This window comes from Bacteroides sp. 2_2_4 (assembly GCF_000157055.1).
GTDB classification, from domain to species: Bacteria; Bacteroidota; Bacteroidia; order Bacteroidales; family Bacteroidaceae; genus Bacteroides; species Bacteroides ovatus.
The window spans coordinates 192,437-236,926 of the sequence record NZ_EQ973365.1; the positions used below are offsets into that span (position 1 = coordinate 192,437).

The following is a 44,490-nucleotide window of genomic DNA, read 5'->3' on the forward strand; positions in this document are numbered from 1 at the left end:
CTACTTATGCACAGGTTGCAAAGCAGTATTCGGGTACTGTTATGGATGCCGACAGCAATGAACCTATCATCGGTGTCAACGTAACTCTTAAAGATGCACAAACTGGTACCGTAACGGATATTTCCGGAAAGTTCTCGATTAGTGCTCCTGTTGGGTCTACACTATTGTTTTCTTATATCGGATACGTGACTAAAGAGGTTAAACTGGGAACGAATACCAGTTTGAAGATTACAATGCAGGAGGATCAGAACCAATTGAGTGAAGTAGTGGTCATCGGATATGGTGTAGTGAAAAAATCAGATATAACAGGTGCTGTGGCTTCTGTTTCTTCCAAACAATTTAAGGATCAGCCGGTAAAGCGGGTGGAAGATATTCTGCAAGGACGTACTGCAGGTGTGGCAGTGACGAGCGTAAATGGTTTACCGGGTGGTACAGTTAAAGTTCGTGTTCGTGGTACCACTTCTCTTAATACCAGCAATGACCCCCTGTATGTCATCGATGGTATTATGTCTGGTGGACTGGATGTAAATCCAGCTGACATTCAATCTATTGAAGTTCTGAAAGATGCTTCGGCAACAGCTATTTATGGCTCACGCGGCGCTAATGGTGTGGTGTTGGTAACTACTAAAAAAGGGGTGGAAGGTAAAGTACAGATTTATGCAGATGTGGCTATAGGCGTATCGAACATCCTTAAAAAATATGACTTACTGAATGCTTATGAATATGCGACTGCATTAAAGGAGTATAATGGTATCTCATTTGCAGATGATGAGATGGAAGCCTATAAGAATGGTTCCAAGGGTATTGACTGGCAGAATTTGATGTTGCAGACCGGTATTAGTCAGGACTATAAATTAGGTATTTCGGGTGGAACGGCTAAAAATAAGTATCTTATTTCAGCCAATGTACTGAATATGACAGCCATGACCATCACGACCAAGTATCAACGTGCACAGTTACGGATAAATTTGGATAATGAACTCACCAAGTGGTTGACACTTTCTACCAAAATTAATGCTTCACGTACTCACAGTCATAATGGGGGTATTGACATTATGAACTTCCTGAACTATTCTCCTACAATGGAAATGAAAGATCCGGTAACGGGCGTTTATAATATGGACCCTTATAATTCAGTAAACGGAAACCCTTATGGTGCACGTGTCGCAAATTATGGTGACTCATACGTGTATGCTTTGAATACTAATATGGATTTGACTTTCAAAATAATGAAAGGGTTGACATTGTCTGTACAGGGTGCTGCTAATTACTCTCATGTTCCGAGTTACTCTTTCACCTCGTCGTTAGCAAAACCCGGACAAATTAGTGGTATGGAAAATGCGAGCAGGATGAATCTATTCTGGCAGAATACCAATAATGTGACTTATAACACAAGTTTCGGCGATCATCATCTGACTGCAACAGCTGTATTTGAAGCAAGTGGTGCCGAAGGCAGAAATCTAAAATTGACCGGAAGTGATTTAGCCAATGAGTTTGTTGGTTATTGGAATGCAAAAAATGCAAAGACACGCGATGGAGAGAATGGCTATTCCGCAGAAGCTATTGTATCCGGGCTTGGTCGAATTATGTACAATTACAAAGGGAAGTATATGCTGACAGGTACTTTCCGTGCCGATGGTTCATCTAAGTTTCAGAAGAAGAATAAATGGGGATATTTTCCGTCAGTAGCTGTTGCTTGGGATGTTGCCAAAGAAAACTTTATGAGCAAACAAAACATTGTCCAGCAATTGAAACTAAGAGCCAGTTTTGGTGTTGTTGGTAATCAAAGTATCGGTGCTTACACAACATTGGGTATGTTGGCTCCTACAAATTATGACGGTTATGGTAGCGATGCAATCCATACCGGTTATTGGACTGGAAATCTCGCTACACCGGATGTAACTTGGGAAAGCACCTATCAGTATAACATAGGTTTGGACGCCAGTGTTTTAGACGGTCGCTTGAGTTTTACTGCCGAATGGTTCCGAAAGGATACTAAGGACCTGTTGCTTCGCAAACCTGCTCCTCAGTATAACGGAGGTGGCTCTTTCTGGGTCAACCAAGGTGAAGTTAGAAACTCTGGTGTTGAATTCACCATTACAGCTACTCCTTTGACAGATAAAGATATATTTGGTTGGGAAACATCGCTGAATGCATCTTATTTAAAGAATAAGATAATCGATCTGGCAGGTAGTGATTTTATCGTTGGGGAGAATTATACAAGTATTGGCGGTGGTCCCATTCAAATTAAAAAAGTAGGGTATCCGATTGGTTCTTTCTATCTTTATGAATGGGCAAACTTTAATGACCAGGGCGCCAACTTGTATAAACATCAATCTAATGGAAGTTTGACAACCAATCCGGGTGCTGACGATTTGGTTACTAAAGGGCAGGCCGAGCCTAATTGGACTTTCGGATGGAATAATACATTTACTTGGAAAAATTGGACGCTCAATCTCTTTATCAATGCTGCATTAGGACAAGATAGACTGAATGTAAGCCGCTATGCGATGGGATCTATGACAGGTGTATATCGTTTCATCTCTTTATCTGATGCTTATTACAAAAGTTGGGATAAAGTAGCCAATAAAGCAGATGCTGTGTATGCAAGTCATAAAAATTCAGATAATAGAAACTATCCTGATTCCGATTTCTGGCTTGAAGATGCATCATTTGTGAAACTGAAAAATATAAGCCTTACGTATAATATTCCTAAGAAGATAACGAAAGTAGCCGATATTCAACTGTCGGTCAGTGCTCAAAACCTGTTTACATTAACGAAATACACAGGTATGGACCCAGAAGTGTACAGTGAATCCGATTATGGCTTTAATGGTGTGGATATGGGATCTTATCCTGTTCCAAGAACATTCACTTTTGGTATGAAACTTAACTTTTAATCTTTTAACTATACATGGATATGAAAACAATATATAGAATATTCAAATCTGTCGGACTAGCATTGATAGCACTTTGGATGGTGTCTTGCCAGGATTTACTGACAGAAGATCCTAAAGGGCAGTTGGCGGTAACTAATTTCTTCAATTCAAAAGGTGATCTGGACTTGGCTCTGAATGGAATGTATTCCAAAGTTGCGAGTGATATGTATGCAAATATTTGGGCAGGTTTCGAATCAGTGATGGGTGATGATATTTCTACACACCCTGCAGCTAATAAACAGGGGTTGCGTGAGGTAGATACTTATAATGTTTCGGACAATAACACTTGGGTGACTGAATTGTGGGGTGCTCGTTGGAGATTGGTAAAAGCTGCTAATTTCATTATAGATAATGCCGGACGAACTCCGGAGGTGAGCCAGGAAGAGAAAGATGCAGCCATTGGACAAGCTTATTATTGGCGTGCCTATTCTTATTTTTACTTTGTAATGGCTTGGGGAGAGGTACCTATGGTTGTGAAAGATGAAATCAATTATAACATGCCATTGGCAACCGTTCCTGAAATTTACGAGCTGATTGTATCTGATCTGAAAAAGGCAGAAACAATGGTCCCTGCTAATTATACTAAAGAACCCTACGCAAGAAATGGGGTAAACATTGCTGTTAGTCAAGGAGCTGTAAAAGCAACATTGGCTTATGTGTATATGGCAATGGCGGGATGGCCGTTGAACAAAGGAACAGAATATTATCAACTGGCCGCTGCAAAGGCAAAAGAAGTAATCGATGCTGCGAAGAAAGGTACTTACTACTACAAGCTATTACCTGATTACAAGCAAGTATATTCGATGGAGTATAATAAGAATAATCCTGAAGTGTTGCTTGGTGTTTACTATAATTTGGGAATAGATGCACTTACCAATGCTCCTTTAGCCGATTTCCTGGCAGACTATGCTTATGGTGGCGGTGGATGGGGAGATACGAACGGAGAAATTAAATTCTGGTATGATTTCCCGAAAGGCTCACGCAAAGATGCGTCTTATTTTCCGAAAATTATATTGAAGAATGAAACACAGTTACGTGATTGGTGGGAAGATCCTAATCCGGAAGCGCCGCGTGTGGTTGTTGCTCCCTGTTTCATGAAGAAAGTAGAAACGACCACTGGAGAAGAATTCGACTATACGAATCCGAAAATTTCGATGAATCAGAATGGAGAAAAGACGCATCAGATTATTCGCTTGGCAGAAGTATATTGCTGGTATGCCGAAGCCGTAGGTCGTTCAAAAACAGGTAGTATCACGGAAGCTGTCAACTTATTGAATGAGGTACGTAATCGTGCTAATGGATCTGTTGTTGCAGACCGGGATATCTATAAGACAACCATGTCGTATGACGAGTTGGCGGAAGCTGCCTATAACGAACATGGCTGGGAAATAGCCGGATATTATTGGGGTAACATTGCTACCAGGGCGAGAGACATGTTCCGCATGAACCGCATTAAAGATCATTTCGAATACAGAAAACTGAATCCAGAGATTGAAGTTGCTCCGGGAGTATTCAGAAAAGAAGCGGTACCTGTATCCGGTACGTGGAATGACAGTAAGATGTATCTTCCCCGTCCTTTTGTGGACTCGTCCATTAATCCGAATTTGAAGAACTGAATGAAACCAATGTAAACAACAATCATTATGAAACTAAGATATTTGTATTTAGCAATAGGTGTATTATGTAACACCTCTCTGGTATCATGTGGCGATAGCTTCAAAGAGAAGGTAGAGGTAGTCCCATGCGGAGTCTCCGCTGATGCTTTGACATTCGAGGTCGCTCCGACTGAAATGCAGACTGTAAACATTACGTCGGAGGCTAACTGGAAAGTGGCAGTAGATCAGGGCGGTGGTAATTGGCTTACTGTATCTCCTTTGGAAGGAACTGGTAACGGAACGATTACTCTTTCTGCAGATAAGAATAACGGTCCCAAACGTGGTGCAACCCTGACCATTGCGGCGAAAGGTGCTGAACTGCGGACCATTACAATTATTCAGGATGGTTATAAGGGCACTATTTATAATTATGGCGACTTTACCGGGTTGCAAAAGACGGGACTTGTGGCAGGGATAAATCCGATTACTATCGTAGACAATGATGAATGCGAAGACGGGAAAGCACTAAGAATATATACACGGCCGGGTGAGGAATATTCAGGTACGAACGGTGACCGTTTTAAAGTACAAACCACAACACAGTTTGGTTCCGGTCGTTATGAATGGAGAGTGTATGTGCCCAAATTTGGGATGAATGACCGGGCTAGTATCGGAGCATTTGTCTATTTCGACGACACTCATGAACTGGATTTTGAAATTTGTTCCGGTACGTCTGCGGCCCGTAGTCAACATAATGCGGGACCTGACGATATGTTATGTCTGGTTTCCAGTCAGGCAAATCCTTTCTTCTCCGAATATACACCTATCAAAGGCGATGCCTGGCATACATTTGTTTTAGATTTGAAGTTGGAAAATAAGAAATACCTGGCCGAATGGCTGGTCGATGGCAAGACGCTGAAAAGAGCTCAACTGAATTTTGGTGAAGAGGCTTATTTCCGTGCCATATCCAGTGTTGAGAATCTTATCGGTATGGGCGACCATGCGGCTACTCAAGAGAATTATGCTTTATTTGATTATTTTGAATACGTTCCTTACGAATATTCAATGAAGCCTATTATCGAAGGCCAGTTACCTCCTGAACCGGAAGGAACGACGACACGATGGGATTTTGACGAAGAAGGAGTTATACCTGCCGGATGGACAAATGCCGGAGGAAGCGTATCGGGTGGTTTCTTGAATCTGCCGAACGGTACTAATTTGACTTACGGAGAAGCTGTTGGAGCCGGAAAATATACTTGGGAGATAGATGTACCTGGTATAGGTGTAGGTGAGAAATGGTTGGCGGGAGGTAATATAGCCGCAACGAACGCTGAAGAAAGGTCATTCTCTATGTTTGTTTTCCCTGGCACGGAAAACGATCGTGCTGCTTGTACAATTCCTCCTGTTCCGGGTCAGATGCTGGTACGTTGCTATACAGAATCAATGGGAGTTTACGGTGTTCCTATTGATCCGGGTAAGCACACTTTGACTATCGATCTCCGACTTAATACAGATGGCGCATATTGGGCGGCATGGATCATAGATGGAGAGGTTGTGAAGACATTTACTACCTGGTATACACCCGAGGCGTTCCAATTTGGTTATTCATTTATAACCTTTGCCAATGGTGGTGGATGGCAGGGAGATAAAGAGACCCAGGGTATATATACTGCCAAATATGACTATTTTGAGTATAAGAAGTATGTATATGAGTAATTCCGGTAAATAATGAGGTATTCAGAAATTATCAGAACTGTTGCATATTGTGCAATATGGGTAGTGGTAAGTGTTTCCTGCAAGCAGGAAACACCTACTGCCACCGGGAAAAAAGTGTTTTCTTGGTTTGTCTATAAAGACGGGAACTCTTTTAAGGATATAGAGCCTGTAAAAGAAATCATTAATTCCATCAGTGTTTTCGGAAATCCCCCGAAATCTTTTATTGACGAGTGTCACCGGAATCATATCGAAGTCTATCAGGCTGTAGGTGGAAGTGAAGAGAATATAAGCACGCCCGAGAAAATAAAAACACTTGTTGATGGGTATGTGGATGTGTGTAACGCCAACGGATATGACGGCATAGATTGGGATTTCGAGCATTTGAGTCCCGATGTTCAAGATACGTATACCGGATTTTTGGAACTCGCTTCACAGAAACTCCACGCTGCCGGGAAGAAGCTAAGTCATTGTGTCGGGTTTTATCCGGCTTTGTATCAGGATGAAACGACAAAAATGTTTCATGACCCGGAGGTGTTGGCGAGAACTTGTGATTTAGTCAGGGTGATGTGTTATGATATGTATTTCGCACCGGGAATAGGCAAAGCCGAACTCAAACATCGGGATGATTGTATGGGTATGGGACCTACTTCTGATTATTCGTGGACAAAAGAGGCTATGTCTTTCTGGATCAAACACATTCCCAAAGATAAACTGGTGATGGCTTTACCGGCTTATGCGAATGATTACGCAGTGACTGGACATACGAAGGGTAGACAAATTTACCAATCTGTGCCCGATAGTGTGAGTGGGGTTTTACCTTCTCCTACCTGGTTGTGTTATGAAAAGGTAAATATATACCTGTATGATGCAACTGATGGGAACCGACATCTGTTTTATGCAAGCGATGCCAGGAGTACGGAAGCTTTACTCGAACTCGCTGATGAGCTTGGAATATCTCAAATCGGTTTCTGGCATTTCAGTAGTGTCGATCCGCCAATGTGGAGTGTTACTGACAAATGGAAAAATAAATGAGAAATGAATAAGTTCAACAGATGATACAAATGTCTGATAATCGATTATAATATTGATTTAGCGAAAAATATCGACCTTAGAAATGATGATATAGCCTTTTCTATCCCCCGCTTTTAAAAGAGGCTATCCCAGTAATAAAGGAGCTGTCTGACAAGTCCTGATTATTGAAAATCACCCACGCTATAACTATCTGTAGCGTGGGTGAAATTGTTAATAAGGGACTTGTCAGACAGCTCCTTTTCCTGTTTTTTCCTACAAAATCAGAACCTGCAAAACCGGATTAATATTTCTTTTCTTTATCACTTACAGTCTGATATTCGGCCAATTCCCGTTCTCCGAAATCTGCAAAGTTGTAAGACTCGTCATGCTGACTAAGGTCGAGACCGATAGCCTCGCTTTTAGCTGATACGCGCATTGGAATCATTTTGTTAGTTATCCAGTAAAGTATGTAGCTGACAATAAAGCTGTATGCACATACGATAACTACTGCCAATATATGAATCAGGAATACTTTAACGTCTCCGGCTAGCAGTCCATGCACAAAGACGCCCGTAAGTATCGTTCCGAAGATACCGCCTACTCCGTGAGTAGGGAATACATCCAATGCATCATCCACATTCGTATGGTTTTTCCAGTGGACGGCGATGTTGCAGACCATTGTTGTCGTCAATGCGATAAAAATACTCTCTCCGACAGTGACATATCCCGCAGAAGGAGTAATGGCTACAAGACCCACCACAGCACCGATAGCGGCTCCCATTGCCGACGGTTTACGTCCGCGGAGACAATCGAAGAATATCCATACCAGCATGGCGGTAGCTGAAGCCGTATTTGTATTCAGGAAAGCTTTGATAGCAACTCCGTCTGCTGCCAATGAAGAGCCTGCATTGAATCCGAACCAGCCTAGCCAAAGCATGGATGCTCCTAATATCACGTATGGAATATTTGCAGGTGTATGTGTCTGTTCCCTTCTGTTGCCGAGGAAGATGGCACCTGCTAAAGCTGCTACCCCGGAGGAAGCATGCACAACGATACCACCGGCAAAATCGATAACTCCCATCTGGCGAAGGAATCCGTCAGGATGCCAGGTCCAGTGTGCAAGCGGGCAATATACAAAGATACAGAACAAAATCATGAACACCATATATCCGGAAAAACGGACGCGTTCTGCAAAAGATCCTGTGATAAGGGAAGGGGTGATAATGGCAAATTTCATTTGAAATAGTGCATAGAGCGCCAAAGGAATGGTTGGTGCCAGGAATTCATTTACTTTAGCTCCTACATTATTGAACATGAAAAAGGTAGCAGGGTTTCCTACAAATCCGCCTATATCATCACCAAAAGCAAGGCTGAATCCGAATACCACCCAAATAACGCTGATAATACCCATTGCAATAAAACTCTGAAGAATAGTAGAAATTACGTTTTTCTTTCCAACCATACCTCCATAAAAAAAGGAAAGTCCCGGAGTCATCATTAACACGAAAATGGTTGCGGTAATCATCCAGGCCACGTTGGCTGTATTCATCTTTTCATCAGGTTCCCATACTCCGGCAGTTTCGGGGGTAAAAACGCCGATTAAACTAATGATGACCATTAATGTCATCATGATAATCCATCTTTTCTTCATACGATTCTTTTATAGCTTAGTAATGACTATTGGTTTCAAAAAGATTTATTTTTGGTAGTAAACGTATCTTTTTGAATTTTGAGTGCAAAGATATGAAATATATTGAAATAATATATCTTTGTTTTAAAACATTTTGTTTGTAGATTGGTGGATGATGTGTTATAATGATCGTAAAAAGTGCGAATATATAGAAAGAAGAAGAGGATACTTGAGTGGGCTATAAACTATTTAATTACCTTTGAAGTAAAGTAGGTAGAAGATGCATTAGATGAAATTGCAGAAAATTAATGGCTTTGTTGTTATATCTACAATATAAATTGACCGATGGTCAAAAGCCATCGGTCGATATTGATAGAACTTCGTATCATCTTTTGAGTAACTCCAAAATGCTACTTTTCTATATGAATAATACCTATATATCCTCCTCCTCTGCTCATATCTATGAGAAGCTTTTTATCGTTTTCAATGATTTGGTCCTTTACTTGTGAGTCTTTAGCCTGATGAACTGCGTTTATGCCGTCCATGTGTGCTTTTATTTTTTTCGGTCTATTTCCTATGAAGGATAAGTCAATCTCAATATGCCTTGGAGTAGCTCCGTTAATGACACCGATATACCATGTATTGTTATGTCGGCGTGCAATAGCTATATATTCACCTACTTCTCCTCCCAAAGGGACTGTCTCATCCCAAGTGGTAGGTGTATTTTTGATAAATTCGAAGCTTTGAATATTTTCATCATATTTAGTTGGGCTATCTGAAATCATTTGTAACGGGCTTTCGTAGACTACGTACATTGCTAATTGATGACTACGCGTTCCTTGACTCATAGGTTCATGCTGATTTTCATAGAAGGTTTCCGGATGTGCATTAAGCATAGCTCCAGGAGTATAATCCATTGGACCTGCCCACATACGCAGATAAGGTATGATGACATCATGTGTAACCGTGGCTCTTTTGCTCCATTTATTATACTCCAGTCCTATCACGCCTTCGCGTGTCATCAGGTTCGGGTATTTGCGCCTCATGCCTTCGTTGGGGTAAGAACCGTGAAAGTCTACTAATAATTTGTATTGAGTGGCTTTAGCTGCTACTTGTTCGTAGAAGTTAACCATCTTGGCATCATTGCGATCCATAAAATCTATTTTAACTCCTTTCACTCCCCATTTGTAGAATTGTGCAAAAGCCTCATCCATTTGTCGCATGATGTTCACCCATTTCGACCATAATTGGATACCTACTCCTTTTTCTGTTGCATATTCACAGATGCGCGGAATGTCAACATCGGGATTGAGGGTTAACAGATCGTTACGTGCTGACCAGCCTTCGTCAATCAGGACATATTCGATGTGATGTTTGGCTGCATAGTCTACCAGATATAGATATGTATCGGTGTTAATGCCGCTTTTGAAATTTATATGATAGATATTACGGTCATTCCACCAGTCCCATAATACTTTACCGGGCTTAACCCAAGTATAGTCGTCGGTTTGCTCCTTCTCTTCGGAGAGTAAATATATAAGCTCGCTTTGTAATATGGAAGAGGCATTGTCGAAGATACCGGTCACCCGCCACGGAAAGACCCGTTTCCCGCAGTTGGGAATAAGATAGTCTTTGCGTGTGGAGACGTAAATTTTATTATCTCCTTCGTATGGCACTTCCTTATCCGGATAATTGGCAAAAATGCCATGGAAGGATTCTTGGCTGGGTTGTAAGTACATTCCCGGATAATTATAGAGATTGGCCTCTGCTAATAATACTTTGTATTTGTCTACTTCAACCATTACAGGAGCTACGGAGAAACTGTCTTTGGGTAATGCATTGATCGGCTTTACCGTATAATCCTGTTCAAACCAGTTTTGTAGTTGGTCGGTTAAAAGAGTGTACGAGGTATGATCCTGTCCGAAGCAGAAAGATACAGACTCTTTCTTTACGGGTTGTTTATTGTTCGCAGTACTTACGAAACGATAGGCCACTCCGTCATTATAGACTCTGAATTCGATCTTATAGTCTTTGTAAATAAGCTCAACCTGGTTATAATTATCCACTGTCTCTTTATATTTACGCGGTACAATAAATTCCACTTTCTCCGAAACGCTCTTGCGAGTTACCTTTCTACATTTGTCTGTTCCCCAAGTGTCGTTTCCGACTGTAAGTGAGAGCGGGCAAGTATCAAGAATCTTTGTTCCATTCCGGGATAAGCTGTAACTGACTTGGTTGTCAGTCTCGATAGTTATCACATTTTTCTTGTCCGGCGAACCGGCCTCAATTATTTTGGCAACGGTTATCGAAGGATAACAAAAGGCTGCCGTCAGTAGAAAAAGAATATAGTTTATCTTCATAATTAGTTTCCTCCGGATAAAACGATGAATGATAATCCTGTGATGAACAGGATAAACATGACTCCTAAAAGCCTGTCGGTTGATTTGGAACTACCGGTGAACTCTTTCCAGATAAATACACCCCATAAGGCGGCAATCATAGGTGCTCCCTGACCGAGAGCGTAGGAGATGGCAGCTCCCGCTTTTCCTGCGGCTATATAACTCAAAGCAGTTCCCAATCCCCATATACATCCTCCGAGAATACCTACCAGATGTGTGCCCGCTTTTCCCGTAAAATATTCTTTATAGCTTACCGGAGTTCCTACAAACGGACGTTTCATAACAACTGTATTGAACAGGAAGTTACTCAGGAAGATACCTATTGAGAATATAAAGAAAGCGGTGTATGGAGTAGCCATGCCCGGAGTAGGAGAGTCAAAATTGTTAAGGTCCATGGCAGCAGCCACAAAACGGTAGAAGAAAGACATAAGTATGCCGGCAATAGCCGCAAGAATAATCCCTTTCTTGCTATTATTATTCTCCTCTTTTTGTTGTCTGCCTGCCGCTATTCCATTGCAGATGATAGCGATAACAATCAAGATTACTCCTGTAAACAACCAGAACGGATCTCCTTTGGGAGTGCTGAAATAGTTGATGAACACACCTAGGACCAAGGCAAGTCCTACACCCAGCGGAAAAGCAACCGCCATTCCGGCAATGGAGACTGAAGCTGAAAGTAAGATGTTGGAAGCATTGAAAATAACTCCTCCGATCAAGGCACTGACTATGTATCTGGCATCTACTTGCCGGATATCTTCCAGAAAACCTCTACCCGAATCTCCGAAACTTCCGAGTGTGAAAACCAGAAGTAAGGCAAATAATAAGATACCGATCGTATAATCCCAGTAATAAAGCTCATAACGCCAGTTCTTGCTGGCCAGTTTCTGGGTGTTACCCCAGGAACCCCAACATATCATGGTTATGAAGCAAAAGATAATGGCTAATGTATAACTATTGACTATAAACATGACTCTTTCTTTATTGGTTTATATTCTTTTCTTCTTTTCCTGTCACTTGGCGGACAATGGCATCTAATGTTCTCTGAATATTCTCTTTTCCTTGAATCATAAGATATTGATGTTGTCCTTTGTCTGACGCATTAAATAGACTGTGTCCTGCACTGTCTATTGTAATCGTTCCCTTTGTTGACAGTTCAAAATAATCCTTCTCCGGCTCTATGGCCTGTATGACAGAGGTCAAATCCCAAGTTTGCCTGTCATAAGGCATTTTGTCATATATCTGGTAAGATACACAAAGAGGATGTTTGTAAGCGTCCGGGAAATCATTCAAGATACTCTGATGCGGATACAACAATTTGTTGCCTAGTTCCCAGCCGCTTGCAATGACCGGAGTGGGCCATTCGCTGAATACGGTTTGGGCTGCACTTATATCCTGCACTAGATTCCATTCGGGGAAATCGAACTCGTTCCCATAGAGTCCTCCCATTACGGACAACAGTTTCACTTTTTGGGCAACGAGTGATTTGCCGTCCAAAGGACTGTATTCATCGGCTTCCGAGTGTAGCAGGCGTGAAAGGTTCGTTTCCGGTCCTACGGCAATAAATACCACGGAATTATCTGGTTGCGAAGCCAGTAATTTCCGTAACAACTTATATCCTTCCGGCAGATTATCTTTTATGCTTCTTTGAGGATGCAATATCTTATTGCCTTCAATAATGGTATCCAAAGTCTGGCGGAGATAACCTCCGTCTTCGGGAGTAGCTCCGTTGTATGCATATCCCAATGGAATGTCTCCCCTCTCGTTGAGGCGGCAATATCCGTCAATATATTCAATTGAATAAGGATTGGACTTGCTGATTGTGATACCTAGCAGATCTATTTTTCCGGCTTTCTCATAGTTGAATAGCATTTGCATCGCCAGCACGTCGTCAATGTCATTGCCAACATCCGTGTCGAATATCACGGGAACGGGTTGTTTCAATTGATATTTTAAAGACTTGTCACTTTGAATGTCAAAGAATAAATCCGGATTCAGACGGGTATCGGCAACTGATTCGTCAATACCGATATAGCCCATTGGATGATAACCGCCTTCGAAATAATTCTCATTGGCAAATCGGAGCGAAGGTTGCATACCGGCCGGATCGAGCACCGTTAAAGCCAGGATATATTTTCCCTTGGCAATGGGGGCATCAATAGAAATATTCTTCCGGATGTGATAAGTTGCCGGAACTGTCTGGTATTTATGCTCATCTACCGACCAATTATCTCCCGGCATCCATTCGGAGATGTTTACTCCCTCCAATATTTTTCCCCACACTTTTTGATGACTTTCAGGGTCTAGTAAAGCTACTTCTACCGGCCAGTTATAATAGAATGGAGACGATCCGGTGTTGACAACTTTGAAAGAAATAGGGAATTGTGCTCCCGCTTTAATTTCTTTCGGGTAAGAGAACTCATTGATAATGAACCGGTATCCCATGGCTTTTTGCAGTATCTCTGCATTTTTCCGGAACTCCGGCTCGTTGAAGTCTGCCCAAGTGATTCCGCCTAAATGATTGCAGTGCAGGTTCCGAATCTGTTCCATGACATATTCCCGGGTATCTTTATCTGCCACCACTTCTTCAAAAGATTTGAACCGGGCCAAATCTCCCCAGTTCCAAGTGATTTCTCCTCCTATCGGCTGGGTTTTCCAACGATCACCCAGCTTCTTCATTTCCTCATAACCTCTTACAATCTCTTGGGGTTGAGACCATGAATCCCAATAAATCCCGAATTCGTAATCTTTAAACTCATAGGCATAACGGACCATTACTTTCTTGTTCTTGAATGCTTTGGCAAAGGCATCTCCCAGAATCTTTTCCATGCCCGGAATCCATGTCCGGTTAGCTACGTGTTCCGGTTCGTCGTGCGGAGCCCAGTAAGTTGAGAGATCCGGGTCATGGTGTTCTCCCCATTCTCCGATAATCCCCATTTCTACATACGCTACTCGTGGATCGTTATCCCACGCCTGTCCGAGTTTCTCTACAAGTTTTTTTACGCGTTCAGGAAAAGAAGGGTCAAAGTATCCCCCGGTAATGGGGGTATTTTTGTCTTTTTCTTCTACATAGGCGGCCACGGAGTTCGGTCTTTGTTTATAAGGACCTTTTTCCGGAGTTATTCCTTTGGGCCAGTGCCAACCGGTCAAGTCATCCGGATTAGTGGGGTCTTTAGGTTTTCCGCCATGCCAGGGTTCCAGCCATACAAGAAAAACCCGGGGAATTACTTTGACGTTTATATCTTCCACTCCTTTCCAGCGATGATTGCTGTAAGCGATAATCTTTTCTACTTCGTCATTGGCGTCGTCTTCGAGCATATTCCACTGCATATATTCTTTTGTCAGTGAACCGTAAGGGTAGGGATATTCTTCCCTAATCCGGTCGATGCCGGGAGCGAAGAATTCCCTGAATCCTTTCATCGGATTCCTGAATGCATTCGGATATTCCTGATAAGAAACCGTCACGGTTTTTTCACTGCATGCAGATATCGTTCCGAATAACATTAGGAGTAATATGTTTCTGATGTTTGATTTCATTAAGCTTGCTTATTATTGGATTTTATATTTCAGAGTTTTATCCTGTCTCATGTCATCGAAATCGTCAGTTGGGATTTCAAAATATACAGGTTCTGTATTGACACCGATATGTCCCATGGGGTGACGTCCGCCTTCAAAGTAATTTTGAATGGCAAATCTTAATGAAGGAAGCATGCCGGACGGATCTAATACGGAAATTGCGATGATATAATCTCCTGTGTCCAGTTTTTTGTCTAAAGTCAGTTCTTCCTCAATATGATTCGTTGCAGCCGGTTGAGTATAGACTTTTGCTGAATTATTCCAGTTGTCTCCCGGCATCCATTGTGATATTTTAGGAGTTTCCAATGTTTTGCTCCATACAACTTCTTGAGTCTGGGAGTTTAGTAAGGCAATTTCTACTGGCCAGTCATAATAGAAGGGTGACGATCCTGTGTTGGTTACGTCAAATGATATTTTGAACGGCTCATCCGGCTTGATACTTGTCGGGTAACTGAAATTGGACAAAAGAAAGCGGTAACCCATTGTCTTTTGTAGTAATTCTGCATTGGGTTCGAAAGTCGGGTCATTGAAATTAGCCCAAGTGATACCTCCCAAGTGGTTACAATGCAGATCGCGTATTTGCTGGATGACGAGGTCTTGCGTTTGGGCATCTGCTACTACTTCTTCAAAAGATTTGAATTTATAGAGGCTTCCCCAGTTCCAGGTTATTTCTCCGCCTATGGGCTGAGTTTTCCAGCGGTCGCCGAGCTTTTTCATTTCTTCGTAGCCACGCACCTTTTCTTCATCAATAGCCCATGAATCCCAATAGATCCCGAATTCATAATCTTTAAACTCATACGCATAGCGAACCATTACTTTCTTGTTTTTGAAGGCAGCAGTAAAGGCATCTCCCAACACCTTTTCAATGCCCGGCAGCCAGGTACGGTTCTCTACATGATTGGGTTGGTCGTGAGGAGCCCATACTGTGGTGATATCCGGGTCGTGATGTTCCCCGAATTCGCCGATAATTCCCATTTCTACATATGCTACTCTAGGGTCATTGTCCCATGCTTGTCCGGCTTTCTCTACCAGTTTTTTCACTCTTTCCTGAAAAGTAGGGTGGCAATAGCCCCCAATAATAGGGGCGTTAAGATCGTCTTCATCGTACGTCTCTCCCGGAATGTCGCTTGGCCAATGCCAACCGTTCAGGTCGTCCGGGTTGTCTGTATGAGTGTTCTTGGCATATCCTCCGTGCCAAGGTTCCATCCATACGATATAGATACGTGGGATAACCTTGACATTGATATCTTCTACTCCCTGCCACCTGTGGTTACTGTAAGCTATAATCTTGTCGACACCGTCGCTTTCATTGTCCTCCAGCATATTCCATTGCATATATTCTTTAATGATAGAGCCGTAAGGATACGGATATTCGTCTCTTACCTTGTCATAGCCCGGGCCGAAGAATTCGCGTAAACCTTTCATCGGATTTCGTATCGCATAAAGATACTCTGCCGGATTGATTGTAACTCTTCCATCCTTTACTTCTACAGTTCCTCCTCCATCGATAGGAGGAAGTATGCCATGGTCCTCTTCTTTGCATGAATAAAAGAAGATACTCATCAATAGTCCTGTGATAAAAATAAATTTTTTCATGTGCTAAATGATTTATGTTAATATCCTTCGTTGTTTTCTGTGATAGCGTCATTGGCATCGACGGCTGCCTGTGGGATTGGGTATAGAACATGATAAGGCTGTATGGTGACTCCGGCATGGTCTTTCATATATTCGCCCAGTTTGCCGAAGCGGATTAAATCCCAGCGGCGCAGGTGTTCACAACATAATTCATGCAATCTTTCTTCCAGTACGATTTCGGCAAACTGTTCTTTATTCAGATTGTCGGCTGCTGTTATGGAAGTCAGTCCCGCTCTGCCTCGTACTTCATTCAAGGCATCATACTTATCATTACTTGTGTCATCAATGCTGTTCAGCGCTTCCGCTTTCATCAAAAGTACGTCTGCATAACGAATCATTGTAAAATTCAGATTATCATCTTCAATCACATTACCTGTTTCTGCGTCCCAGAATTTACCGGAAGAAGGAGGTGTCTGGGTGACACCTGCATATTCTGTGATGAAGAATGCCTTTTTACGTTTATCGGCGTTATCATAAGAATCATATAGATATTGTGTCGGACCGAATCCGCCCCAACCGCCAAAGTTGGTCGGGCCTCCTACATTACGAGGTCCCCAATATGAATGCTGGATGCTTCCTTCCAATCCCCACGAACCGGAATGCTTGAATTGAATTTCAAATATATTCTCATATTCCTGATTCTTGTTTTTTGGATCAAATATATCCTTTAGATTATCATACAGCTTGAATTTGCCTTCGAGCATCCGGCAGTATTTTAATGCTTCTCCCGGTTTTCCCCACTGAAGATAAATGCGTGCCAGCAGAGCTTGGGCTGCATAGGACGTAGCTCTTCCTTTATCTTGGGCATTCGGCCAGGAGGTAGGGAGCCCGAGAGCAGCTTCCATGTCCTGGGTAATCAGTGTATAAACTTCGTCAACCGTGGCACGCGGTTTCATTATCTCACTTCTATCAATGGATGATTTTGTCCATAAAGGAACCCCGCCATACATTCTCACCAGGTCAAAATAGTAGATCGCTCTTAAAAAACGGGCTTGCATAATCATGGAACTATGGAGATCTGCACTGACTGCATCCGAAGGCATATCAATAACTGCATTACAACGTTTGATACCTTCGTAACAGAGCCGGTAGTGATTGTCCAGAAATTCGTGTGAAGCGGAAAAAGTATAATAATGTAATTGGGAATAAGCCGCCCAACCCATATCAAACGGAATTACTTCATCTGTACCGAATTCAGTAAGGGTAATGGTATATTTTCCGACAAAGACTTCTTGGAGCGTGCCATAAGCGGCATAAAGAGTTTGTTGCCAGTCTTCCGGTTTTTCATAAGCATTTTCCGGTGTCAGTACACTTTGAGGTGTCAAGTCAAGAAAGTTGTCGCAACTGCATAATGTCAGGCAGCTGAAAGCTAATATTAATAAATATTTTTTCATAATGTTTCTGTTTTTAGAAGTTAAGAGAAATACCACCGATAAAGCTACGGGCGTTCGGATAAGGATTGGTATTGTCGCTGGACTCTACGTCAAATCCTGTAAATTCAGTAGCTGTGAATAGGTTCTGTACAGAGAAATAAACCCTGATATTTGAGGCTTTGATATTTCTGATGACACTTTTCGGCAAGCTATAACCAATTTCCAGATTACGAAGGCGCAGGTAATCACCTTTTTGGAGATTGGCGTCAGTACCGTCTCCGTTAGCATAAGCGCTACCAACTCGCGGGGCCGGATATTTGTTATTCGGCCGGTCCTGTCTCCAATAATATTTGTAATAGTTTTCACTCATGTTTCCCCATACATTGAAAGAGTTGAGGTAACGGTTCAGTGAATTATTGATTTTATGTCCTCCTGCAAAAGTAAAGAATGCGGTAAGGTCAATACCTTTATATGAGAATGTATTGGTAAAGCTACCGTAATATTTGGGGGTGGAAACTCCGCAGAAATCACGGTCTTCTCCGTTGATAACATAGTCTTTCTTAGAATCCAGAATCTTGCGGTCACCGGGTCGGGCATTGTATTTGGCAGCTTCGGCAGCTTCGTTCGTTTGCCAGATACCTTCGGATTTTAATAAGTAGAATTGCCCGATAGGACGTCCCACAAACAATGTTTTATTGACGTCTTGTTTGCCGTCGTAAAGTTCTTTGATCTTGTTGTTATTATAAGAAATCATGAAGGCTGTCGTCCATAAGAAGTCTTTGGTGCTGATGTTGACTGTGTTCAACGTAAATTCGATACCTTTGTTATCGATTTTACCGATATTGGTGAGTGAAGTGCCGAAACCGGATTCCAGTGGAAGGGGGACTTCCCATAGCAGGTCGGTCGTACGTTTATAATAAGCTTCAATCGTACCGGCTATCCGGTTGTTGAATAACCCGAAGTCAATACCTAAGTCTAGTTGGTTGGCTTTTTCCCAAGTCAGTTCCGGGTTCGAGATGGAAGTTTGTACAGAACCGGTTACCAGATTATTTCCTAAGACGTAATTGGCTGAAGCACTTCCGAGGGCAATTGTCGGAGCATAAGCGAAATCTCCGATATTCTGGTTGCCCAATTTTCCGGCGCTGATTCTTAACTTCAGGTTGCTGATGACCGGAGCGTTTTCTTTGATGAAACTTTCTTCAGAGGTACGCCATGCAAGAGCCAGTGACGGGAAGAATCCCCACCTGTGTCCCGGGGCAAAACGGGAAGAACCGTCGCCGCGCATGGTCAATGTTGCCAGATAGCGGTTGCTGAAATTATAATTGAATCGTCCGTAGAAAGACACCAGGGAAGAGGGAACTGCATACGAAGAGTTCGGCCCATGTTCTTCCGCTCCTTGCAAATTGTAATACTTGAGAATGGATGACAACTTTTTAGAGTCGGCGGTAACTTCTTCATAGTCAGTCCGGGAAGCTGAGAAACCAGCCATTGCAGAAAATTGATGTTCTTTGTTGATATCAAATGAATAAGTGGCAGTGTTCTCTGTTTGCCAGTATCTTTTTTTATTCGACATTACATTGGCATGGCCGCCAGCCGTATAATGTTGTCCCATACGTCCGTCCTCGTAAGTATTTACTTTGTAAAAGACAAGCTCTCCACCGTTGTCGGAACGCAATTTCAAGTTCTTTATCGGTTCTATCTCAATGTAGGCGGAACCTACGAATCTGGATTTGAGTGTGGCTTTGTCAAGCAAGTCGACAATGGCTACCGGATTTGCTTTCGTGTTGAGGAAACCATCGAAATATTCTCCGTCTTCGGTATAAATAGGAGCTGTCGGCTGTGAACTAATGGCGCTGAACATAGTTCCGTATCCCGAATCTGCTTCTTCGTTGATATTCATGAGTTTAGACTCGACGACATTGAAACGTACACCGTATCTTAACCACTTGTTTAGTTTGGCATCCATATTATATCGAACGGTCAGTTTATTGAAAGACGAGTTTTTGACCGTACCTTTCTGGTCATACCAGTCTACTCCCAGAAAGTGTTGTATATCGTTCTTTCCTCCGGAAATTGAGAAGTTATAGTTCTGGTATTGCCCGTTTTGGGTAACAGCATCCTGCCAGTCGGTCGATTCGCCACGACTTAGCAAGCGTAGTTCTTCTGATGTCCATTTGTAGTTAGGCTGGGCAATGGATACTAATTCATAATATTGCTGTGCGTTCATCAAATCTTGCTTGTTCAACATTCGTTGCGTACCGAAAGAGGCATTCAGGGAGATTTTGGCTTTTCCGCTTGTACCTTTCTTGGTAGTCACGAGTACTACACCATTAGAACCTCTTGAACCATAGATAGATGCGGAAGAAGCGTCTTTTAAAATCTCGATAGATTCAATATCACCGGATGATAAATCCTGCAAACCACCTTGTACAGGAATACCGTCGACGATATATAACGGCTCACTGCCGGCCCGGAGCGAACCTACTCCGCGAATAACGACAGAAGCATCCCCACCCGGTTTTACGGAGCCGGTAGTTACTTGCACACCGGCGGCAAGTCCTTGCAGGGCAGTTGTCACTGTTCCTACTTTGGAGTTGGTAAGATGTTCCGATTTGATAGAGGCAACAGCACCCGTCAAATCGCTCTTCTTGGCAATACCATACCCGATTGCCACTACTTCGTCCAAGTTAATGGCGTCTGCCGCCATTTGTATATTAATGATATTTTGCTTTCCTACGGTAACTGATTGTTTTACCATGCCCACGAAAGTAAACTCCAGGACATTTCCTCTTTTGGCTTTGATGCTGTAGTTTCCGTTTGCATCACTTACGGTTCCTGTTTGAGTACCTTTTATGGTTATAGATACACCTGGCAATGTTTCATTACTCGTGTCGGTAACGGTTCCTCTGATGTTGATTGTCTGTGCATGTAATACACTGACAAAAAAGATGGCTATAAATAATATAATGTGTTTTTTCATGACGCTTATTTTAAAGGATTGTTAGTTAATAGGCCCGGATAGGAAGAACACCAATTTTCCAACCGCTTTTTGAGCAGATTTCCGAAACGATATTAGTCTCTTCGTAGAAATTCACATAATAGGCAGACCAACCGGCTTCTCCGTCACCTTCGCTTGAGGTCCAGTAGTTGTTTGCCGGAATATTGACTCCTTTTTCTGCTAATAAACTTTTCACCTTGAATACTTCGATCAGCTCTTCTCTGGAAGGGAGGAACCAGTCGGCATATACGGCATTTCCTTCAGTGACACTATTGTCCAGACAAAGTTGGGCGGCAATTTTGACTCCTTGCCACTCGGGCCAGTTGTTCGCACCCTGTAATGCATTGAACTTCTTGACTATATTTTGAGTGTTTGTATAGCCGCTTCCCATACTTTGGCTCGTTCCGGCCGCATCCGACGGATTTACTTCCGGTCCGAATTGTTCTGTGCCCGTACCGATATTACTCATGTTTACGATATATCCGTGTGCCTTTGTGGCATCTACCCAGAATACAACACCTCCTCCAAGCTTGTCTCCTACATTCGTCTCGATAGTGATTGTTCCAAGATTACTTTTCCGTTCTCCTCTGACAATCATGATAGAGTTTACTCCGTATAATCCTTCCGGAAGTATAAATTCTACTCCTTCTTCATTAAGAGTTAATGGCAGATTGTATTCGACACCTGCCGGATAGAAAGAAGCATATAATACGGCAACATCCCCTGCTTCAAATCCTTTTCCCTGAATCTCGACTTTGCTCTTGGGCTGCACATTGCCCGAAGGGAGAACAATATCAGTGATAGGAACAACGAAAGGCACTTTGAAAGTTCCGTTTAAAACGGTCTGTTTCCCTGCTCTTTCAATTATTATGGTATACTCACCGCCTGCTTCCATTGGGACGATAAACTTCAGGTAACTATCTGTAACCTCGGTGACTTCTACCTTTTCTTTCTGGTTGGTAGCGTTACTTAAATAGACTATATCTTCTTTTGCAAATCCGAGTCCGTTGATTTGCGCCACCTGACCGGGGATGATGTCATTTTCCGAAGGAAATTTTATTTCCTTTAGAATGGGAGCTATAGGGGTAGCGGTGTGTTCGTCGTCGCTATCACAACTATAAAAGTTGCATACTATCAATCCCGATAAAATAGGGATGAGTAGTCGTTTCAAATAGGTTTTCATGGTTCATTAAATTTAAAAGTTGAACGATAAGGCTAATTCTTTTTCAAGCATGAAGTGCTTCACTTCATCGAGAGTGGGAATAGACGGTTGTGCACCCGAACGTGTGACTGCAATGGCGGCCGCAGTGTTAGCAAAGTTGAGTGCTTCCTGATCTATTTCTTTCTTGGCACAAACGACTGCCAATGCGCCGCAAAAAGTGTCGCCTGCGGCGATCGTGTCGATCGCATTTACTTTGCAACCGGAAAGCTGGATTGTTTCTTTAACATTTTTCATGTACACACCTTGGCTTCCCAGTGTGATTACGACATTGCTTGTACCCGCTTTCAGCAATGTTTCAGCAATTTTCTCGAGATTGTTATCTGTATACTCAATTCCTGAGATGAATGAAGCTTCCAGCTCATTGACGACTAGTATATCAATGGCTTTCATCAGCTCCTCATCAATCAGACAGGCGGGTGCGGGGTTGAACAATTACCTTTTTACCTTTTTGCTTTGCCGATAGAGCTTATTTTTTTAATTGTTTCGTAAGGAATCTCAGCCTGCATGACGATGATATCAGCTTCATCGATTACTTCTGAGAAATGGGTAATTGAACCGGGTAGTAAAGAATAGTTAGCTCCGGGAGCTACTGCAATGCAGTTCTCACCACTGTGGGCCACAAAAATAAGTGCGGTTCCTGTGGGATGATTGACATCATCAATAATGTAATCGGTGGTGATACCTTCTTTTTTAAAGTGATTTTTTAAAATATCCGCGTACATATCATTCCCCAAAGAGGTGACAAACGTCACAGAGCCGCCAAGCCTGGCTGCCGCCACAGCCTGGTTGGCTCCTTTGCCTCCGAGGGACTGCATGAAATTTGCATCTCCGACTGTTTCGCCGGGTGCCGGGAGATGGCTGACTTGTGCAACCATGTCGATGTTTGAACTTCCAATAACTACTACTTTCATTTGAATCAGATTTATGTGATAGACCTAGGCTTTTCTTTATTCTATAAGTTGACTTCCCTTTTGTATGGAATAGCACTCTGGGCACCGATACGTGTGACGGCAATGGCAGCCGCTGCATTTGCGAATTTTACGGATTCGGCCAACGAATGTCCTTGAGATAGATAAACACTGAATGCTCCACAGAAGACATCTCCTGCTCCGGTAGTATCGATTGTTTCTACTTCTTTAGCAGGAATCATGGTATATTCGTCCTTTTCTTTCACATAGGCTCCGTCTTTTCCCAAAGTGATGACTACATTTTCTATTCCTTTCTCTCCGATAGCTTTAGCTGCCCGATGCGCACTTTCGATATCCATTACTTTAATTCCCGATAGCATTTCTGCTTCAATGCGGTTAGGTAATATAGTATGTACATTATTTAAAAAGGAGTTGCTCAAAGTAGAGGCAGGTGCCGGGTTGAGTATTATTTTCTTGCCGTATCGGTTGGCAATAGTAGCAGCGTACTCTACTGTATCGATTGGAACTTCAAGCTGCATAAGTATAATATCAGCTTCCTTGATTTTTTCTTCAGCCTTGTTGATATCTTCTGTTGAAAGCGAACGGCTGGCACCAGGTGCTACAATAATACTGTTTTCACCAAACGAATCGACAGAAATAAGAGCTACTCCTGACGGGCTTTTCTGATCGGTGAATATAAATTCAGTATTGATTTTCTCAGATCTGTATATTTCCAAAGCTTGCAGCCCGAATAGATCGTAACCAATCTTGGAGATAAAGGTGACTTCCGCTCCCAACCGGGCTGCTGCGATTGCCTGATTGGCTCCTTTTCCTCCGGGGTTCATATAGAAAGTTCCACCTAGAATGGTTTCTCCGGGGACAGGTAGTCTGTTGGCTTTCACAACCATATCGGTATTACAGCTTCCGATAACTACGATTTTGGGTCGATTGCTAGATATAGTTTCCATAATATTAATAATTAAGATGATGCAAATAAAAGAAATAATAATGCTTTGAGTTTTACATTAATACTTCATTTATATAATTTCAAATTAGGTATATAACTATCTGTTATACCTTTTATAGGTAAGTTGATATTTATGATATTTAGTGGATTTATATAATTTAAAATGGATAAATCTAGGAGTGAAAGAACTGTTTCTTGCATTAGAAATATAGATAATAGACTTTATCTTTTTAAAATTCTTTTGCATTTGTACGCTGTTTGAGGACTTCGGAAAGGTTCTCTTTTCGTATTTTTGATTCTATCCATGCGGTAAAATCAAAAATACGTAATAACTGATTTTCATATTTATCATTGTACAATTCCCGGATTTCCGGATAGAGTTTTTCCAAAAAAGCTTCTCTGTCTTTTCGCAGAATGGGCAGGTTACTTTTATTTAAGAACCATAAAACAATGTGTTCGGTTTTAAAGGTCTGCTCTTTGGGAGAAGATAAATTACGGGTAATGGAACGGGATTCGTATCGTATTAGTTCAAATTCTTGTGTTTCATAGTAAGCTATAAGACGTACCAGACGAATGGTTCTCATCAATGGCAGGTACTTGATGTTATGGTCTACAATGGCGTTACTGATATATTTTTTTGCGGCTTTGTAGTTCTGGTTACCGATGTGTATGAGGGTCGTATAGAGAAATAGCTCGCTTTTACGAATCGGGCTTAACCATGCTTCTTTATCGTAGAGAGTTTCCTTATAACGGTTCATTAGTTCTGTGCATTTTGGAAAGTCTCCTCTGTCTAGATAAGGAAATAGCTCATATTGAAAGAGTAAGCAGGTTGCGTTTATTTTGAATTCAAGTGAAGAATCTTCTACAATTAGTTTCCTTAATTTCTCCAGAAAGTAAGGCATTTCCTCATAACCGCCTACTGTCCGTAAACTTCCTAGCACTCCTTCGAGCACGGACAAGTAATAGATGGGGGGATTTGACCAAAATTGATGATTCTGTTCGAATAATAGGTTGAGCTCTCTATATGAATTTAAAGCGGCCCTGTAATCTCCTGCCCCCATTAAATAATTTGCCTGGAAGAGTTTATGATTTCGTGTCAACTCAAAATTACCTTCTGAATCAGAGGAAGCGGCTATATAGAGTTCATTGACCATAAGGTCATTCATATCCTGTTTTTGTTTGGATGTCCGGATGGAGCCAATGTGAGAAAGACGATATTTTAATAAGTTGTGTAAAGACGATTGTTCCGTGATTTTCCGGATTTTCTTTAGTGCTTCGTTCTGAATAAAATGCTTATGGAAAAGCTCTTGTTCCGTCATATTGGGGAAGTTTAGTCGAAGCAGGTATTCTAATTCTAACTTTAGTGCAAGGGTCAGTATTTCATTGTTTTCGTAAAATTGTGCCTGTTTGATGGTATCAGATAAGATTTCGAAACATTCCTCAAACAGTGAACGCTCATACAACATACGAGCCTTACATAAATTGTTCAATAGATCATAATAGACATCTTTCTTTTTGCGTAAAGTGAGCAGAGTTTCTACCAGTTTTTCATATAAATATTGGATAGACACTTCAAAAGAACCATTTGGCCGACGTTTATAGAACTCATCTTTTACCAGATTTCCATTTGGCTGTTTACTCTTTGTGATAATATCATAAATGACCAGATAGTCTTTCTCCTCCTTGTCTTTGACCACTTGCAAAGAGAAGTGTTTTTTTTCTTGATTTTGAGAGAGAGTATATGAGAGATATAACAGAATCAACTCTTTTCATGGAGGTTCTTTCAATTGGTATTAGGCTGCAATAATCGGGATTTTCTGTGAGAAAAACAAGTGATTTCAAGAAATAACAAATCCGACTTAAGCAAACTCAAGCCGGATTTGTCTCTAAATATTAATGAATGATACGTTGCTTATGCTGCCGGATCCGGTGCTTCTCCGCTACCACCTCCTTCTCCTTTATCGTCTCCATTACCATCATCAGGGGTAGTGGAGCTATTGGTTTTCGAACTATCCAACTTCTGGATACTGATCGATTTTATCATACCTTTAAACAAATTTCCTGGAGTGAAAATAATTTTACGGTTTCTCAGGGATTCCGTAGTTACTCCTTTTTCATCATCCTGACTTTTACATCCGAAAGAAGGACGGAAAGTTCCGAATTCTCCAAGGCTCACCGAAGCTCCGATCTCCATATACGTTATCAGTGAATCAATCAATCCGTCGAGTACGGATTTTACAGTACCGCGTGGAACGAATCCAACTTTTGTTACCTGGTCGCATAGCATTTTAAAATCAACAGTAACCACGTTGAATGGTCTAGCTACATATTTTTCAGCTTTTTCCTTATCAAAGCCAAAGGTTGTTTTCTTGACTACATATTTCAGTGCCATAATTTTTAATAGTTTTAATCGTTAGTAAATCTAGTTATTATTTTGTGATCACGATGCAAAGATATGGTATCGGAATTTGCTGTGCAAGCAATTTTGAAGAAGTGCGTTAATAAAATAATTAATATTGATCCAATCGATTGTTTTATAGTTGTTTGTGTGTTTATTAATCTTTACATTAATGCGATTGGTTATATAAATAGATGCTTTAGCCTGTTTTTCTCGGAAGATTATTCATCCAAATACTGGCAATGCACATAAAAATAGCCTACTTATACATTTCTATAGATTAAAATTTTAACTAGCAGTAATTTTTAAGTTTGCCGATGTGCAGAAAGAAGCAAGGATAAAAATATCTTTGGAGGAAATGCCAATTATCTTTTTAAATATACCACCGTCTTGCCTCCTCCGTATTTTCGTATGATTCCCTCTTTTAAATAGCTATTTAACAGCTCGGTTGCTTTGTACCTACTTATGCCGGCCAGCCTCGTAAAATCGACACAGGTGATACAACCTTGCTCGTCCAGATGTTGCATAAGGAGGCTACGGCATTTGTCTTCATCGGGATTGCCATTGCTTCGGTAAGGTGATTCCATGCGTTCCAGCGGCAATGGTTCCAAACTCTCACGGAATTTCTTGTTGATGCGGAGGTTTACTTTATTTAGGTGGATGGAAGGAGAGCGGATTTCTTTCTTCTCCATTACCGGATGGTCGCATTTCAGCGATAAGGAGAAATAACCTAATTCTCCGACTTCCACAATCCAGCCTTGTTTCAACCAATGTTGTAACTCATCGGTGACTGCTTGCAAGCATCCTTCAATGGTGGCCTGACTGAAGCCGTTACTTTTAGATACTAATTCTATAAACTTCTTAGCATCAAGAGTTCCTGATGGAATCACTCGTGCGTGAAGTGGTTGCTGCTCATCCTTTTTTTGTGGGTTGCCACTGGCATAAAGATCGTAATAAACACTCATGTCTTATTTTGTTTTTAGTTATTCAGTAAATATTGTCTCCGGCTACATGATTTTATTCGTTTGACTATAGTCATTTAAAACGTTGACTATAGTGCTTCTTTTATTTGACTATAGTCTATCGAAAGAAACACTATAGTCAAATGAATTAATTTGTGCACTCAAAGATATTAATTATTTCAGGTAAAGACACTAATTTATGCATTAAATGAGAAAATACTATCTACCCCTTTATATTTTCTTTTAAAAACGATACCTTTAAAGTGTTTTCTTTCTTTTTTATCAAGTATGGATTGATTTCCGGCAAGTTCTCCTATATTTCCCGAATTAATATTCATTAACTTATTTGCCGTAATACTTTTTAATATCTCTTGTGTATTAGCTAATAGATATTGAACTATTAACTTTAAAGACTAATATTATGGAAAAAGATTCTCCTTTTTCATCCACCGGCAGAAGGTGTATTGTAACCCTAATGTGCATATTTGTCACTGCTTTTGTTTATGCACAACAGCAAAAAATATCGGTTAGTATCAAAGAGCTTCCTCTTAAAGAAGCTATCAGTCAGATAGCAGAGAAGGCATTGATGAATGTAGCCTATAGCAAAGAATTTGTGGATACGAGTAGGAAAGTGTCATTGGAGGTAAAAGACACAGATGTAAACAAAGCACTAACTCTTTTGCTAAAAGGGACTAACATTGGGTTCCGTTTCCTGGATGACAGTATTTTATTTTATAATAAAGAATATCAAAATAAAACTGACCCTGTTGATTCGCAAGGAGAGAAAAAGGAACTGTATGTGAAAGGTAAAGTTACTGACGAGAATACGGAACCGATCATCGGAGCCACCGTATCGGTAAAGGGATCGACTACGGGTACAATCACCGATATCAATGGTCAGTATTCCATCAAGGTACCCTATGGAAGTACACTTCGGTACTCATACGTCGGCTATCGTGAAGAAAGCGTCATAGCGAAAGCAACGACAGTAAACGTGGTGATGAAAGAAAATGCTGTCAGCCTGGAAGATGTAGTAGTTGTAGGCTATGGCGTGCAAAAGAAAGTGAATGTAACAGGTGCCGTATCTATGGTTAAAGCGGAGGCTATTGAGAACAGGCCTATAACTAACGTAACTACAGGGCTGCAAGGATTGTTGCCTGGAGTTAGTATTGTTTCCTCTTCGGGGCAGCCGGGTGCTGTGCCCAGCATCAACATTCGTGGTACGGGAACCATCAATAGTAGTACAGCACCTTTGATCTTGATTGACGGAGTAGCCGGGGGAGACATTAACTTATTGAATCCTTCGGACATCGAAAGCGTATCAGTACTGAAAGATGCCGCCTCATCAGCTATTTATGGAGCACGTGCCGCTAACGGTGTTATTCTTGTAACGACTAAAAAGGGAGAAAAGAAAGAGCGCGTAGTATTCCAATATAACGGATATGCCGGATTCCAGACTCCCACAGCATTGCCCGAACTTGTTAATGGAAGGGAATACATGGAGCTCTCCAATGAAGCCATGAGTGCTGCCGGATTTTCCAAGCCCTATACACAAGAGGCTTTCGATAAATATGATTCGGGACTGTATCCCAACGAATATTCCAATACTGACTGGATTGACAAAATATACAAAAGCCGGGCTTTTCAAACGGGGCATAATGTGAGCGCACGGGGGGGAAGCGAGAAAACCGGATTTTTTATGTCGTATGGTTTTCTGGATCAGGATGGACTGGTTGTAGGTGACGGATATAGTTCCAAAAGACATAATGCGCGTATCAGTGTAAACACGGAGGTATATGATCGTTTGAAACTGACCGGACAGATGAGCTATGTCGATTTCTATAAAAAGGACTTAGGTTATAGCGGCACATCAGGAGTATTCCGCCTGTCACAGCGTATGTCTCCGTTACTTCCCGTCATGTGGCAAATTCCTGATGAGAATGGCCGGATGGTAGATAGTGAGAACTGGTCGTACGGTTCGGTACGTAACCCCTTGCAGGTAGCCTATGAGTCGGGAATGGAAGAACGGAAAACTCGTGTGCTCAATGGTATTTTCAATGCAGATCTCAAAATTATAGACGGACTGAACGTAGGTATGCAGTACTCTGCAAATATATATACCCGCCAAGTGGATGAGTTTAACCCGAAGATGTTGTCTTATTACTCGGACGGTAGCCCGTTGAAAGCAAATGAAGATGCCAAGGACTATATCTCACAAAGCCATCTCGACGTTATGACCCAAACGCTGCAATTCACCCTGAACTTTAATAAAACCATAGGGCGCCACGAGTTAGGAGCATTGTTGGGATTTTCGCAAGAGTGGGAAAATAGAAGCACACTGGGTGCTACGCGTGATAATGTGATGGTTGAGGATATTCACGTTATTAGTGCCGGAATGATTAATTTTATGAATAGCGGAACAAAAGACGAGTGGGCTTTACGTTCTTACTTTGGTCGTGTCAACTATGCTTTTGACGGTAAATACCTGTTTGAAGCTAACCTGCGCGCCGACGGAACTTCGAGATTTGCCAAAGGCAATCGTTGGGGATATTTCCCATCGTTCTCGGCAGGATGGAACTTCTCACGTGAAAAATTCATGGAGTTCGCTACTTCGGTATTGAGCTCGGGTAAGCTGCGTGCTTCCTGGGGTGAGTTGGGAAATCAAAACATTCCCGGTAATTACTACCCTTACTTGTCACCTATCATAACCGAAGAGTCTTATCCTATCGGAGCTTCTAATACACCTGTTATGGGACTTTGGCAAAACAAAATCGGTAATCCCGACATCAAGTGGGAAACCATCCGCATGCTTAATTTCGGGGTAGACCTTAGTTTTTTGAACAATAGACTGAATGTGGACTTTGATTGGTATAAGAAAGAAAATATTGATGCATTGGTTCGTCCCGATGTTCCGGCTATTGTCGGGGTTTCCAGTAGTAACGTAGGTTATGTCAATCTTGGTAAGATTGATGTCAAAGGATGGGAACTTAATCTGTCATGGCGTGATAAGATCGGAAGTGTAAATTACAATCTCGGGTTCAATCTGTCGGACGCCCGTAATAAGATTACCGATTTGGGTGGAACTCCGGAGTCGCTGACCAGTACGGCTTCCGGTTCGTATCGTCGGGTAGGTGATCCGATAGGTGCTTTCTATGGTTATCTGACTGATGGGCTGGCGCAAGTGTATGACTTCGAATCGGTGAATACAACTACAGGTAAGTACCAGAAACCAAAATTTCCTCTTGTTGCATCACAAAACGGCATTGTACAGCCCGGAGATATTAAGTATCGGGACATCAGTGGTCCTGACGGCGCTCCCGATGGGGTAATTGATGACTACGACAAAGTGGTGTTTGGCGAGAAAGAGCCCCATTACACTTATGCAATCAAGGGTGGTTTGGAATGGAAAGGCATTGATTTCAGTTTCTATTTGCAAGGCGTAGGCAAAGTTGCCGGTTACCTTGAGGATGAGGCTCGGCATGCGTTTATCAATGACTACTCAATCCCTAAAAAAGAGCATCTTGACAGATGGACGCCTATGAATCCAAATGCTTCTTATCCCAGACTTTATCAGTCGCAGGAGCACAACAGACTCTTCAGTGACTACTGGAAAGAGGATGCATCGTACTTGCGCCTGAAGAATATTCAGATAGGTTATCGTTTTCCTGCCCGAATGGTGGCACCTCTTGGTATTAATAGTCTTAGAGTATATGCTTCGGCAGATAACTTGTTTACTAAAACCGATTACTTCGGAGCTTATGACCCTGAAGTGAGGACCACCAGCGGAGATGTCTATCCGCAAGTAAAAACCTATGTTTTTGGATTATCAATAACATTCTAACCTATTAAACGACTATAAAGATGAAATACTCAAAATACTTTTTAATCATTGCTTTCTTTGGTATAGTTACCTCATGTAGCGATTTTCTGGATAGAACGAACCCTAACGAGCCGGACAATGTAACATTCTGGGTAAATGAAGATCAGCTTAAAAATGCCTTGCCTCCCTGTTACGAAGCTTTACAAAAAGACTATCTCGTGAATTGGAGTGAATCGACGGCCGAAACTGTTATGTGGGGGAATATTACTAGTGGACTAAGTAAGGTTTCGGGAGGCAAGCACTCTTATACTGACGGCTTCCCCTTCACTACCTATTGGACAGGAGCGTATAGCTATATTTATCGCTGCAATAATTTTCTGGACAACTATAATAAAGCGCAGGTAGCTCAAAATAAGAAGGACGTTTATGCTGCAGAAGTAAAAACCATCCGGGCGCTTATGTACTTTTACCTCACGACATTTTGGGGTGATGTACCTTGGGTAGGAGAAGTCATCCAGCCCGAAGATGCATATATCGAACGTACTCCCAGAGAGAAAGTCATTGACCAGCTCGTCGAGGATTTGAAATGGGCGGCAGAGCGCATGCCTGAAGAAAGGTATACAGGCGACAAACTGGGAAGACTCGACCGCTGGGGCGCTTTAGCCATATTGGCACGTATTGCCTTGCAAAACGAAAGGTGGGAACTGGCTGCAAAAACGAGTGAATATATCATCGAAAACAGTCCCTATGGCCTGTATGAATATGAAAAACTATTTCATCACGAAGGGGATGTCGAGAATGATCCGAAAAATATCGAAGCCATCGTATATAGCCTTTTTGTACCTGAAATCCGTACACAAAGTCTGCCCAATGAAACTTGCAGTCCGACAGACTATATACGCCTCAATCCAACGAAGTCATTAGTGGATGCTTATCTGTGTACAGACGGTAAACCGGCAAAAACCGGATTGGAATATTATAAAAAGACCGGTGTGCAGACCTCATCGTTATACAAGTCGCCTGAAGAGCATTATGTGGATTATTTCCAGAACAGAGATCCTAGAATGAAGATGACTTTATATGCTCCGGGTGACAAATGGCCGGGAGGAGATGACGGTGATCCTGATACGGATAAGGCCAACGAGATATTTAATCTGCCTCGTTTTGCTTCATTGCAAGATAATAACCGTGTGGGGGCAAATAGCCGTACAGGTTTCTATCTGAAAAAGTATAACGATATTGATTTGGCCGGTTCGAGTGTGGGTGGGCATGGGAATCTCAATGTCATCCGCTTTGCCGAAATCTTGCTGATTTATGCCGAAGCCACTTTCGAACTACAAGGCAAGAAACTGACACAAACACAGATTGATTACTCCATCAACAGGCTTAGAGATCGTGTGAATATGCATCGTATGAACCTTGACGAACTTGGCGCATGGGGGATGGATCTCGAAACCGAATTGAGAAGAGAACGTCGCATTGAGTTGGCAGGTGAAGGAACAAGATACGCCGATGTGATGCGCTGGCGTGAAGGCGAACTTCGCTTTGGACGTGCCATCACCGGTCCCAGCCTGAAAGTTTGTATGAATGATTTGGGCGCCAACCCGTATCCCGATACCGGAGTAGATGAGTTTGGTGATGTTATCTACGAAAAGTCTACCGCGGAAGGCGGAGCACGCTACTTCGACGCAACGAAACATTATTTGTGGCCCGTGCCTAATCCCGAGCGTCAGAAGAATCCTCTGTTAGGACAAAATCCGGGCTGGGAAAAGTAATCATAAAAAAATAGAAACCATGTATTCAATGAAGAAATATTTATTATTGTTTTTATGCCTGACTTTGGGCGTTGCCTATGCGCAAGATACTCTACGGGTGCGGGTAATGACCTATAATTTAAGATTTGGCGAACTGGCATCTTTAGAGGAACTTGCTCATCACATCAAATCCTTCAAACCTGATTTTGTGGCGCTTCAGGAAGTGGATAGCAAAACAGACCGTAAGCGTACCCCGCATCAGAAGGGGAAGGATTTTATATCCGAACTTGCCTATCATACAGGGATGTTTGGGCTTTACGGAAAAACGATTGACTATTCTACCGGTTATTACGGTATTGGGATGTTAAGTAAATATCCATATATTTCTGTCCAAAAGATAATGCTGCCCCATCCGGTCAAAGAGCATGAGAGGCGGGCCATGCTGGAGGGATTATTCGAAATGGGTAATGATACCATTGTTTTTACCTCTACGCATCTGGACGTCAACTCTCAAGAAACACGGGCGGAGCAAATAAAATTTATTACCGGGCATTTCAAAAATTATAAATATCCTGTAATTTTGGGAGGTGATTTCAACGCGCGTCATTACTCGGAGGCAATACGTGGTATGGATAGCTGGTTTGCTGCAAGCAACGATGATTTTGGAATGCCGGCATGGAAACCTGTGATTAAGATCGATTACTTGTTTGCTTACCCGCAAAAAGGATGGCGTGTGATTAGTACACAAACTGTTCAGTCGCTTTTGTCAGACCATTTACCGATTATTACGGAACTGGAATATGTGAAAGAAGCATCGAAGAAAAAATATTGATACTCACTTATAACATTTATGATTTTCTATGATACATACAATAATCAAGTATTTATTGATTTCAACAACGCTTTTTTTCTGCTCATGCCACAAGCCTAAGACGGATATTATCACCCCCGCCAAACAGTTAATAGAACGTCAGATTGGGGAAAGAGCACAGTCTATCCACTTTGAATATATCGAACCATCCGACGGTAAAGATATATTCGAAGTGATAGCAAGCGACGGCCGGCTTACCCTAAGGGGAAGCAGCTCCGTTGCTATCTGTTACGCTTTTCATACGTACATGAAAGAGGCCTGCAAGAGTATGAAAACATGGAGCGGTGAACATATAACGTCGGTGATGCCGTGGCCCGATTATGAATTGTATGAACAGGTGTCCCCTTATGAGTTGCGTTATTTCCTTAATGTTTGTACATTCGGCTACACTACTCCTTACTGGGACTGGGAGCGTTGGGAAAAGGAAATTGACAGGATGGCTCTTTATGGTGTAAATATGCCTTTGGCTACTGTGGCCAGCGAAGCCATTGCGGAACGGGTATGGCTGCGTATGGGATTGAACAAAGAAGAAATCCGTGAGTTTTTCACTGCCCCCGCACACCTTCCCTGGCATCGCATGGGCAATCTGAACAAGTGGGACGGTCCCTTATCTGATGCATGGCAACAGAACCAAATCGCTTTGCAGCATCAAATCCTGACCCGTATGCGCGAGTTGGGTATGCAGCCCATAGCACCCGCGTTTGCAGGTTTCGTGCCGGAAGGATTCGTCCAGAAACATCCCGACACACAATTCCGGCACATGCGGTGGGGTGGTTTTGATGAAGAGTACAACGCCTATGTATTGCCACCGGATTCACCTTTTTTCGAAGAGATAGGCAAACTGTTTGTCGAAGAGTGGGAAAAAGAGTTTGGAGAAAATACGTATTATCTCTCGGATAGTTTTAATGAGATGGAGCTGCCTATCGATAAGGAAGATAAAGAAGCGAAATATAAGTTATTGGCCGAGTATGGAGAAACGATCTATAAATCAATTGCAGCCGGAAACCCGGATGCCGTTTGGGTTACACAGGGATGGACATTCGGATATCAACATTCATTCTGGGATAAAGAATCGCTTAAAGCCTTGTTAAGCAATGTACCTGATGATAAAATGATTATCATTGATTTGGGCAATGATTATCCGAAATGGGTGTGGAACACCGAGCAAACATGGAAAGTACATGATGGGTTTTACGGAAAGAAATGGATATTCAGCTATGTACCCAACTTTGGTGGGAAAAACACCATGACAGGAGACTTGGACATGTATGCTAGTTCCTCGGTCAAAGCATTACGTGCCGCAAATAAAGGTAACTTGATTGGGTTCGGTTCTGCCCCTGAAGGACTCGAAAACAATGAGGTTGTTTACGAACTGTTAGCCGATATGGGATGGTCATCAGACAGTATCGATCTGGACGATTGGATGAAGATATACTGTGAGGCCCGTTATGGGGGATATCCCGATGCCATGGAGGAAGCTTGGAAACTTTTTCGGAAGACAGCATATAGCTCTTTGTATTCATACCCCCGTTTTACCTGGCAAACTGTAATTCCCGATCAACGGCGGATCAGTAAAATTGACCTTAGTGATGATTATTTGCAAGCTATACGTTTGTATGTTAGTTGCGCTGACGAACTGAAAGGCTCTGAATTATACAGAAACGACCTCATAGAGTTTGTTTCGTATTATGTAGCGGCTAAAGCTGAAAATTTTTATAAGCAGGCCTTGAAAGATGATTCGGAGAATCGTGTTCTCGCAGCGCAACGTAATCTGCAACAAACTGTTGATTTGTTGATGGACGTTGACAAGCTATTGGCTTCTCATCCTTTATATCGATTAGAAGAATGGGTGGAACTTGCGCGCAATAGCGGAACAACTCTTCAGGAAAAAGATGCTTATGAAGCAAATGCCAAACGCTTGATTACAAGTTGGGGTGGTATTCAGGAAGATTATGCTGCCCGTTTCTGGAGCGGGCTGATTAAAGACTACTATATCCCTCGTATACAGCTCTATTTTACAAAAGACCGGAATAAAATCCGAGAATGGGAGGAGCAATGGATCACATCTCCCTGGAGCAACAGTACGACTCCGTTTGATGATCCGGTCAAGGCTGCATTGAATTTAATAGAGAAAACAAATAAGTGATAGCTTTTATGAAAAAGATTGTATTGGCATTCGACTCGTTTAAAGGTTCGGTCGGTTCTTTTGAGATAGCAAAAGCTGCCGAAAAAGCGATTCAGGAGGAATTACCCGACTGTCAGATTATACGTTTCCCCATAGCTGATGGCGGCGAAGGGACTACAGAAGCTTTATGCTCCGCCCTTCATGCCCAAATGGTGTCATGTCGGGTACATGATCCATTCATGAAGCCAATTGAAGTATCGTATGGTATCGTAAACAATGGTGCGATGGCTATTATCGAAATGGCCTCGGCCTGCGGTCTGCCATTGATTGATTCAAATCGAAGAAATCCCATGAAGACTACGACTTATGGAGTTGGAGAAATGGTTGCTGACGCATTAAAACGCGGGTGTCGGGAATTCATTATCGGGATCGGCGGAAGTGCTACGAATGATGCGGGAATAGGTATGCTGAAGGCTTTAGGTGCACGCTTTTTAGATAGCGGAAACGGTGAGTTGGAGCCTGTCGGCGAAAATCTGATAAAAGTCCATCAAATAGATATTTCCCAATTAAATCCGGCATTGAAGGAAAGTAAATTTACGATTGCCTGTGATGTTAGTAACCCATTTTTTGGAAAAGAGGGTGCGGCCTATGTATATGCTCCCCAAAAAGGGGCAAATAGTTTGCAAGTGATAGAGTTGGACAATGGGTTGCGGCATTATGCACAGGTGATAAAGGAATATACAAATATGGATATATCGCAGCTTCCCGGTGCTGGAGCAGCCGGAGGAATGGGAGGCGGTCTGCTTCCGTTTTTGAATGCAGAATTGCAATCCGGAATAGAAGTTATATTGAAAACGCTTCGTTTCGAGGAGGTCGTCCGACAGGCAGACCTGATACTGACCGGAGAGGGGAAGCTGGATCGCCAGACTTGTATGGGAAAAGCGCTGGACGGAATCTTACGTGTCGGTGAGAGATGTCAGGTTCCGGTGATAGCGTTGGGGGGAGCGGTCGAAGCCACCGAAGCGCTTAATAGGATGGGGTTTACTGCCGTACTGCCTATTCAACCTTTTCCGGTAACACTTGAAGAAGCGATGCAACCGGAGTTTACGAAAGAAAACATAGAGAGAACGGTGCGACAGGTGGTGAGAATCATAAAACAATTTACTAAATAATACTCAATGACAGCGATAGGCGCATTAATCGGGCTTTCATTATCCATACTGTTAATCATAAGAAAGCTTTCTCCGACATACAGTCTGATTATCGGAGCGATAGTCGGAGGGTTGTTGGGAGGACTATCTTTAAATGAGACCGTAACGGTGATGACCGAAGGAGTGAAAGAGGTCACCCCGGCGGTATTGCGGATTCTGACAGCCGGAGTCTTGTCAGGCATATTAATACAAACCGGAGCTACCACGGTCATCTCCAATGCGATTATAAACAAAATGGGTGAAAAACGGGTATTTATGGCATTGGCACTCGCAACGATGTTGCTTTGTACGGTAGGCGTCTTTATTGATGTGGCTGTGATAACCGTTGCGCCGGTGGCTCTTTCGATAGGCAAGCGTCTAAACCTGTCTCCATCTGTGTTACTTATTGCTATGATCGGAGGAGGTAAGTGTGGAAATATCATATCACCTAACCCGAACACCATTATAGCAGCCGGAAATTTTAATGCAGATCTATCGGCTGTAATGTTTGCCAATATTTTACCGGCAGTGATCGGTTTGTTTTTCACTGTTTTTGTTATTGTCCGTCTGATGCCTCAAACAGTGAAAAACAAAAAAACGATGATGCAAACAGAGGATAAAGAGGAAGAGAGAAATCTGCCTTCGTTAAGAACCAGTCTGATTGCTCCTGTTGTTACGATTGTTTTATTGGCATTACGTCCTGCGGCAGGAATCAATATCGATCCTTTGATAGCGTTGCCGGTAGGTGGTTTATGTGGTGCTATCTGTATGAAACAATGGAAAAACATTCTTCCGAGTATAGCGTATGGACTGCAAAAGATGTCTGTGGTAGCTATTCTGTTGATAGGAACCGGAACTATTGCCGGCATCATAAAGAACTCTTCTTTGAAAGACTGGATTCTTACAGGATTGGATCATGCTCATATTAGTGATGCATTGATTGCTCCTATATCAGGCGCGTTGATGTCGGCGGCTACCGCATCGACAACAGCCGGAGCAACACTGGCTTCTTCTTCGTTTGCTGAAACGATATTGGCTATAGGCATTTCTGCGGTTTGGGGGGCAGCTATGATTAATTCCGGAGCTACAGTTCTTGACCATTTGCCACATGGCTCGTTCTTTCATGCGACAGGAGGCGTATGCGAACTCAACTTTAAGGAACGTCTGAAGCTGATACCTTATGAATCGCTTATAGGGATAGTGTTAGCTGCCGGAACGACTATTTTATATATAATAAGTAATTAAAAGAATCAAATATTATGAATCCGAACAAACGGCTACTTTCGCTTGATGTACTTCGGGGTATTACTGTTGCCGGGATGATCTTGGTCAACAATACAGGAAAGTGCGGGTATAACTTTGCCGCTTTTGCACATGCCAAGTGGGATGGCTTTTCGCCGGCCGATCTGGTATTTCCGATGTTTATGTTCCTGATGGGTATTTCGACCTACATCTCCTTGTGTAAGTATAACTTCCAGTGTCGACCGGCCATTGCGAAAATCATAAAAAGAAGTCTCTTATTAATATTTATAGGTCTGGTTATGGAGTGGTTCATTACATCAATCGATAGTGGTAACTATTTTGATTTGAGTCAGCTCCGGTTGATGGGAGTTATGCAACGGCTTGGGATTTGTTATGGTATTACAGCCTTATTGGCCGTAACAATACCGCATAAGCGTTTTATGCCATTAGCTATTATCTTGCTGGTTGTCTACTTTATTTTTCAGTTATTTGGAAACGGATTTGAAAAAAGTGTGGATAATATCGTCGGCATGATTGATTCGGCTATTTTAGGGGCTAACCACATGTATCTTCAGGGCCGCCAGTTTGTCGATCCCGAGGGGATACTTAGCACGATTCCCGCTGTGTCTCAAGTGATGATCGGTTTTGTTTGCGGAAAGATAATCATTGACATTAAAGACAATGACCGCCGGATGCTGAATCTATTTCTTATAGGTACCACGCTGTTGTTTGTCGGCTATTTGTTAAGCTATGCCTGTCCTTTGAACAAACGTTTGTGGTCTCCTTCGTTCGTTTTGCTCACTTGTGGGATTGCGGCATTGTCATTGGCATTGCTGCTTTATATCATTGATGTGAAGCAGAATAAAAAGTGGTTTTCGTTTTTTGAAGCATTTGGAGCGAATCCGCTTGTAATTTATGTGTTTAGTTGTATAGCCGGAGGATTACTTGTGCATTGGCATATCCATACGGCCGTATTCAGTAATTTGCTTAACCCGTTATTCGGAAATTACTTCGGTTCATTTATGTACGGTGTATTTTTCCTGTTGTTCAATGGGCTGTTGGGATATGTTTTGTTAAAAAGAAAAATCTATATAAAATTATAAATCAGGATGAAAAGAAAAAGTGTATACACGTGTCTGGTTATGCTGCTTATGTCGTTGGTTCTTCAGGCTAAAGACAAAGACGTAGCTGTTGCGGAAGCATTATTGAAACGTTTGCTTCCGTCATACATCGAGAGTTTTCAGTTTCAAAAGTTAAAAGGAGAAAAAGACTGCTTTACGATAGAGTCTGTAAAAGATAAAATTGTAATTGGCGGAAACAATGCCAATTCAATGGCGATGGGACTGAACCATTATCTAAAATATTACTGTCTCACTACAGTGTCATGGTATGCGGATATAGCCGTTGAAATTCCTGAAGAATTGCCGATGGTTGGTGAGAAGGTGGTTTCGGAAGCGAGAGTGGATACTCGCTTTTTCCTGAATTACTGCACGTATGGTTACACGATGCCTTGGTGGCAATGGAAAGAATGGGAGCGCTTTATTGACTGGATGGCCCTTAATGGTATAAATATGCCTTTGGCAATTACCGGACAAGAAGCCGTGTGGCATAAAGTCTGGTCGAAAATGGGAATGTCGGACATCGAAATACGCTCTTACTTCACGGGACCGCCGTATCTGCCCTGGCATCGGATGGCTAACATAGATCGTTGGAACGGTCCGTTGCCGATGGAATGGCTGGAACACCAGGTAAGCTTGCAGAAAAAAATACTCGCACGTGAGCGTGAATTGAATATGAAGCCCGTATTACCAGCCTTCGCCGGACATGTACCTGCCGATTTAAAACGGATCTATCCCGAGGCCGATATTCAACATTTGGGCAAATGGGCTGGCTTTGCTGATGCATACCGTTGTAACTTTCTGAACCCTAACGATGCTTTGTTTGCGAAAATTCAGAAGTTATTTCTTGATGAACAAAAAAAACTTTTCGGAACCGATCATATTTATGGTTTAGATCCTTTCAACGAGGTTGACCCGCCCAGTTTCGAACCCGAATATTTGCGGAAGATAGCATCGGATATGTACGCTACATTGACGGCTGCCGATCCCAAAGCCCAATGGATGCAAATGACGTGGATGTTTTATTTTGATAAAGATAAATGGACTTCCGAGCGAATGAAGGCTTTGCTGACAGGAGTGCCACAGAATAAAATGATATTACTTGATTATCATTGTGAAAATGTTGAATTATGGAAAAGAACAGAGCATTTTCATAATCAGCCCTATATTTGGTGTTATCTGGGCAATTTCGGGGGAAACACAACTTTGACAGGTAACGTCAAAGAAAGTGGCGCACGACTTGAGAATGCTCTCATTAACGGTGGAGGCAACCTTAAGGGAATCGGCTCTACGTTGGAAGGATTGGATGTGATGCAATTTCCCTACGAATACATTCTTGAGAAAGCATGGAACCTGAATGTAGATGATAATAAATGGATTGAATGTCTGGCTGACAGACATGTGGGATGTGTGTCGCAGTCTGTGCGCGATGCTTGGAAACGATTATTCAATGACATTTATGTACAGGTGCCGCGCACATTGGGTACCTTACCCGGGTATCGCCCTGCATTGAATAAGAACAGTGAAAAACGGACAAGTAATGTGTACAGCAATGTTGAACTACTAGAGGTCTGGAGAAAATTGAATGAGGCATCTTCTGACCGGAGAGATGCTTTTCGCCTGGATTTGATTACTGTAGGTAGACAGGTGCTTGGAAACTACTTTCTTGATGTGAAAATGGAGTTTGACAGGATGGTTGAAACTAAAGACCATCAGGCTTTGAAAGCTTGCGGCGAGAAAATGAAGGAGATATTGAATGATTTGGATAAGCTGAATGCCTTTCATCCTTACTGTTCGCTGGATAAATGGATTGATGATGCGCGGAAGATGGGAGATTCTCCCCAGTTGAAAGACTATTATGAAAAGAATGCTCGCAACTTGATTACTACTTGGGGTGGAAGCCTGAACGATTATGCCAGTCGTTCGTGGGCCGGGCTGATAAGTGATTATTATGCAAAACGCTGGGAGGTGTATATCAATACATTCATCAAAGCGGCCGAGAAAGGTGTAGAGGTGGATCAGAAACAACTTGAAGATGAATTAAAAGAAATAGAAGAAGGTTGGGTAAATGCAACTGATCGGGAGGATACTCGAAAAGATGTTCATTCAACAACTGACGGATTATTATCATTCTCCACCTTTTTATTCAGCAAATATCAAAGACTGGTGAAATAAATAAGAGGCCTGTTTCATTTGTTGCTCGCGAATCATGCTATATCAGAAAGAATTAATATATTTGAAAATAAGGACTTGATATAATAAGCTTTTTATTTTCATATTTAAAATGATTAAGATGTCCCAGAAATACTCACAGGATGAAGCCCAAGCTTTGGTTAAGGCTCTGAAAGAGGGGAACCAGCTGGCATTTAGTATTGTATACAAGACGTATGCGGCGCAGACCTTTTCTTTGGCATTTAAATATTTGCTGAATAAAGAATTGGCTGAAGATGCCGTGCAGAACTTATTCTTAAAACTCTGGCTGAAAAAAGAAGAGATCGACGAAACAAAACCTATAAACAGATACCTTTTTACGATGTTGAAGAACGATCTGCTCAATACGTTGAGAGATTCAAAGAAAAATATCTATTTGCTTGAGGATTGTCTTTCAATGGTTTTGGAATTGGAAGACAATTCTCAAAACGAAAACCTTAAGCAAGAACAAATGAACATCATACAGCAAGCTCTTGAGCAACTTTCGCCGCAACGCCGCAAGGTTTTTGAAATGAAAGTTTCGGGAAAATACTCCAATCAGGAAATAGCCGATAAACTTAATCTTTCGATCAATACAATTAAATTTCAATATAGCCAATCTTTGAAGCAGATTCGCGCGACAGTGGGAGAGCTTAGCCTATTGTTGCTTTATTGTATGATGTAGTTTTATCACTTTTTGCTGATATGGAACGTTCTCTTGAATTAACACGGTTTAACGTAGTCTGTATAATACTTTTTTGTAACAGTGTGTATTACTAATAGATATTGAAATATGAAATCAAAAAAGAAACATACAAATCAGGACTTTGAAGTAGTTGACGGCATCGGGAAATATATGGATGACGACATTCAAAGGATAATAGAAGGTAAACAGCTCGAATTGGGCGACAGAGAATTGCCTCCTTTTGATGAATATCGCATTTATAAGAATATTCAGGAAGCCGTGATGCGGGAAGAAAAACGAAAGAACAGGAGAATAAGGATGCCATTGTTCTTTAAGTGGACGGTAGCTTGTGCAATTGTTTTGCTTGTGATAGGTGTAGGATATAATTTCTATCAAAGTCATAGTGAGGCAAACCTTGTTTATCGGGAGGTTTGTGCTGTAAGGGGTGAGAAGCTACTTGTATTACTTCCTGATGGTAGCCGGGTGTGGTTAAATGCCGATTCTAAATTGACCTATCCGGAACAGTTTGCAAAATACAACAGGAATGTTACGCTGGAGGGAGAGGCTTATTTTGAGATAGCAGAAAACAAGAAATCCCCTTTTCAGGTGCTTGCCGAGAATGTGAAAATACAAGTGACGGGAACGTGTTTCAATGTAAAAGCATACGCTTCGGATAAGGTAATCAAAACTACACTCGACGAAGGAAGTATAAATATCGGGCATGTGCAAAGCCGCAGGCCTATGCAGCAAATGCTTCCCGGACAAACTGCAGTTTATGAGAAAAGGAGTAATGTAATAAAAATAAAAACTGATAGATATCACGATGATGCTTCGAGTTGGAAGAGCAACCGGCTTATTTTCAGAAATGCATCATTGAAAGAGGTGCTTACAACACTCTCGCGTCATTTTGATATAGAGATTACAGTTAAAAACGAAAAGATTGCTTCGTTTACGTACGACTTCGTTTGTAAAGGGAACGATTTGAACTATGTGTTGGAGGTGATGCAATCCATAACACCGGTTAGCTTTAAAAAAATATCAGAATATACATATACCGTTGAATAAGTAAACTTAATCTAATAACAAAAACAAATTTATGAAAGCACTTTTAAAGCCCATTGTATGGGTATGCCTTTTCTTCTTTGCGTATCAAAGTACGTATGCGCAGGCTCTTAAAATAATGAGCTATAATTGCCGGATGTCCGGACAGATGACTGGTTACTCGGTGAAGGAGTATGCTGTATTTATCAGGAAATACAATCCGGATGTTGTAATGTTGCAAGAGATAGATTACAACACAAAAAGGAACAAAAATCAGGATTTCACCACTCAACTGGCTGCGGAGTTGGGATTGTTTTCCGTATTCGGGAAAGCGATGGATACTGGGGGTGGAGAATATGGAGTGGCTATCCTTTCAAAATATCCTTTTGTTTATATCAATAACAAAACTTTTGAAGGGATAGACGGAGCCAAAGAACCCCGGACGCTATTATATGTAGATATTCAGGAACCGGGAACTTCAGACGTAATCAGGATAGGAACGACTCACCTGGATCATTCGACAGACCTGATAAGGAGCGCAATGGCCGAACAGATTAATGAGCGGATTGGTACGGGAGATACCCCGACACTGCTGGGGGGAGATTTTAATGCCCGGACCGACTCTAATGTGATTTGTGAGGTAATGAAGAACTGGCAGAGAATCTGTGATGATACATTCACCTATCCGGCAGATCAGCCGACAATCAAGATTGATTATATATTCGGACTTCCACAGAATAAGTGGAAAGTGAAATCGTTTAAAGTTTTATCTAATCCGGAGGTTTCTGACCACAGGGCTTTGTTTGCTGAAGTTGAATTTGTAAAATGAATGAAATATGAAATCAAACTATCTATATCTGCTATTTATATGTGTCATCTCTTGCCTGTTCGTTTCATGTAGTGATGAGGATAACAAGGGAGAAGATATTCCGGAATGGAACCGGTTCAGAACAACTAACGTATTGGTTTATGCACACTTGTCAGAGCAAAATTTATTTAGCTCTTGTAGTTATAAAGAGGTGGCGTCATCTATCAGAAACACTGTTCATTCAGTGGCATTGCTGGACAGGACGAACGCTGTCTATGGGCAAACAGCAATCATAAATACGGGTACGGAGACTGCTAGAG

General features: G+C 42.0%; 29 protein-coding genes and 2 pseudogenes. 16 read left to right on the forward strand and 15 right to left on the reverse strand.

The genetic code is table 11. The features are described 5' to 3' along the window. The 4 genes from BSCG_RS0127810 to BSCG_RS06565 form a co-directional block, all read left to right on the forward strand. On the forward strand, window positions 1-2,900 hold a 2,900-nt coding region (locus BSCG_RS0127810; protein WP_139016508.1), incomplete at its 5' end, for a SusC/RagA family TonB-linked outer membrane protein. A 20-nt stretch (window positions 2,901-2,920) separates the two neighbouring features. Continuing rightward, window positions 2,921-4,555, forward strand: a complete 1,635-nt coding sequence (locus tag BSCG_RS06575; RefSeq protein ID WP_008776875.1) for a RagB/SusD family nutrient uptake outer membrane protein — start codon at window positions 2,921-2,923, stop codon at window positions 4,553-4,555. Window positions 4,556-4,582: 27 nt separating this feature from the next. After that, a complete protein-coding gene (locus tag BSCG_RS06570; protein ID WP_008776876.1) occupies window positions 4,583-6,250 on the forward strand; it encodes a BACON domain-containing protein in 1,668 nt (555 codons plus the stop codon). A gap of 12 nt (window positions 6,251-6,262) precedes the next feature. Continuing rightward, on the forward strand, window positions 6,263-7,282 hold the full coding sequence (locus BSCG_RS06565; protein ID WP_175285333.1) for a glycosyl hydrolase family 18 protein: 1,020 nt from the start codon (window positions 6,263-6,265) through the stop codon (window positions 7,280-7,282). Between the two features lie 280 nt (window positions 7,283-7,562). Here the strand turns inward: BSCG_RS06565 and BSCG_RS06560 are convergent, their stop codons facing one another. From BSCG_RS06560 to BSCG_RS30095, 15 genes and pseudogenes are all read right to left on the reverse strand, one after another. Then, window positions 7,563-8,912: an ammonium transporter gene (locus BSCG_RS06560; RefSeq protein ID WP_008776878.1), complete on the reverse strand. Its 1,350-nt coding sequence runs from the start codon at window positions 8,910-8,912 to the stop codon at window positions 7,563-7,565. Window positions 8,913-9,301: 389 nt separating this feature from the next. Beyond that, on the reverse strand, window positions 9,302-11,251 hold the full coding sequence (locus BSCG_RS06555) for a glycoside hydrolase family 97 protein (RefSeq protein WP_008776879.1): 1,950 nt from the start codon (window positions 11,249-11,251) through the stop codon (window positions 9,302-9,304). A gap of 2 nt (window positions 11,252-11,253) precedes the next feature. Beyond that, the gene (locus tag BSCG_RS06550) at window positions 11,254-12,258 is read right to left on the reverse strand and encodes a GRP family sugar transporter (RefSeq protein WP_008776880.1); all 1,005 of its coding nucleotides are present in this window, start codon (window positions 12,256-12,258) and stop codon (window positions 11,254-11,256) included. A 10-nt stretch (window positions 12,259-12,268) separates the two neighbouring features. After that, window positions 12,269-14,824, reverse strand: coding sequence for a nucleoside hydrolase (locus tag BSCG_RS30580; RefSeq protein ID WP_083793673.1), 2,556 nt, complete (start codon window positions 14,822-14,824; stop codon window positions 12,269-12,271). Between the two features lie 12 nt (window positions 14,825-14,836). Next, window positions 14,837-16,459: a DUF4832 domain-containing protein gene (locus tag BSCG_RS06540; RefSeq protein WP_008776882.1), complete on the reverse strand. Its 1,623-nt coding sequence runs from the start codon at window positions 16,457-16,459 to the stop codon at window positions 14,837-14,839. Window positions 16,460-16,476: 17 nt separating this feature from the next. Then, window positions 16,477-17,892 (reverse strand): RagB/SusD family nutrient uptake outer membrane protein, encoded by a 1,416-nt coding sequence (locus BSCG_RS06535; RefSeq protein ID WP_032849682.1) that lies wholly within the window; start codon window positions 17,890-17,892, stop codon window positions 16,477-16,479. A 13-nt stretch (window positions 17,893-17,905) separates the two neighbouring features. Beyond that, window positions 17,906-20,851, reverse strand: a complete 2,946-nt coding sequence (locus tag BSCG_RS06530; protein ID WP_008776884.1) for a SusC/RagA family TonB-linked outer membrane protein — start codon at window positions 20,849-20,851, stop codon at window positions 17,906-17,908. Between the two features lie 25 nt (window positions 20,852-20,876). Beyond that, window positions 20,877-22,052 carry a DUF1566 domain-containing protein gene (locus tag BSCG_RS06525; RefSeq protein ID WP_008776885.1) on the reverse strand — a complete coding sequence of 392 codons (1,176 nt, stop codon included), beginning with the start codon at window positions 22,050-22,052 and terminating at the stop codon, window positions 20,877-20,879. A 12-nt stretch (window positions 22,053-22,064) separates the two neighbouring features. After that, on the reverse strand, window positions 22,065-22,523 hold the full coding sequence (locus BSCG_RS30780; RefSeq protein ID WP_256379266.1) for a PfkB family carbohydrate kinase: 459 nt from the start codon (window positions 22,521-22,523) through the stop codon (window positions 22,065-22,067). 8 nt (window positions 22,524-22,531) lie between these two features. Next, complete coding sequence (locus tag BSCG_RS30785) at window positions 22,532-23,002, reverse strand: PfkB family carbohydrate kinase (RefSeq protein ID WP_008776886.1); 471 nt, start codon at window positions 23,000-23,002, stop codon at window positions 22,532-22,534. A 41-nt stretch (window positions 23,003-23,043) separates the two neighbouring features. Next, a complete protein-coding gene (gene rbsK / locus BSCG_RS06515) occupies window positions 23,044-23,967 on the reverse strand; it encodes a ribokinase (RefSeq protein ID WP_008776887.1) in 924 nt (307 codons plus the stop codon). 229 nt (window positions 23,968-24,196) lie between these two features. After that, window positions 24,197-25,739, reverse strand: a pseudogene (locus BSCG_RS06510) (hypothetical protein). Between the two features lie 139 nt (window positions 25,740-25,878). After that, window positions 25,879-26,358, reverse strand: a complete 480-nt coding sequence (locus BSCG_RS06505) for a DsbA family protein (RefSeq protein WP_008776890.1) — start codon at window positions 26,356-26,358, stop codon at window positions 25,879-25,881. 371 nt (window positions 26,359-26,729) lie between these two features. After that, the gene (locus tag BSCG_RS06500) at window positions 26,730-27,329 is read right to left on the reverse strand and encodes a DsbA family protein (protein ID WP_008776891.1); all 600 of its coding nucleotides are present in this window, start codon (window positions 27,327-27,329) and stop codon (window positions 26,730-26,732) included. Between the two features lie 194 nt (window positions 27,330-27,523). After that, window positions 27,524-27,664: a hypothetical protein gene (locus BSCG_RS30095; RefSeq protein ID WP_008776892.1), complete on the reverse strand. Its 141-nt coding sequence runs from the start codon at window positions 27,662-27,664 to the stop codon at window positions 27,524-27,526. A gap of 83 nt (window positions 27,665-27,747) precedes the next feature. On the opposite strand from BSCG_RS30095, the gene BSCG_RS06495 reads away from it, so the two are divergent. From BSCG_RS06495 to BSCG_RS28995, 12 genes and pseudogenes are all read left to right on the forward strand, one after another. After that, window positions 27,748-31,167, forward strand: coding sequence for a TonB-dependent receptor (locus BSCG_RS06495; RefSeq protein WP_004310725.1), 3,420 nt, complete (start codon window positions 27,748-27,750; stop codon window positions 31,165-31,167). 20 nt (window positions 31,168-31,187) lie between these two features. Next, window positions 31,188-32,921: a RagB/SusD family nutrient uptake outer membrane protein gene (locus tag BSCG_RS06490; RefSeq protein WP_008642600.1), complete on the forward strand. Its 1,734-nt coding sequence runs from the start codon at window positions 31,188-31,190 to the stop codon at window positions 32,919-32,921. 19 nt (window positions 32,922-32,940) lie between these two features. After that, window positions 32,941-33,732, forward strand: a complete 792-nt coding sequence (locus tag BSCG_RS06485) for an endonuclease/exonuclease/phosphatase family protein (protein ID WP_004310723.1) — start codon at window positions 32,941-32,943, stop codon at window positions 33,730-33,732. 28 nt (window positions 33,733-33,760) lie between these two features. Next, window positions 33,761-35,917, forward strand: coding sequence for an alpha-N-acetylglucosaminidase (locus BSCG_RS06480; protein ID WP_008776894.1), 2,157 nt, complete (start codon window positions 33,761-33,763; stop codon window positions 35,915-35,917). An 8-nt stretch (window positions 35,918-35,925) separates the two neighbouring features. Then, window positions 35,926-37,068: a glycerate kinase gene (locus BSCG_RS06475; RefSeq protein WP_032849683.1), complete on the forward strand. Its 1,143-nt coding sequence runs from the start codon at window positions 35,926-35,928 to the stop codon at window positions 37,066-37,068. 6 nt (window positions 37,069-37,074) lie between these two features. After that, complete coding sequence (locus BSCG_RS06470; protein WP_004296444.1) at window positions 37,075-38,331, forward strand: GntP family permease; 1,257 nt, start codon at window positions 37,075-37,077, stop codon at window positions 38,329-38,331. 14 nt (window positions 38,332-38,345) lie between these two features. Beyond that, entirely contained in the window at window positions 38,346-39,431 is a 1,086-nt protein-coding gene (locus BSCG_RS06465; protein ID WP_008776896.1) for an acyltransferase family protein, read from the forward strand. Window positions 39,432-39,437: 6 nt separating this feature from the next. Continuing rightward, window positions 39,438-41,621, forward strand: a complete 2,184-nt coding sequence (locus BSCG_RS06460) for an alpha-N-acetylglucosaminidase (protein ID WP_032849684.1) — start codon at window positions 39,438-39,440, stop codon at window positions 41,619-41,621. Window positions 41,622-41,739: 118 nt separating this feature from the next. Further along, window positions 41,740-42,321 (forward strand): RNA polymerase sigma factor, encoded by a 582-nt coding sequence (locus tag BSCG_RS06455; protein ID WP_004317492.1) that lies wholly within the window; start codon window positions 41,740-41,742, stop codon window positions 42,319-42,321. Between the two features lie 108 nt (window positions 42,322-42,429). Next, window positions 42,430-43,386, forward strand: coding sequence for a FecR family protein (locus BSCG_RS06450; RefSeq protein WP_004310716.1), 957 nt, complete (start codon window positions 42,430-42,432; stop codon window positions 43,384-43,386). A 31-nt stretch (window positions 43,387-43,417) separates the two neighbouring features. Next, on the forward strand, window positions 43,418-44,191 hold the full coding sequence (locus BSCG_RS06445) for an endonuclease/exonuclease/phosphatase family protein (RefSeq protein ID WP_004302417.1): 774 nt from the start codon (window positions 43,418-43,420) through the stop codon (window positions 44,189-44,191). A 7-nt stretch (window positions 44,192-44,198) separates the two neighbouring features. Then, window positions 44,199-44,490: pseudogene (locus tag BSCG_RS28995) on the forward strand (hypothetical protein); the annotation flags it as partial.

What these genes read in the sequence shown, in the direction of transcription:
- BSCG_RS06575 (WP_008776875.1), top strand. Translation starts at nt 2,921, where the DNA reads ATGAAAACAATATATAGAATATTCAAATCTGTCGGACTAGCATTGATA.
- BSCG_RS06570 (WP_008776876.1), top strand. Translation starts at nt 4,583, where the DNA reads ATGAAACTAAGATATTTGTATTTAGCAATAGGTGTATTATGTAACACC.
- BSCG_RS06565 (WP_175285333.1), top strand. Translation starts at nt 6,263, where the DNA reads ATGAGGTATTCAGAAATTATCAGAACTGTTGCATATTGTGCAATATGG.
- BSCG_RS06560 (WP_008776878.1), bottom strand. Translation starts at nt 8,912, where the DNA reads ATGAAGAAAAGATGGATTATCATGATGACATTAATGGTCATCATTAGT.
- BSCG_RS06555 (WP_008776879.1), bottom strand. Translation starts at nt 11,251, where the DNA reads ATGAAGATAAACTATATTCTTTTTCTACTGACGGCAGCCTTTTGTTAT.
- BSCG_RS06550 (WP_008776880.1), bottom strand. Translation starts at nt 12,258, where the DNA reads ATGTTTATAGTCAATAGTTATACATTAGCCATTATCTTTTGCTTCATA.
- BSCG_RS30580 (WP_083793673.1), bottom strand. Translation starts at nt 14,824, where the DNA reads ATGAAATCAAACATCAGAAACATATTACTCCTAATGTTATTCGGAACG.
- BSCG_RS06540 (WP_008776882.1), bottom strand. Translation starts at nt 16,459, where the DNA reads ATGAAAAAATTTATTTTTATCACAGGACTATTGATGAGTATCTTCTTT.
- BSCG_RS06535 (WP_032849682.1), bottom strand. Translation starts at nt 17,892, where the DNA reads ATGAAAAAATATTTATTAATATTAGCTTTCAGCTGCCTGACATTATGC.
- BSCG_RS06530 (WP_008776884.1), bottom strand. Translation starts at nt 20,851, where the DNA reads ATGAAAAAACACATTATATTATTTATAGCCATCTTTTTTGTCAGTGTA.
- BSCG_RS06525 (WP_008776885.1), bottom strand. Translation starts at nt 22,052, where the DNA reads ATGAAAACCTATTTGAAACGACTACTCATCCCTATTTTATCGGGATTG.
- BSCG_RS30785 (WP_008776886.1), bottom strand. Translation starts at nt 23,002, where the DNA reads ATGAAAGTAGTAGTTATTGGAAGTTCAAACATCGACATGGTTGCACAA.
- rbsK (WP_008776887.1), bottom strand. Translation starts at nt 23,967, where the DNA reads ATGGAAACTATATCTAGCAATCGACCCAAAATCGTAGTTATCGGAAGC.
- BSCG_RS06505 (WP_008776890.1), bottom strand. Translation starts at nt 26,358, where the DNA reads ATGGCACTGAAATATGTAGTCAAGAAAACAACCTTTGGCTTTGATAAG.
- BSCG_RS06500 (WP_008776891.1), bottom strand. Translation starts at nt 27,329, where the DNA reads ATGAGTGTTTATTACGATCTTTATGCCAGTGGCAACCCACAAAAAAAG.
- BSCG_RS30095 (WP_008776892.1), bottom strand. Translation starts at nt 27,664, where the DNA reads ATGAATATTAATTCGGGAAATATAGGAGAACTTGCCGGAAATCAATCC.
- BSCG_RS06495 (WP_004310725.1), top strand. Translation starts at nt 27,748, where the DNA reads ATGGAAAAAGATTCTCCTTTTTCATCCACCGGCAGAAGGTGTATTGTA.
- BSCG_RS06490 (WP_008642600.1), top strand. Translation starts at nt 31,188, where the DNA reads ATGAAATACTCAAAATACTTTTTAATCATTGCTTTCTTTGGTATAGTT.
- BSCG_RS06485 (WP_004310723.1), top strand. Translation starts at nt 32,941, where the DNA reads ATGTATTCAATGAAGAAATATTTATTATTGTTTTTATGCCTGACTTTG.
- BSCG_RS06480 (WP_008776894.1), top strand. Translation starts at nt 33,761, where the DNA reads ATGATACATACAATAATCAAGTATTTATTGATTTCAACAACGCTTTTT.
- BSCG_RS06475 (WP_032849683.1), top strand. Translation starts at nt 35,926, where the DNA reads ATGAAAAAGATTGTATTGGCATTCGACTCGTTTAAAGGTTCGGTCGGT.
- BSCG_RS06470 (WP_004296444.1), top strand. Translation starts at nt 37,075, where the DNA reads ATGACAGCGATAGGCGCATTAATCGGGCTTTCATTATCCATACTGTTA.
- BSCG_RS06465 (WP_008776896.1), top strand. Translation starts at nt 38,346, where the DNA reads ATGAATCCGAACAAACGGCTACTTTCGCTTGATGTACTTCGGGGTATT.
- BSCG_RS06460 (WP_032849684.1), top strand. Translation starts at nt 39,438, where the DNA reads ATGAAAAGAAAAAGTGTATACACGTGTCTGGTTATGCTGCTTATGTCG.
- BSCG_RS06455 (WP_004317492.1), top strand. Translation starts at nt 41,740, where the DNA reads ATGTCCCAGAAATACTCACAGGATGAAGCCCAAGCTTTGGTTAAGGCT.
- BSCG_RS06450 (WP_004310716.1), top strand. Translation starts at nt 42,430, where the DNA reads ATGAAATCAAAAAAGAAACATACAAATCAGGACTTTGAAGTAGTTGAC.
- BSCG_RS06445 (WP_004302417.1), top strand. Translation starts at nt 43,418, where the DNA reads ATGAAAGCACTTTTAAAGCCCATTGTATGGGTATGCCTTTTCTTCTTT.